44 protein-coding genes and 2 tRNA genes (1 of these 46 cut by a window edge) are annotated in these 57,671 nt (G+C 59.6%); 30 read left to right on the forward strand and 16 right to left on the reverse strand.

What is annotated here, in order from left to right; genetic code table 11:
• Positions 1-217 carry the 5' end (the start) of an HDOD domain-containing protein gene (locus HU718_RS03570; protein WP_186612916.1) on the reverse strand. 1,322 nt of this gene lie to the left of the window's left edge, so only the first 217 of its 1,539 coding nucleotides appear in the window; the start codon lies at positions 215-217; the stop codon falls past the left edge of the window.
• A gap of 166 nt (positions 218-383) precedes the next feature.
• Between HU718_RS03570 and motA the strand changes: the two genes are divergently transcribed.
• The 3 genes from motA (at position 384) to HU718_RS03585 (ending at position 3,540) form a co-directional block, all read left to right on the forward strand.
• Positions 384-1,235, forward strand: coding sequence for a flagellar motor stator protein MotA (motA, locus tag HU718_RS03575; protein ID WP_007915795.1), 852 nt, complete (start codon positions 384-386; stop codon positions 1,233-1,235).
• 3 nt (positions 1,236-1,238) lie between these two features.
• Entirely contained in the window at positions 1,239-2,315 is a 1,077-nt protein-coding gene (gene motB, locus HU718_RS03580) for a flagellar motor protein MotB (RefSeq protein WP_150707155.1), read from the forward strand.
• Positions 2,316-2,406: 91 nt separating this feature from the next.
• Positions 2,407-3,540 carry a sterol desaturase family protein gene (locus HU718_RS03585; RefSeq protein WP_095120640.1) on the forward strand — a complete coding sequence of 378 codons (1,134 nt, stop codon included), beginning with the start codon at positions 2,407-2,409 and terminating at the stop codon, positions 3,538-3,540.
• A gap of 60 nt (positions 3,541-3,600) precedes the next feature.
• On the opposite strand, the gene HU718_RS03590 is transcribed toward HU718_RS03585, so the two are convergent.
• From HU718_RS03590 to rsgA, 4 genes are all read right to left on the reverse strand, one after another.
• Positions 3,601-4,086 carry a toll/interleukin-1 receptor domain-containing protein gene (locus HU718_RS03590; RefSeq protein ID WP_095120639.1) on the reverse strand — a complete coding sequence of 162 codons (486 nt, stop codon included), beginning with the start codon at positions 4,084-4,086 and terminating at the stop codon, positions 3,601-3,603.
• Complete coding sequence (locus tag HU718_RS03595) at positions 4,086-5,045, reverse strand: caspase family protein (protein ID WP_186612914.1); 960 nt, start codon at positions 5,043-5,045, stop codon at positions 4,086-4,088. Before HU718_RS03595 ends, HU718_RS03590 begins: the two co-directional genes overlap by 1 nt.
• A 2-nt stretch (positions 5,046-5,047) precedes the next feature.
• Complete coding sequence (locus HU718_RS03600) at positions 5,048-5,455, reverse strand: TIR domain-containing protein (RefSeq protein WP_064117187.1); 408 nt, start codon at positions 5,453-5,455, stop codon at positions 5,048-5,050.
• Between the two features lie 211 nt (positions 5,456-5,666).
• Positions 5,667-6,698, reverse strand: coding sequence for a small ribosomal subunit biogenesis GTPase RsgA (gene rsgA, locus HU718_RS03605; RefSeq protein ID WP_095120636.1), 1,032 nt, complete (start codon positions 6,696-6,698; stop codon positions 5,667-5,669).
• A gap of 107 nt (positions 6,699-6,805) precedes the next feature.
• On the opposite strand from rsgA, the gene orn reads away from it, so the two are divergent.
• The gene (gene orn / locus HU718_RS03610; protein ID WP_034151653.1) at positions 6,806-7,348 is read left to right on the forward strand and encodes an oligoribonuclease; all 543 of its coding nucleotides are present in this window, start codon (positions 6,806-6,808) and stop codon (positions 7,346-7,348) included.
• A gap of 92 nt (positions 7,349-7,440) precedes the next feature.
• The gene (locus tag HU718_RS03615) at positions 7,441-8,052 is read left to right on the forward strand and encodes a trimeric intracellular cation channel family protein (protein WP_095120635.1); all 612 of its coding nucleotides are present in this window, start codon (positions 7,441-7,443) and stop codon (positions 8,050-8,052) included.
• On the opposite strand, the gene queG is transcribed toward HU718_RS03615, so the two are convergent.
• Positions 8,034-9,113, reverse strand: a complete 1,080-nt coding sequence (gene queG / locus HU718_RS03620) for a tRNA epoxyqueuosine(34) reductase QueG (protein ID WP_095120634.1) — start codon at positions 9,111-9,113, stop codon at positions 8,034-8,036. The genes HU718_RS03615 and queG overlap by 19 nt on opposite strands.
• Positions 9,114-9,176: 63 nt before the next feature.
• Between queG and HU718_RS03625 the strand changes: the two genes are divergently transcribed.
• The 12 genes from HU718_RS03625 to HU718_RS03680 all read left to right on the forward strand — a co-directional run bounded on the left by HU718_RS03625 (position 9,177) and on the right by HU718_RS03680 (position 24,174).
• On the forward strand, positions 9,177-10,676 hold the full coding sequence (locus HU718_RS03625) for an NAD(P)H-hydrate dehydratase (RefSeq protein ID WP_150707158.1): 1,500 nt from the start codon (positions 9,177-9,179) through the stop codon (positions 10,674-10,676).
• Entirely contained in the window at positions 10,664-11,134 is a 471-nt protein-coding gene (gene tsaE / locus HU718_RS03630; protein WP_007915806.1) for a tRNA (adenosine(37)-N6)-threonylcarbamoyltransferase complex ATPase subunit type 1 TsaE, read from the forward strand. The genes HU718_RS03625 and tsaE overlap by 13 nt, the downstream gene beginning before the upstream one ends.
• 57 nt (positions 11,135-11,191) lie before the next feature.
• A complete protein-coding gene (locus HU718_RS03635) occupies positions 11,192-12,565 on the forward strand; it encodes an N-acetylmuramoyl-L-alanine amidase (protein WP_371850959.1) in 1,374 nt (457 codons plus the stop codon).
• 8 nt (positions 12,566-12,573) lie between these two features.
• Positions 12,574-14,475 (forward strand): DNA mismatch repair endonuclease MutL, encoded by a 1,902-nt coding sequence (mutL, locus tag HU718_RS03640; protein ID WP_175559558.1) that lies wholly within the window; start codon positions 12,574-12,576, stop codon positions 14,473-14,475.
• Positions 14,475-15,446, forward strand: a complete 972-nt coding sequence (gene miaA / locus HU718_RS03645; protein WP_150728868.1) for a tRNA (adenosine(37)-N6)-dimethylallyltransferase MiaA — start codon at positions 14,475-14,477, stop codon at positions 15,444-15,446. The genes mutL and miaA overlap by 1 nt, the downstream gene beginning before the upstream one ends.
• Before the next feature lie 95 nt (positions 15,447-15,541).
• Entirely contained in the window at positions 15,542-15,802 is a 261-nt protein-coding gene (gene hfq, locus HU718_RS03650) for an RNA chaperone Hfq (RefSeq protein ID WP_007902656.1), read from the forward strand.
• 12 nt (positions 15,803-15,814) lie between these two features.
• A complete protein-coding gene (gene hflX / locus HU718_RS03655; protein ID WP_186612912.1) occupies positions 15,815-17,116 on the forward strand; it encodes a ribosome rescue GTPase HflX in 1,302 nt (433 codons plus the stop codon).
• Between the two features lie 96 nt (positions 17,117-17,212).
• On the forward strand, positions 17,213-18,385 hold the full coding sequence (gene hflK, locus HU718_RS03660) for an FtsH protease activity modulator HflK (RefSeq protein ID WP_007915828.1): 1,173 nt from the start codon (positions 17,213-17,215) through the stop codon (positions 18,383-18,385).
• Positions 18,385-19,254 (forward strand): protease modulator HflC, encoded by an 870-nt coding sequence (gene hflC, locus HU718_RS03665; protein WP_007915830.1) that lies wholly within the window; start codon positions 18,385-18,387, stop codon positions 19,252-19,254. Before hflK ends, hflC begins: the two co-directional genes overlap by 1 nt.
• A 313-nt stretch (positions 19,255-19,567) precedes the next feature.
• Positions 19,568-20,755: an ATP phosphoribosyltransferase regulatory subunit gene (locus tag HU718_RS03670; protein ID WP_007915833.1), complete on the forward strand. Its 1,188-nt coding sequence runs from the start codon at positions 19,568-19,570 to the stop codon at positions 20,753-20,755.
• A 54-nt stretch (positions 20,756-20,809) separates the two neighbouring features.
• Positions 20,810-22,099 (forward strand): adenylosuccinate synthase, encoded by a 1,290-nt coding sequence (locus HU718_RS03675; RefSeq protein ID WP_016984782.1) that lies wholly within the window; start codon positions 20,810-20,812, stop codon positions 22,097-22,099.
• A 140-nt stretch (positions 22,100-22,239) separates the two neighbouring features.
• Positions 22,240-24,174 (forward strand): methyl-accepting chemotaxis protein, encoded by a 1,935-nt coding sequence (locus HU718_RS03680; RefSeq protein ID WP_110719632.1) that lies wholly within the window; start codon positions 22,240-22,242, stop codon positions 24,172-24,174.
• Positions 24,175-24,282: 108 nt separating this feature from the next.
• On the opposite strand, the gene HU718_RS03685 is transcribed toward HU718_RS03680, so the two are convergent.
• The 4 genes from HU718_RS03685 to HU718_RS03700 form a co-directional block, all read right to left on the reverse strand.
• Complete coding sequence (locus HU718_RS03685; protein WP_186612910.1) at positions 24,283-25,848, reverse strand: ABC transporter permease; 1,566 nt, start codon at positions 25,846-25,848, stop codon at positions 24,283-24,285.
• Entirely contained in the window at positions 25,848-26,858 is a 1,011-nt protein-coding gene (locus tag HU718_RS03690; RefSeq protein WP_186612908.1) for an extracellular solute-binding protein, read from the reverse strand. The genes HU718_RS03685 and HU718_RS03690 overlap by 1 nt, the downstream gene beginning before the upstream one ends.
• Positions 26,859-27,049: 191 nt before the next feature.
• Positions 27,050-27,136: transfer RNA gene (locus HU718_RS03695), tRNA-Leu, on the reverse strand.
• A gap of 180 nt (positions 27,137-27,316) precedes the next feature.
• Positions 27,317-27,403: transfer RNA gene (locus HU718_RS03700), tRNA-Leu, on the reverse strand.
• 225 nt (positions 27,404-27,628) lie between these two features.
• On the opposite strand from HU718_RS03700, the gene rnr reads away from it, so the two are divergent.
• The 7 genes from rnr to dnaB all read left to right on the forward strand — a co-directional run bounded on the left by rnr (position 27,629) and on the right by dnaB (position 34,928).
• A complete protein-coding gene (gene rnr, locus HU718_RS03705; RefSeq protein WP_186612906.1) occupies positions 27,629-30,259 on the forward strand; it encodes a ribonuclease R in 2,631 nt (876 codons plus the stop codon).
• Positions 30,256-31,020, forward strand: coding sequence for a 23S rRNA (guanosine(2251)-2'-O)-methyltransferase RlmB (rlmB, locus tag HU718_RS03710; RefSeq protein ID WP_150707165.1), 765 nt, complete (start codon positions 30,256-30,258; stop codon positions 31,018-31,020). The genes rnr and rlmB overlap by 4 nt, the downstream gene beginning before the upstream one ends.
• Positions 31,021-31,333: 313 nt before the next feature.
• The gene (gene rpsF / locus HU718_RS03715) at positions 31,334-31,756 is read left to right on the forward strand and encodes a 30S ribosomal protein S6 (protein ID WP_038360383.1); all 423 of its coding nucleotides are present in this window, start codon (positions 31,334-31,336) and stop codon (positions 31,754-31,756) included.
• Between the two features lie 28 nt (positions 31,757-31,784).
• Positions 31,785-32,015 (forward strand): 30S ribosomal protein S18, encoded by a 231-nt coding sequence (gene rpsR / locus HU718_RS03720; RefSeq protein WP_002551829.1) that lies wholly within the window; start codon positions 31,785-31,787, stop codon positions 32,013-32,015.
• Positions 32,016-32,051: 36 nt separating this feature from the next.
• Entirely contained in the window at positions 32,052-32,945 is an 894-nt protein-coding gene (locus HU718_RS03725) for a hypothetical protein (RefSeq protein ID WP_016983782.1), read from the forward strand.
• Between the two features lie 19 nt (positions 32,946-32,964).
• Positions 32,965-33,411 (forward strand): 50S ribosomal protein L9, encoded by a 447-nt coding sequence (gene rplI, locus HU718_RS03730; protein ID WP_003186385.1) that lies wholly within the window; start codon positions 32,965-32,967, stop codon positions 33,409-33,411.
• A gap of 119 nt (positions 33,412-33,530) precedes the next feature.
• On the forward strand, positions 33,531-34,928 hold the full coding sequence (gene dnaB, locus HU718_RS03735) for a replicative DNA helicase (protein ID WP_007915846.1): 1,398 nt from the start codon (positions 33,531-33,533) through the stop codon (positions 34,926-34,928).
• Positions 34,929-34,972: 44 nt separating this feature from the next.
• On the opposite strand, the gene HU718_RS03740 is transcribed toward dnaB, so the two are convergent.
• Both HU718_RS03740 and HU718_RS03745 read right to left on the reverse strand, forming a co-directional pair.
• A complete protein-coding gene (locus HU718_RS03740) occupies positions 34,973-39,331 on the reverse strand; it encodes an NEL-type E3 ubiquitin ligase domain-containing protein (protein WP_225936840.1) in 4,359 nt (1,452 codons plus the stop codon).
• A 114-nt stretch (positions 39,332-39,445) separates the two neighbouring features.
• Entirely contained in the window at positions 39,446-42,058 is a 2,613-nt protein-coding gene (locus HU718_RS03745; protein ID WP_186612903.1) for a hypothetical protein, read from the reverse strand.
• Between the two features lie 226 nt (positions 42,059-42,284).
• Between HU718_RS03745 and HU718_RS03750 the strand changes: the two genes are divergently transcribed.
• The 4 genes from HU718_RS03750 to HU718_RS03765 all read left to right on the forward strand — a co-directional run bounded on the left by HU718_RS03750 (position 42,285) and on the right by HU718_RS03765 (position 51,871).
• Positions 42,285-44,597 carry a YgiQ family radical SAM protein gene (locus HU718_RS03750; RefSeq protein WP_007915855.1) on the forward strand — a complete coding sequence of 771 codons (2,313 nt, stop codon included), beginning with the start codon at positions 42,285-42,287 and terminating at the stop codon, positions 44,595-44,597.
• A 533-nt stretch (positions 44,598-45,130) separates the two neighbouring features.
• Complete coding sequence (locus HU718_RS03755; protein WP_186612901.1) at positions 45,131-48,406, forward strand: transglutaminase family protein; 3,276 nt, start codon at positions 45,131-45,133, stop codon at positions 48,404-48,406.
• Positions 48,407-48,494: 88 nt separating this feature from the next.
• Positions 48,495-50,981 carry a circularly permuted type 2 ATP-grasp protein gene (locus HU718_RS03760; RefSeq protein WP_186612899.1) on the forward strand — a complete coding sequence of 829 codons (2,487 nt, stop codon included), beginning with the start codon at positions 48,495-48,497 and terminating at the stop codon, positions 50,979-50,981.
• Entirely contained in the window at positions 50,981-51,871 is an 891-nt protein-coding gene (locus HU718_RS03765; protein WP_095121837.1) for a transglutaminase family protein, read from the forward strand. Before HU718_RS03760 ends, HU718_RS03765 begins: the two co-directional genes overlap by 1 nt.
• A 215-nt stretch (positions 51,872-52,086) precedes the next feature.
• Here HU718_RS03765 and HU718_RS03770 read toward each other — a convergent pair whose 3' ends face one another.
• Together HU718_RS03770 and HU718_RS03775 are read right to left on the reverse strand one after the other, a co-directional pair.
• A complete protein-coding gene (locus HU718_RS03770; protein WP_095121840.1) occupies positions 52,087-52,275 on the reverse strand; it encodes a hypothetical protein in 189 nt (62 codons plus the stop codon).
• Positions 52,276-52,343: 68 nt separating this feature from the next.
• Positions 52,344-52,931 carry a cytokinin riboside 5'-monophosphate phosphoribohydrolase gene (locus HU718_RS03775; protein WP_150707170.1) on the reverse strand — a complete coding sequence of 196 codons (588 nt, stop codon included), beginning with the start codon at positions 52,929-52,931 and terminating at the stop codon, positions 52,344-52,346.
• A gap of 340 nt (positions 52,932-53,271) precedes the next feature.
• On the opposite strand from HU718_RS03775, the gene azu reads away from it, so the two are divergent.
• Positions 53,272-53,718 carry an azurin gene (gene azu / locus HU718_RS03780; protein ID WP_095121844.1) on the forward strand — a complete coding sequence of 149 codons (447 nt, stop codon included), beginning with the start codon at positions 53,272-53,274 and terminating at the stop codon, positions 53,716-53,718.
• Positions 53,719-53,912: 194 nt separating this feature from the next.
• Positions 53,913-55,376, forward strand: a complete 1,464-nt coding sequence (locus HU718_RS03785; RefSeq protein WP_217868263.1) for a hypothetical protein — start codon at positions 53,913-53,915, stop codon at positions 55,374-55,376.
• Positions 55,377-55,487: 111 nt separating this feature from the next.
• Here HU718_RS03785 and nadE read toward each other — a convergent pair whose 3' ends face one another.
• Both nadE and pncB read right to left on the reverse strand, forming a co-directional pair.
• On the reverse strand, positions 55,488-56,315 hold the full coding sequence (gene nadE / locus HU718_RS03790; protein WP_095121848.1) for an NAD(+) synthase: 828 nt from the start codon (positions 56,313-56,315) through the stop codon (positions 55,488-55,490).
• A 4-nt stretch (positions 56,316-56,319) separates the two neighbouring features.
• A complete protein-coding gene (gene pncB / locus HU718_RS03795; protein ID WP_095121850.1) occupies positions 56,320-57,543 on the reverse strand; it encodes a nicotinate phosphoribosyltransferase in 1,224 nt (407 codons plus the stop codon).
• Positions 57,544-57,671: the final 128 nt, after the last annotated feature.

A 57,671-nucleotide genomic window follows, 5' to 3' on the forward strand; every position in this document is an offset into this window, starting at 1 on the left:
TGTGACGATTCGCCTCACGAATGATGCTCAAGGCCAGTGCCGGGCTGTCCTGCATCAGGTCGGCGATGTCACGCAACGAGCTGCGGTTGTCACGGATCGCGCGGCAGACTTTGTCGTGAGCCTCTTGCGGCACGGGCAGTCGCACGCCATCGAGCAACTTTACCCAGCCGTCGAGGGTGGTCGGTTTTGCGTGTGGGACGTTCGTTTCATTAGCCATGTCTGGAGGGGATCTTCACTGACTGTAGACGCGCCCGGCATGGGCTAAATTGGCTTTTCGCCTGAACTGGCTATAGTCTGGCGCAGTTTTGCCGATAAGTAGAAGAAGAGATTTTTTAACTTCCGAATATGACCTTGAACCCGACTTAAATAAGTACTTTCTACCTATGGCTAAAATTATCGGCATCATCGTCGTATTCGCGAGCGTGCTCGGCGGATACGTGCTCTCCCACGGCAAGATTGCCGCCTTGATCCAGCCTTTCGAGGTGTTGATCATCGGTGGTGCTGCACTCGGTGCATTCCTGCAGGCCAACCCCGGCTACATGACGATGCACGTGCTCAAGAAATCCCTGAGCATGTTCAGTTCGCGCTTCAGCCACACGTTCTATCTGGAAGTGCTCGGCCTGATCTACGAGATCCTCAACAAGAGCCGCCGCGAAGGCATGATGGCCATTGAAGGCGACATCGAAGATGCCGCCGCGAGCCCGATTTTCGCCAAGTACCCGGCGGTGCTCAAAGACGAACGCATGACCGCGTTCATCTGCGATTACCTGCGCATCATGTCGTCCGGCAACATGGCCCCGCACGAGCTGGAAGGCTTGTTCGACATGGAGCTGTACAGCCTGAAAGAAGACCTCGAACACCCGTCCCACGCGGTGAACGGCATCGCCGACGCCATGCCCGGTTTCGGTATCGTCGCGGCGGTACTCGGTATCGTGGTGACCATGGCCTCGCTGGGTGAAGGCGATCAGAAGTCCATCGGTCTGCACGTGGGTGCGGCACTGGTCGGTACCTTCTTCGGTATTCTTGCGGCGTACGGTTTCTTCGGTCCGCTGGCGCATTCCCTGGCTCACGATGCCAAGGAAGAACTGAACGTCTATGAAGCCATCAAGGCTTCGTTGGTGGCTTCGGCTTCCGGCATGCCGCCATCGCTGGCAGTCGAGTTTGGTCGCAAGGTGCTGTACCCGGCCCACCGTCCAAGCTTTGCCGAGCTGGAACAAGCCGTTCGCGGTCGCTAAGAAATGGAAAATAATCAGCCGATTATCATCAAGCGCGTCAAGCGCATAGCCGGCGGGCATCACGGCGGGGCGTGGAAAATCGCCTTCGCCGACTTCGCCACGGCGATGATGGCGTTCTTCCTGGTGTTGTGGCTGCTGTCCACCGCCACGCCGGAGCAGAAGATCGCCATCGCCGGTTACTTCAAAGACCCGGTCGGCTTCTCTGAAAGCGGCACGCCGTACATCATCGACCTGGGCGGCACGCCGACCCTGGCGCCGGAAAACACCCTCAACCCTGAGGTGAAGTCGCAGCCGCAACCCGACAAGGTCACGGTCGACACCGAACAGGTTGAAGGCATGGCCGAGCAGGTCGAGAAGGAACGTCTTGAGCTGCTCCTGCAAGAACTGCAGAACAAGGTCGACGAGAACCCGCAACTGCAGAAGTTCAAGGACCAGATCCTCTTCGAGATCACCCCGAACGGCTTGCGCATCCAGATCATGGACGCCGAGAACCGGCCGATGTTCGACTCGGGTTCCGCACGCCTGAAGCCGTACTTCGAAGACATCCTGCTGGCCATGGCTGACACCATCAAAGCGGTGCCGAACAAGATCAGCATCAGCGGCCACACCGACGCCAAGCCGTACACCGGCACCGGTGATTTCGGTAACTGGGAATTGTCGGCCAACCGTGCCAACGCCGCGCGTCGTGCCTTGATCGCCGGCAGCTATCCGGATGCGCAAGTGGCGCGGGTCGTCGGTTATGCCTCGTCGGCGCTGTTCGACAAGGAAAATCCGTTCAACCCGGTCAACCGTCGTATCGATATCGTGGTGCTGACCAAGAAAGCCCAAGCGGCCATCGAAGGTGCGCAAGGTGCAGACGCTGCGAAGCCAGCGGATCAAGGTCAGAACGGCGCCGCTCCAGCGACGCCGGTTGATCCGAACGCACTGCCAGCGGATCAGCAACCGGTGCCTGCACACGAGCTGCGCGAACGCTTGAACCTGTTCGACGACGCTGCGCCGAAACCGCCTGAGCCGGGGAGTGCGGCGCCCGCGCCTGCTGCCCCTCCAGCCACTGTGCCGGCCCCCACGCCGAAACAGTGACCGACAAAAAGCCACGGTTACCGTGGCTTTTTTGTATCTGCCTGCGTCGCAATGACCAGTCGCAGTTTTCGCAATCACGGAAGATCAGTAAATGGAAAGACTCAAAGCCTATTTTCAACGGCATGGCAACGCACCCTTCAAATTTGGCGAGGGGCGGGTCAGTGGCTATATATCAGCCACCCTCGGACTGTTGAGCCTGCTGGCGGTGTTCTGCTTCCTGTTTCCCGAGTGGCTGACCACAGCCGAACTGCGCAAGGTCTATGATGAACAGTTCGCGCGAACCACGCTATTGCTCGGTCTGGTGGTTTCATTCAGCCTCGGCACCCTGAATATCCTGCTCAACAAACGCAAGCGTCTGGGGATTACCGGTCTGGTTGCATCGGGCCTGGCGGTGTTCCTTGGGGGCACCAACGTACAAGTCAGCTCGATCGGGCAGACCCCGTACTCGTTGGGTCTGGACTGGTTCGTGCTGGCGCTGCTGGTATCGGCCATCGTGTTCATTCCTCTGGAGAAGCTCTACTCCAAGGATCCCGAGCAAAACATCCTGCGCCCGCACTGGCGCACCGACCTGACCTACTTCTTCGTCAGCCACATGCTGGTGCAATTCATCCTGATCTTCATCACTGCCTCGTCGAGTTACATCGCCGGTTGGGCGATGTCGCCGAGCGTGCAGACCAGCGTACAAAGCCTGCCGTTGCTGGTGCAGTTCCTGCTCGCAATCCTGGTTGCGGATCTCGGCCAGTATTGGCTGCACCGGCTCTATCACGTGGTGCCATTTCTGTGGCGCCTCCACGCGGTGCATCACTCCAGCACGCACATGGACTGGCTCGCCGGCTCGCGCGTGCACTTCATCGAAATCCTGCTGACCCGCACCGGCGTGCTGGTGCCGTTGATGCTGCTGGGCTTCGCCCCGCAAGCGTTGAATGCCTATGTGATTCTGGTCGGTGTCCAGGCCGTACTGGCCCACGCCAACGTGCGAATCAACGGCGGCTGGCTGAACTACCTGATCGTGCTGCCGCGTTACCACCACTGGCACCACGCCCGGCACAAGGATTACATCTACAAAAACTACGCGATCCACACGCCGCTGGTGGACATGTTGTTCGGCACGTTCAAATTGCCGCCGAAGGAGTGGCCGGTGCGTTACGGCGTGTTCGGCAAAGAATTGCCGGGCGGGATTGTGCGTCAGCATTTATATGCGTTTCGCAAGCCTGAGCCGAAATAGGTTCGGAGGTTGAAGAAAGCCGCGTTTGATACGCGGCTTTTTTGTGCCTGCCGATGGGCTCTAAAAACCGCGCCGAATGCGGTTTTTCAGTTGGTCGTGGAATACCTCTGCGTTGCGTTTGTAGGTGCCGCTAAAGGATTCATTGCTCGAATCCAGCGTCATCGAACGCTTGCTCGACACCTCCTCACGATACGCATCGATAAAAAAATTCAGATCTTTATCCGTGCTCAACTTCGGCCACTTGTCCAGGTACAACGGCAATTCTGCGGGGCCGGTCTTGAACGAGCAGATCCGGCGGTTGCTGATAGTCGCCTCACCAATTTCGAACGGCACCCACCACGACAACGCGGTCTTCTCCGACACCACCGCCAGCAAATGCGTGCACTCAGTGATGTTGCGGGTGATGACGCCGGTGATGTCATCGGTGGTTTGCGATTCAGGGTCGAGCACGTCGAGGTAGGTTTTGATGTTGGCCTGGATAAGGCGGCTGTTGATGGCGATGGCGTGGGCGCGATCCATGTGGCGGTAGCTGATGAAGACGGGCATCAGAAGTGTCCTTTGAGGGCGAGTTCGCGGTAGTAGGCGCCGAGGGCGGTGAGGCGGCAGCCGGTGGAATTGATGGCCGCGTAATACATGTGTTCGGCGTCCACCGGTTCGATCAGGCTGTGGCGGTTGCACATTTGCAATTGTTTGAAGACGTCGCCGTGATCGGCATCGAACGAGGGTTCTGTGGGCTCGTAACTTGGATCGAGCCTGAAGACGAAACTCGGCTCGGGGAACCAGTCCTTGAGTTTGCGCAGGGTTTCTTCGGCGATCAGCGGTGCCACTTCGCGCAGCGGCACGAACTGCGAGACATTGGTCTTGAATACCGGACGCTGCTCCCAGGCACCCAGTGCATTGTCGACAAACGAGTAAACGCTACCGGGGGTGACCTTGCCGAGCACGTTGGCGGCGCCACCGTGCAGTGCTTGCAACAACAAATCGGTGAATACCCCGTGGCCTCGACTTTCGAGGGCTGACTGTTCTTTTTTGCAGGCGGTGAGAATGGTCATGCCTTCGCCAATCACACTGCTACCACCGCGCAAACCGCGCATGGCAGCGGCCGCGCCGGCCTGGCAGCAATCGAGGATGATGATTTTGTTTTTGATCTGCGACGCCTGATCAGCCCACAGCAGAATGTCGCTGATGCGAATGCCTTCCCCGCCGTGTTTGAAGTCCTGCGGAATCAGCAGCCCTTCGTCGATGCTGGTGTCGAACTGGCCATGGCCGGCGAAGTACAACAGAGCCACGTCGCAATCACCGGAAAACAGACTCTGAATCTGTTGCTTCAGGGTGTTGAGTGTCAGGTTTTCCTCAGCTGAGGTCAGCACTTTACTGCTGAAGTTCGGGCGCCCGTTGGCGTGACGTTCCAGCACCGACGCCATGGCCATCGCATCGTTGTTGCAGCCGCTCAATGGCGCCACGTGCTGGTAATGATTGATGCCGATAAACAGTCCCTTGCGCATGGTTACACCGCCGTATGCAGACGAATCGCGCTAACGATGCTTTTGGTGCTCCACGCGCATTCGGCGTTCGCGGCGTTGCGCACGACCGTGGAAATGCGCTCGGCGCCGAAGGGTTTGATCGCGATGATGACTTTGCCCATACGCTTGGCGATCTCGATTTCCTTGTTGATCCACTTGCTGTAGGTCGAGTACATGCCAGCCATGATCAGCACCGCCGAGCAAGGGCGGATCTTGTTCTCGATGGCTTCTTCCAGTTGCTTGTCGGTTTGCGCACCCATGATCGGGTTATGCGGCGGTACGGAAAAATTCTTGAAGGTGAAACCCGGTTGCGCGCCGAGCAGGCGTACCAGATTGTCGTGGGCGTGGGAGTAGTTCCACGAATGGCTGATGAACAGATGATAGGTTTGCATGGGGTTCCTCGGAAGTCGCGAATGTGCGAAGGAGGAACCGACTGTAGGCATCTGCGTGATGCCTACAAGGTGCTGACAGCAAAAGAGAAATGTCCTGCAAGCGGGTGTGCGGACGCCTACAGAAACGTCTGATGTTTAAGCGTTTTAGGGATTTGTCAGGCGTGATCCGACAACCGGCAACCCCGGGTCTCAGGGCTGCCGGTACGGCTGTTTAATAACCGTTTTCCGGTAGGCTGGCGATGATCGAGCGGTAGCTGTTCATACGCTGTTGCTGCACGCGGCCGTCTTCAAGGGCCTTGAGCAACGCGCAACCCGGTTCGCGGTCGTGCTTGCAGTCGCGGAAGCGGCAGGTGCCGAGCAAATCATCGAACTCGATGAAGCCGGCTTCGACGTCAGCACGGCTGACGTGGCCGAGGCCGAACTCACGGATACCCGGGGAGTCGATCAACTCGCCACCGCCAGGGAAGTGGAACAGTCGCGCGGTGGTCGTGGTGTGCGTGCCCTGGCCGGACAACTCGGACAACGGCCCGACGCGGGTTTCGACTTCCGGCAGCAAGCTGTTGACCAGCGACGACTTGCCGACACCGGACTGGCCGACGAATACGCTGATGCGGCCGTCGAGCTGCTGTTGCAGTTGTTCCATACCGTTGCCGTGGTGCGCCGACACTTCCAGCACCGGATAACCCAGCGTGCGATACACCGCCAGCAGCGCATTGAGCGCCGGGGCGTTGTGCTCGTCGATCAGGTCGAATTTGTTCAGCAGCAACAACGGACGGATGCCGGCGTGTTCCGCGGCAACCAGATAACGGTCGATCAGGTTGGCATGCGGCTCGGGCAGGGGCGCGAAGACGATGACGATCATGTCGACGTTGGCCGCAACTGGTTTGAGCTGGCCGCGGCTGTCCGGGCGGCACAGTTCGGTGGTGCGCGGCAGTTGCGCGACGATCACGCCAATGCCCTGATTGCCGGCGCGCCAGACGACTGTGTCGCCGGTCACCAGCGCAGGCAGGTTGGCGCGCAAGTGGCAGCGGAAGACCTGGCCGGCCTGATCGCCGTCAACAGCTTCGACCTCGACCTGCACACCGAAGTGGGCGATCACCAGACCTGTTTGCTCTGGGCCCAGATCGCCGCCCTCAAGGGCTTCGACCGCCGAGGACTCGCGTTTGGCGGCGCGTGCGGCGCGTTCGCCCTGAATCTTTTCGATGCGCCAGTTTTGACGACGATTGAGTTGGCGTTTGGCCATGGGTGTTCCGTCTGAAGAATGCAGCGATTAGGTAAAACGGCCGCGAGTTTAGCACGCCCGGCCACCGGCCTAGGCTAAACTGCGCAGCATTGTCTAGGAGCCGAAATATGCCAAACCCGCAGAATCTGATCTGGATCGACCTGGAAATGACCGGTCTGGATCCGGAAAACGACGTCATCATCGAGATGGCCACCATCGTTACCGACAGTGATCTCAACACCCTGGCTGAAGGCCCGGTCATTGCCATCCACCACAGCGATGAAGTGCTTGCGCGCATGGACGAGTGGAACACTCGCACCCACGGCAACTCCGGCCTGACCCAGCGCGTGCGCGATAGCCGCATCAGCATGGCTGAAGCCGAAGCAGAAACCATCGCCTTCCTGGAAAAATGGGTGCCGAAAGGCAAATCGCCGATCTGTGGCAACAGCATCTGCCAGGATCGCCGCTTTCTTTATACGCACATGAAAGCGCTGGAAAGCTACTTCCACTACCGCAACCTCGACGTATCCACACTCAAGGAACTGGCCGCGCGCTGGGCGCCTGATGTGCGTGACAGCTTCAAGAAGGGCAGCACGCACCTGGCGCTGGACGACATCCGCGAATCGATCGCCGAGCTGCAGCATTACCGCAAGCACTTCATCAAGTTCTGATACTTGGCGATGGGGGCGGGTAAAGCATTTGCCCCCTTTTGGTGCCGCATCGAAATGGCTAGACTGCGCGCCTTCCTGCCTGGATCGCCACCATGTTGCTGATGCTCTATCTGATTGCCATCACCGCTGAAGCCATGACTGGCGCGCTGTCTGCCGGCCGTCGCGGCATGGACTGGTTTGGCGTGGTGCTGATCGCCTGCGTCACGGCGTTGGGCGGCGGTTCGGTGCGCGACGTGTTGCTTGGGCATTACCCGCTGACCTGGGTCAAACATCCGGAATACCTGGTGCTGACCTCGGTAGCGGCGATGTTCACCGTGTTCACCGCCCGCTGGATGCGTCATCTGCGCTCGCTGTTTCTGGTGCTCGACGCCGTGGGTCTGGTGGCTTTCACCCTGATCGGTTGCATGACCGCGCTGGAAATGGGCCACGGCATGCTGGTGGCCTCGGTCAGCGGCGTGATCACCGGAGTCTTCGGTGGCATCCTGCGCGACATCTTCTGCAACGACATCCCGCTGATCTTCCGCCGTGAACTGTACGCCAGCGTCTCGTTCGCGGCGGCGTGGTGTTACATGCTTTGCCTGTACCTGAACGTACCGAGCGAGCAGGCGATTCTGATCACGTTGTTCGGCGGCTTCCTGCTGCGCCTGCTGGCAATCCGTTTCCACTGGGAAATGCCCAAGTTCGTCTATAACGACGCGCCTTGACGTTGGGCGTGCTGCTTCAGCGCCCACTCGACGTGCTCTTGTACCAGCGCTGACGGGTAGTCACGGCGCGCCTTCAATGCTTCCAGTACTGGAATGCTCGAGGGCGCATTGCCCAGTCCCACGGCCAGATTGCGCAGCCAGCGTTCATACCCGGCCCGACGCAACGGTGAGCCTTCGGTACTGCTGAGAAATTTGTCTTCATCCCACATGAACAGTTCAGCCAGTTCGGCGTTGTCCAGATTGTGCCGTGGCTTGAAGTCGCTTTCCCCGGAGGGCTTGGCGAACCGGTTCCACGGGCAGACGATCTGGCAGTCATCGCAACCGAACACGCGGTTGCCGATCAGCGGACGCAGGTCTTCGGGAATCGCGTTTTTCAGTTCGATGGTCAGATAAGAAATACAGCGCCGCGCGTCCAGCACATACGGCCCGACGAACGCGTTGGTCGGGCAGATATCCAAACACGCGGTGCAGCGCCCGCAATGTTCGCTGCTGTGCGGCTCATCCACCGGCAATGGCAGGTCGACGAACAGCTCACTGAGAAAGAAATAACTGCCAGCCTTGCGGTTCAGTACCAGGGTGTTTTTGCCGATCCAGCCCAGCCCGGCCTGTTCGGCGATGGCTTTTTCCAGCACCGGGGCACTGTCGACAAACGCACGAAAACCAAACGGGCCGATCTGCGCCTGAATCTTGTCAGCCAATTGCTGCACACGTTTACGGATCAATTTGTGGTAATCGCGGCCCAAGGCATAACGCGACACGTAGGCTTTTTCCGGTTGCGCGAGCATTTGCGCCATTTGCGTGTCGCCGGGCAGGTAGTCCATGCGCAGCGAAACCACGCGCAATGTGCCCGGCACCAGTTCTTCCGGGTGCGAGCGTTTGCTGCCATGGGCGCCCATGTAGTCCATTTCGCCGTGGTAGCCGGCCTCGAGCCAGCGTGCGAGGTGCTGCTCATGCTCGGCCAGATCCAGACCGCTGATGCCGACTTGCTGAAAGCCCAGCTCGCGGCCCCAATCCTTGATCGATTGGGCGAGGGCGGGCAGGTCTGTGGTGATGGCGGACATGAGGCGAGAGAAACCGGAGCTGAGGTGCGTATAATTCTGCCAGACATCGGAGCCCGAAGACGCATGCCGCACACGAAAGATGAATTACCCGACGCGCTGTATGGCGCCGCACAGGTGCGCGAACTCGATGCACGGCTGATTGCCGCCGGTACGCCGGGCTTCGAATTGATGCAGCGCGCGGCCCATGCGACGTGGCGAGCGTTGGTGCGGCAATGGCCTTCGGCGACTGAGCTGACGGTGCTGGCCGGGCATGGCAACAATGCCGGTGACGGTTATCTGGTCGCGGTCATGGCGCAGCGAGCCGGCTGGCAGGTGCGGGTGTTGGCGGTCGGCGATCCGCAGCGTTTGCAGGGCGATGCCGCGCAGGCCCATGCCGCAGCGTTGGCAGAAGGTGTCGTGGTGCAGGCCTGGCAGGCTCAAAGTGAATTGCGCGGGGTCATTCTCGATGCATTACTCGGTACGGGTTTGAGCGGGGATGTGCACGAGCCTTACGTGTCGGCGATCAAAGCAATCAACGCCAGCGGTTTGCCGGTGACAGCCGTTGATATCCCTTCCGGGCTATGTGCTGACACTGGACATGTACTGGGTGTCGCCGTGCAAGCCGATCTGACGGTGACTTTCATCGGGCTGAAACTCGGCTTGTTCACTGGAGATGCGGCGGATCACATCGGCTCCTTACTGTTTAATGATCTGCAGGCCAGCGCCGACACCTATCGTGACATTCCGGTCATCGCGCAACGGCTCAACGCGGCTAATCTTCCGCGGTTGGCCGCGCGTGCCCCGACTTCGCACAAGGGCCGCTTCGGCCATGTGTTGTTGATCGGTGGCGATCACGGTTTTGGCGGGGCGATCCTGCTCAGTACCGAAACCGCCTTGCGCAGCGGCGCGGGCATGGTTTCGCTGGCAACCCGTCCTGAACACGTCCCGGCGGCGCTGACGCGAGTGCCGGAAGCCATGGCGCTCGGAACCTCGTCGGCCAATCAGTTGATGAGTTTGCTGGAGAAAGTTTCTGTACTGGTGGTTGGTCCGGGGTTGGGACAGGCCAGTTGGGGGCGGGCGCTGTTGTCGGCGGCAGCCAACGCAGCACTGCCGCAAGTCTGGGACGCCGACGCGTTGAACCTGTTGGCCAGTGGTCTGGTCGAGTTGCCCAAGGACTGCGTGATCACCCCGCACCCGGGCGAAGCGGCGCGTTTGCTGGGGATCAGCACTGCCCAAGTGCAAGCGGATCGCCCAGCGGCAGCACGGGCGTTGAGCAAAAAATATACAGCGGTGGTGGTGTTGAAAGGCTCCGGCAGTCTGATCGCGCATCCCGATGGACGTCTGGCGTTGTGTCACCAGGGCCATCCGGCCATGGCCACCGCCGGACTCGGCGACGTGCTGGCGGGCTTGACCGGTGCGCTGCTGGCGCAAGGCATGGACGGCTTCGATGCTGCCTGCCTGGCGGTCTGGCTGCACGCCAATGCCGGTAGGCAACAAGGAAAATTCGGCCGTGGGCTGGCGGCCAGTGATCTGATTCCAGCCATTCGTCAGTTGTTGGAGGAGCAAGCACCGTGTCTGAAGTAACCCTGTACCTGGCCGATGAACAGGCCATGAGCGACTTTGGCGCACGGATCGCCCGCGTGACCCAGGGCCATGGCCTGATTTTTCTCGAAGGCAATCTGGGCATGGGCAAAACCACCCTGTCGCGAGGCATCATTCGCGGGTTGGGCCATGTTGGTGCGGTAAAAAGTCCGACCTTTACTTTGGTCGAACCCTACGAGATCGGTGACATCCGCGCTTTCCACTTCGACCTGTATCGACTGGTCGATCCGGAAGAGCTGGAGTTTCTCGGCATCCGCGACTACTTCGAAGACGACGCGATGTGCCTGATCGAATGGCCCGATAAAGGTGCAGGCTTTTTGCCAAAGCCTGACCTGACCATTACCATTAGTCCGCAAGACAGCGGGCGTTCGCTGAAAATTTTATCCCAGGGCTCGCGTGGCGAGGCCTGGTGTGCCGCTTTGGCATTGGAATCCAATTAAATGATGGGGTTAGGTATGCGCTTTCGCGCGTTGGTGGCTGCCGCTGGACTGTTGTTGATGGCAGTAACCGTCAACGCTGTGGCCGATTCAAAGGTCAACAGCGTGCGCCTGTGGCGGGCGCCGGACAACACGCGACTGGTCTTCGACCTGAGCGGCCCGGTGCAGCACAGCGTCTTCACCCTGACCTCGCCGGACCGGCTGGTGATCGACATCAACGGCGCCACCCTCGGTGCGCCGCTGAATGTGCAGACCGCGAACACGCCAATCACCGCAATGCGTTCGGCCCAGCGTACGCCGACCGATCTGCGCGTGGTCATCGATCTGAAGAAAGCCGTCACCCCGAAAAGCTTCTCTCTGGCGCCGAACGCGCAGTACGGCAACCGTCTGGTGGTCGATCTGTTCGACAACCCGGCCGACGCCGCACCGCCGCCTGCGCCAACGCCGCAGGTGGCGACCGTGCCAGCGGTGCCGGTAACCCCGACCGAGCCGGCAATCAAGTTGCCGCCAGCCCCGGCCGGCAAGCGCGACATTATTGTCGTGATCGACGCCGGCCACGGTGGCGAAGACCCGGGTGCGTCCGGCTCGCGCGGCCAGCGTGAAAAAGACGTGGTACTGCAGATCGCCCGTGAACTGCAGCGTCAGGTCAACGGCATGAAGGGCTTCCGCGCTGAACTGACCCGTACCGGCGACTACTTCATCCCGTTGCGCGGACGTACTGAAATCGCCCGCAAGAAAGGCGCGGATTTATTCGTCTCTATTCACGCCGACGCCGCGCCATCCGCCGCAGCTTTCGGTGCCTCGGTGTTTGCCCTGTCTGATCGCGGTGCAACGTCGGAGACCGCCCGTTGGCTGGCCGACAGCGAAAACCGTTCCGACTTGATCGGTGGTGCCGGCAACGTCAGCCTCGACGACAAGGACCGCATGCTCGCGGGCGTGTTGCTCGACCTGTCGATGACGGCCTCGCTGACCTCCAGCCTTAACGTCGGGCAGAAAGTGCTGACCAACATCGGCCGCGTCACGCCGCTGCACAAACAGCGCGTGGAACAGGCCGGGTTCATGGTGCTGAAATCGCCGGACATCCCGTCGATCCTGGTCGAAACCGGTTTCATCTCCAACGCCAATGAAGCGAACAAGCTCTCGGCATCGAGCCACCAGCAAGCGCTGGCACGTTCGATCAGCAGTGGCGTGCGTCAGTTCTTCCAGCAGAATCCGCCACCGGGCACGTACATCGCCTGGCTGCGTGATTCTGGCAAGATCGCCCAAGGTCCGCGCGACCACCGTGTTGGCCCGGGTGAAACGCTGGCAATGATCGGTGTGCGTTATCAGGTGTCGCCGGCCACATTGCGCAGCGCGAACAATCTGAAAAGTGATGAGCTGAAAGTCGGCCAGCACCTGACCATTCCTGGCACCGAACTGGCGTCCAAAGAATGAACGAAGTGCTGAACGCCGCTGCCCGCATCGAACTGCTCAGCCCAAGGCTGGCGAACCAGATTGCCGCCGGTGAGGTGGTTGAACGCCCGGCCTCGGTGATCAAGGAGTTGCTGGAAAACAGCCTCGACTCCGGTGCCAAACGCATTGACGTCGACGTCGAGCAGGGCGGCGTCAAGTTGCTGCGGGTGCGCGACGATGGCAGCGGCATCTCTGCCGATGACCTGCCGCTGGCCTTGGCCCGTCACGCCACCAGCAAGATCCGCAATCTGGAAGACCTCGAGCAGGTGATGAGCCTCGGTTTCCGTGGTGAAGCACTGGCGTCGATCAGCTCCGTGGCGCGCCTGACCCTGACCTCGCGCACGCGCGATGCGGATCAAGCGTGGCAGGTGGAAACCGAAGGCCGCGACATGGCGCCCCGGGTTCAACCAGCGGCGCATCCGGTCGGCACCTCGGTGGAAGTTCGCGATCTGTTCTTCAACACCCCGGCGCGGCGCAAATTCCTCAAGACCGAAAAAACCGAATTCGATCACCTGCAAGAAGTGATCAAACGTCTGGCGCTGGCGCGTTTCGACGTGGCATTCCATCTGCGCCACAACGGCAAGACCATCCTCAGCCTGCACGAGGCCCACGATGATGCGGCCCGCGCTCGGCGTGTGGCGGCGATTTGTGGCTCGGGTTTCCTCGAACAGGCGCTGCCGATCGAGATCGAGCGTAACGGCTTGCATCTGTGGGGGTGGGTCGGTTTGCCGACCTTCAACCGTAGTCAGGCGGATTTGCAGTATTTCTTTGTGAATGGTCGGGCGGTGCGCGACAAACTGGTCGCCCACGCGGTGCGTCAGGCCTATCGCGACGTGCTGTTCAACGGCCGTCACCCGACCTTCGCGCTGTTTTTCGAGGTTGATCCAGCGGCGGTCGACGTCAACGTCCACCCGACCAAGCACGAAGTGCGCTTCCGTGACGGGCGCATGGTGCATGACTTCCTGTATGGCACGCTGCACCGTGCGTTGGGCGATGTGCGACCGGAAGATCAGCTGGCCGGTTCCGTGACCACAGCCGTCGTGCGGCCAACGGGCCTTGATGCCGGTGAGTTCGGCCCGCAGGGTGAAATGCGTCTGGCGGCCAACGCGCTGCTGGAGCAACCGCAGGCGCAACCGGCGTTCAATACCTCGTCCGGTGCCAGCGCCGGCGGTGCTTATCAGTATCAATACACGCCGCGTCCGCAATCGGCCGTGCCGCCGGCGGCTGAGGCGCAGGCCGCATATCGCGAGTTTTTCGCGCCGCTGCCTGAGGCCAATGCCAACGCATTGCCGGCCGGTCAGGAAGATATTCCGCCGCTTGGTTACGCGCTGGCACAGCTCAAGGGCATCTACATATTGTCCGAGAACGCTCAAGGACTGGTGTTGGTGGATATGCATGCCGCCCACGAACGGATCATGTACGAGCGTCTGAAAATCGCCATGGCCAGCGAAGGTCTCAGTGGCCAGCCATTGCTGGTGCCGGAATCCCTGGCAGTCAGTCAGCGCGAGGCCGACTGCGCTGAAGAGCACGCCGCATGGTTCCAGCGTCTGGGCTTCGAATTGCAGCGCCTGGGCCCGGAAACCCTGGCGATTCGTCAGATTCCGGCCTTGTTGAAGCAGGCCGAAGCCAACCGTCTGGTTGGCGACGTGCTGTCGGACCTGATGGAGTACGGCACCAGCGACCGGATTCAGGCGCACCTCAACGAATTGCTCGGCACCATGGCCTGTCACGGCGCGATTCGCGCCAACCGGCGCCTGGCCCTGCCGGAAATGAACGGCCTGCTGCGTGACATGGAAAACACCGAGCGCAGCGGTCAATGCAACCATGGCCGACCGACCTGGACCCAGTTGGGCCTGGACGATCTGGACAAACTGTTCCTGCGCGGTCGTTGATGAGCCAGCTTCCTCCAGCGATTTTCCTGATGGGCCCGACCGCTGCGGGCAAGACCGATCTGGCCATCGAGCTGACCAAGGTGCTGCCGTGCGAGTTGATCAGTGTCGATTCGGCGCTGGTCTATCGCGGCATGGACATTGGCACGGCCAAGCCTTCGAAAGAACTGCTGGCCGAATATCCGCACCGCTTGATCGATATTCTCGACCCGGCCGAGGCTTATTCGGCTGCGGATTTCCGTCGCGATGCCCTGCAAGCCATGGCCGAGATCACCGCGCGCGGAAAAATTCCGCTGCTGGTCGGCGGCACGATGCTCTATTACAAGGCTTTGGTCGAAGGCCTGGCAGACATGCCGGCCGCCGATCCCGAGGTCCGTGCGCAGATCGAAGAAGAGGCTGCACGCCTTGGCTGGCAAGCCTTGCACGATCAATTGGCGATCATTGACCCGGTGTCAGCGGCGCGGATTCACCCGAACGATCCGCAGCGCCTGAGTCGCGCGCTGGAAGTTTATCGAGTCAGCGGTCAGAGCATGACAGAGCTGCGCCAGCAACAATCTGCGCAAAGTACTGAAGCAGCCGCTTCGGGACTGCAACAATTGCCCTATACTGTCGCGAACTTGGCCATTGCCCCGGCGAATCGTCAGGTACTGCACGAGCGCATTAAACAAAGATTCACAAATATGTTGGAACAGGGGTTCATCGACGAGGTCGTAGCCCTGCGTAAAAGAAGTGACCTGCATTCAGGGTTGCCGTCTATACGTGCGGTAGGCTACCGCCAAGTCTGGGACTACCTGGATGGCAAGCTGACGTTAGCCGAAATGCAGGAGCGCGGCATCATCGCCACGCGCCAGTTGGCCAAACGCCAGTTCACCTGGCTGCGCAGCTGGGAAGATCTACACTGGCTGGACAGTCTTGATTGCGACAATCTGCCACGCGCCTTGAAATACCTTGGGACCATCTCCATATTGAGCTGAGTCCTTGCAATTGCCGTCTATCCTTGGGGGTGTGGCGGCCAAAGCCATCTGAATTACCTATTTTTTATTATTGAATCCTTAAAGGAGTGCGGCACATGTCAAAAGGGCATTCGCTACAAGACCCTTACTTGAATACTTTACGTAAAGAGAAAGTTGGGGTTTCCATCTACCTGGTCAACGGTATCAAACTGCAAGGCACGATCGAGTCGTTCGACCAGTTCGTGATCCTGCTGAAAAACACCGTAAGCCAGATGGTTTACAAACACGCTATCTCGACAGTAGTGCCGGTTCGTCCAATTCGTCTGCCTAGCGCAACCGAATCCGAAGCAGGTGACGCTGAGCCAGGTAACGCCTGATAGGAGTCTCCTTTGTTCTTTGAGCGCCACGGTGGTGGTGAACGAGTGATCCTCGTTCACTTGGATGGACAGGACCCTGAGGCGCGCGAAGATCCGCAGGAGTTTCAGGAATTGGCTAATTCGGCCGGCGCCGAGACCGTTGCGTTTTTTAACGTGCCGCGTCATCGGCCAACCGCCAAATTTCTGATCGGCAGCGGCAAGGTCGAGGAGTTGCGCGACCTGGTCAAGGCTGAAGAAGCCGATCTGGTGATTTTCAATCACATCCTCACGCCCAGTCAGGAACGTAACCTCGAACGTGTTTTCGAGTGTCGCGTGATCGACCGTACCGGTCTGATTCTCGATATTTTTGCCCAACGCGCGCGTACCCATGAAGGCAAGCTCCAGGTCGAACTGGCCCAGCTTGACCACATGAGCACCCGGCTGGTTCGCGGCTGGACTCACCTTGAGCGTCAGGGTGGCGGTATCGGCATGCGCGGTCCGGGTGAAACCCAGCTGGAAACCGACCGCCGTCTGCTGCGGGTGCGCCTGCGTCAGATCAAGGGCCGGCTGGAGAAGGTGCGCAGTCAGCGCGAGCAATCGCGACGCGGTCGTTCCCGCGCGGATATTCCTACCGTTTCTCTGGTGGGATACACCAACGCCGGCAAATCCACTCTCTTCAACAACGTGACGAAATCCGACGTCTACGCGGCCGACCAATTGTTCGCCACGCTGGACCCGACCTTGCGCCGTCTGGAGCTTGACGACCTGGGGCCGATCGTTCTGGCTGACACGGTGGGTTTCATTCGTCACTTGCCGCACAAGCTGGTCGAGGCATTTCGGTCTACCCTCGAAGAGTCGAGCAATTCCGATCTGTTGTTGCACGTGATCGATGCGGCCGAACCGGATCGCATGTTGCAGATCGAGCAGGTGATGGTGGTACTGGGCGAGATTGGTGCCCAGGACTTGCCGATCCTCGAGGTCTATAACAAACTCGATTTGCTTGAAGGCGTTGAGCCACAAATCCAGCGCGACGAAAACGGCAAGCCCCAGCGGGTCTGGCTGTCGGCGCGAGATGGCAGTGGTCTGGAGTTGCTTGAACAAGCCATCGCCGAATTACTTGGCAGTGATTTGTTTGTCGGTACCCTGCGTTTGCCGCAACGATTCGCCCGACTGCGTGCGCAGTTTTTCGAGCTCGGCGCGGTACAGAAAGAAGAACACGACGAAGAAGGCATCAGTTTGCTGGCCGTTCGTTTGCCCCGGGTCGAGTTGAATCGACTGGTAAGCCGCGAAGGATTGCAGCCGATGGAGTTCATCGAGCAACACACTTTGCAATAAAAGCCTGACAAAGCGGTTGTGCCGCAACGGCAGGCATTCTGTAGCATTGGTCGGCGCGCCGTGGGTGCGTCTTTGCTTTATCAGATGGAGAGCGCTATGGCTTGGAATGAGCCGGGTGGCAACTCGAATAATCAGGATCCTTGGGGTGGCAAACGCCGCAATAACGGCGACCGCAAGGGGCCACCGGATCTCGACGAGGCCTTCCGAAAGCTGCAGGAAAGCCTGAACGGGTTGTTCGGTGGTGGTAAGAAACGTGGTGATGATGGCGGTGGTTCGGGCAAGAGCAGTGGCGGCTTCGGCGGTTTGCTCGGCATCGGCCTCGTTGTGCTGGCGGCTGTCTGGCTGTACAGCGCGGTTTACGTAGTGGACGAGCAGGAGCAAGCCGTGGTGCTGCGCTTCGGCAAGTACTACGAGACTGTCGGCCCGGGCCTGAACATCTACTTCCCGCCGATCGACAAAAAGTACATGGAAAACGTCACGCGTGAGCGTGCCTACACCAAGCAGGGCCAGATGCTGACCGAAGACGAGAACATCGTCGAAGTGCCGCTGACCGTGCAGTACAAGATCAGCAACCTGCAGGACTTCGTGCTGAACGTCGATCAGCCGGAAATCAGCCTGCAACATGCGACCGACAGCGCCCTGCGCCACGTGGTGGGTTCCACCGCCATGGACCAGGTGCTGACCGAAGGTCGTGAATTGATGGCCAGCGAAATCAAGGAGCGTCTGCAACGTTTCCTCGATACCTATCGCACCGGTATCACCGTTACTCAGGTCAACGTGCAGAGCGCAGCGGCACCGCGTGAAGTGCAGGAAGCCTTTGACGACGTGATTCGCGCCCGTGAAGACGAGCAGCGTTCGCGCAACCAGGCTGAAACCTACGCCAACGGCGTCGTGCCGGAAGCCCGTGGTCAGGCCCAGCGCATCCTTGAAGATGCCAACGGTTACCGTGACGAAACGGTCTCGCGCGCCAAGGGTGAGGCTGATCGCTTTACCAAGCTGGTCGCCGAGTATCGCAAGGCACCTGAAGTCACCCGCCAGCGTCTGTACCTGGACACCATGCAGGAAGTCTTCAGCAACACCAGCAAGGTACTCGTGACCGGTAACAAAAACGGCCAGAGCAACCTGCTTTACCTGCCGTTGGACAAGATGATTCAGAACAGTTCGGGCAGCAATGCACCGGTCACCGGTTCGGCTGCCGCCAGCAACAATACGGACGTCACGCCGCATGTCACTGACCTGCCGCAGTCGCGTACAAGGGAGACCCGCTGATGAGCAATAAATCGCTGATCGCCCTTATTGTTGGCGTCGTTGTGGTCCTGGTGGGCTGGAACTGCTTCTACATCGTCGCTCAGACCGAGCGTGCGGTGCTGCTGCAATTCGGTCGTGTGGTTCAGGCCGATGTTCAGCCAGGCCTGCATGTGAAAGTGCCTTACGTTAACCAGGTGCGTAAATTCGACGCACGTCTGATGACGCTGGATGCACCGACACAGCGTTTCCTGACCCTGGAAAAGAAAGCCGTGATGGTCGACGCTTATGCCAAGTGGCGCGTGAAAGATGCCGAGCGCTTCTACACCGCGACTTCCGGTCTGAAGCAAATCGCTGACGAGCGTCTGTCCCGTCGTCTGGAATCCGGTCTGCGTGACCAGTTCGGTAAGCGCACCCTGCACGAAGTGGTGTCGGGTGAGCGTGATGCACTGATGGCTGACATCACCGCATCGCTGAACAAAATGGCGGAAAAAGAGCTGGGTATCGAAGTCGTCGATGTCCGGGTCAAGACCATCGATCTGCCGAAAGAAGTGAACCGCAGCGTGTTCGAACGTATGAGCACCGAGCGTGAGCGTGAAGCTCGCGAGCACCGCGCCAAGGGTAACGAGCTGGCGGAAGGCATCCGTGCTGACGCCGATCGTCAACGCCGCGTGCTGCTGGCTGAAGCCTATCGTGAATCCGAAGAGGTTCGCGGTGACGGTGATGCCCAGGCCGCTGCGATCTACTCCAAGGCCTACGGTCAGGATCAGGAGTTCTATAGTTTCTACCGTAGCCTGCGCGCCTACCGTGAAAGCTTCGCGAACAAATCCGACGTATTGGTCCTCGACCCAAGCAGCGACTTTTTCCACTACCTGGAAAAAGCCAAGCCTTGATACGCCGTTGACCTGAATCATTCCGCCCGGCGGCTAAAACCTCGGGCGGGGTGATCCTTTGGGAAAACGTGTGTATGATGCGGCAGCCGGGAAATTCCCGGCTTTTTTGCGTCTGCACGTTTGATTGCTGTTTTTTGTTGCAGGCATCGGGTTGAATGGCCCGAGAGTATTTCGAGGAAAGTGATGGGCGAAGCCGCTAACAGGCCTTTCGCCGCGTCGTTCATGCGCGTGCGTTTTGAACGGTTCAGTCATTTTCTGCTTCACTCAAGGCTCGCCCGCAGGCTGGCCGCCCGGATCAAAGGGGAATGGCGTAATGGCAACGGTAGACCGCTGGCTGCTGCCAGATGGCATCGAAGAAGTACTGCCACCGGAAGCGGCGCGCATTGAAGTCGCGCGTCGTCAGGTGTTGGATCTGTTCCAGAGCTGGGGTTACGAGTTTGTCGTGACTCCCCATATCGAGTACCTGGAATCCCTGCTGACCGGCGCGGGCCAGGACCTGGATCTGCGTACCTTCAAGGTCATCGACCCGCAGTCGGGCCGGCAGATGGGTTTCCGTGCCGACATCACGCCGCAAGTGGCGCGCATCGATGCGCACACCCTGCGTCGCGAAGGCCCGAGCCGTCTGTGCTATGCCGGCAGCGTGCTGCACGCTCAGCCGCGTGCACTGTCGTCCTCGCGCAGCCCGATTCAGTTGGGCGCCGAGTTGTACGGCGATGCCAGCCCGAGCAGCGACGTTGAAGTGATCAGCCTGATGCTGGCCATGTTGCAACTGGCCGATGTGCCGGACGTGCACATGGACCTCGGTCATGTCGGCATCTACCGTGGTCTGGCACGTGCCGCCGGTCTGTCCGGTGAAGTCGAGCAGCAGTTGTTCGATGCATTGCAACGCAAGGCCATCGACGAGGTCATTACCTTGACCGAAGGCTTGCCGGCCGACTTGTCCGGCATGCTGCGCGCGCTGGTCGACCTGTGTGGCGGCCGTGAAGTATTGAGCGCTGCCCGCGAGCGTCTGGCCAATGCGCCGGCGCCGGTTCTGGCGGCACTGGAAGACTTGCTGGCGATCGCCGAGCGTCTGTCGGCGCGCTTCCCGGAGCTGCCGTTGTACTTCGATCTGGGCGAGCTGCGTGGCTACCACTACCACACCGGTGTGGTGTTTGCGGTGTTCGTACCGGGCGTTGGCCAGTCCATCGCTCAGGGCGGTCGTTACGACGACATCGGTGCCGACTTCGGTCGCGCCCGTCCAGCGACCGGCTTTTCCACCGATTTGAAAACCCTGGTGACCCTGGGGCGTGCTGAGATCGAGCTACCGTCTGGCGGTATCTGGATGCCTGACAGTACGGATGCGGCACTCTGGCAGCAGGTTTGCCAGTTGCGCAGTGAGGGTCAGCGTGTCGTTCAGGCTTTGCCTGGGCAACCTTTGGCCGCCGCCCGTGATGCGGACTGCGACCGGCAATTGATTCAGCAGAACGGGCTTTGGCAAGTATCGCCACTGGCTTCTTGAGTTTTCCTGCCGGCCATCGCCGGCACCAAGTTTGCGCGAATGAGGACAAGTGTTATGGGTAAGAATGTCGTAGTCCTGGGCACCCAATGGGGTGATGAGGGCAAAGGCAAGATCGTTGATCTGCTGACCGAACATGCTGCCGCCGTAGTGCGCTACCAAGGTGGCCACAACGCTGGCCACACACTGGTGATCGACGGCGAGAAAACCGTCCTGCACCTGATCCCGTCGGGCGTGCTGCGCGAAGGCGTGCAGTGCCTGATCGGCAACGGCGTGGTGGTTGCACCTGACGCCCTGCTGCGCGAGATCACCAAGCTGGAAGAGAAAGGCGTACCGGTGCGTGAGCGTCTGCGTATCAGCCCGTCCTGCCCGCTGATCCTGTCCTTCCACGTGGCGCTGGACCAGGCCCGTGAAAAGGCCCGTGGCGAGCTGAAGATCGGTACCACCGGTCGCGGCATCGGCCCGGCGTACGAAGACAAGGTTGCTCGTCGTGGCCTGCGTGTTGGCGACCTGCTGAACATGCCGCGCTTCGAAGACAAGCTGCGTGAACTGGTGGATTACCACAACTTCATGCTGGTCGGTTACTACAAAGAGCCGGCCATCGAGTTCGAAAAGACCCTGGCCGAGTGCAAGGAATACGCTGAGCTGCTGAAGCCGCTGATGCTCGACGTGACTGCCGAGCTGCACGACCTGCGTCGCGCCGGCAAAGACATCATGTTCGAAGGCGCCCAGGGTTCGTTGCTCGACATCGACCACGGTACCTACCCGTACGTGACCAGCTCCAACACCACCGCCGGTGGCGTGGCCACTGGTTCGGGCGTTGGCCCGATGTTCCTCGACTACATCCTGGGCATCACCAAGGCTTACACCACTCGCGTCGGTTCGGGTCCATTCCCGACTGAGCTGTTCGACGAAGTCGGTGCACACCTGGCCAAGCAAGGTCACGAGTTCGGTGCGACCACCGGCCGTGCCCGTCGTTGCGGCTGGTTCGACGCCGTTATCCTGCGTCGCGCGATCGATGTGAACAGCATCTCGGGCATCTGCCTGACCAAGCTGGACGTACTCGACGGTCTGGAAACCATCAACATCTGCGTCGGCTACAAAGATGCCGAAGGCAATGCTGTTGCGCCGACCGACGCTGACAGCTACGTAGGCCTGCAGCCTGTGTACGAAGAAGTACCGGGCTGGACCGAATCGACCGTGGGCGCCAAGACCCTGGAAGAGCTGCCAGCTAACGCTCGTGCCTACATCAAGCGCGTTGAAGAGCTGATCGGCGCGCCGATCGACATTATTTCGACGGGCCCGGACCGCAACGAAACCATCGTTCTGCGTCATCCGTTTGCTTGATAAGTCGTTGATGTAAAAACACAAAGGCCCCTTCATCGGGGCCTTTGTCGTTTATGCCTGTTGGACGGCATGACCTTTGCTGTGAATCTGTCTACAAGAGTGCCATCAAATTAATGGCGTCAGAAGTAGAGGTATTCACAGTGTCGGCCGTTCTCTCACTGTTACAAAGCCGTTTGTTGCGTCCCGTGTTCGTTACCCTTGGTATCGCCCTTTTGGTGCAGGTGTTGGTGGCCGTTGCCCTGACGCGGAGCACCGTCACGGCGCTGGAAGCTGATCTGGCGGTGCGTCTGGGTGCCGACAGCCAGAAACTCTCCGGCGAGCTGGAGCAGGCCGGGCGTGAAGTCACCTCAAGCCTCGATGCTTTGTCAGCCAGCACCCGTCAGCGGCTTACCGCCGGCCTGTCTTCGCGCCTGAAGGATGAGCAGGCGCAATTGCGTGCGACGCTGGAAAAGGATCTGAAAGATTCGGCCAATGACATGGCGCAGTTACTGGCCTCCGTCGCCCCGCGTGCCATGTGGGACAGCGACGTACCGACCCTGTCCGAATTCGCCCGCCGTGCCCAGCGTAATCCCAACGTGCTGTTCGTGGTCTACGACGACGCCACCGGCCAGCACCTGACCCGTTATCTCAACCGCGAAAACCCGATCAACAAGGCTTTGCTGGAAAAAGGCCAGGGTGAGCGTGCGCTGGATAAAGTGCTGGATGCAGCGAAGAACGATCCGTCGGTCTACTACCTTGAAGCCTCGATCAATCCCAACGGCGTGGAAATCGGCAAGGTGCTGATGGGTGTCTCCACAGCCTCGGTGGAAACCGATCTGGCGGCACTGGACAAGCGCTTCTCGGCGCTGATCGCCAGCAGTGATCAGTTGGTCGGCGACAGTCTCAAGGGCGCAGCAGCAGACAGCGCCAAAGCCATGCAGTCGCGCCTGCAGTCGGCGCAGTCCACTGCGACCGAGATGAAATCCAATACCGCCAATACCGTTCAGGAAGCAGCGGCAACCTTGCGCTGGCGGATCGGCATGGGCCTGGCGCTGGTCGGCTGTGGTGTGCTGCTATTGCTGGCAGTCGTGCTCGGCCATCGCGTGGTCAATCGCCTGAAGATGCTCAATGCGGCGATGGATGATCTGGCTGCGGGCGAGGGCGATCTGACCAAGCGAGTACAGATCAACAGCAAGGACGAAATCGGCGACATGGCTTCGGCGGTCAATCGCTTTGTGGATAAGTTGCAGCCGATCGTGCGCGAGGCGGGTGATGTCGCGCAACGCACCGGTGTGGAAATCGGCGCGATGACGTTGCGCAATGCCGGTGCGGATGCGGCAGCAGGTATGCAGCGTGATGAAGTAGCGGAGAGCCTGCGCGCGTTATCGCAGATGGCCGATGAGGCACAATCGGAAAGCCACGCGATGCAGGCGGCGTTGAAGCAAGTGGTCGATATTCGTCAGGCTACCGATGAAAACACTCGCACCTCTGCCAAGGTCGGCAGCTTGATCGAAGCGCTGGCCGGACAGGTTGATACCGGAGCAAAAGTCATCGAGCGGCTGGCGCAGCAGAGCGAGCAGATTGAAGTGGTGCTGACGGTGATCCACGGGATCGCCGAGCAGACCAACTTGCTCGCGTTGAACGCCGCTATCGAGGCGGCACGTGCCGGCGAAACCGGGCGCGGCTTTGCGGTTGTGGCCGACGAGGTGCGGGCGCTGGCGAGCAAGACGCAAAGCTCCACCGGCGATATTCAGGCGCACATCGTCGCGTTGCAGCAGGGCGCGCGTGAGGCGGTCGAGGCGATCGGTCAGGCCGGGCGTCAGGCCAGCGAAGGCTTGCTAGTGTTGCGTGACAGTGCGCGCTTACAACAATCGGTGCAGGCCTCGGTCGAGCAGGTGCACGCGGCGATTGGTCTGGCAACTCAGGCAGCGGCGCATCAGGCGCAAGGTGCGCAGGCGGTGCGCGGGCGAGTCGAAACGATTCATGCACAGGCCGAGAAAGCGGCGCAGGCGGTGGTGGAAACCACGGCCAGTGGCAAGGTGCTGGATGGTTTGGCGGCGCAGCTGAAGGCGAGTCTGGGGCAGTTCAGGGCTTGAGGTTGTTTGGGCGGGCCTCTTCGCGAGCAGGCTCGCTCCCACATAGATCGCGTTCCTCTGATGGGACTCGGTCAGAATGTGGGAGCGAGCCTGCTCGCGAAAGCGGCATCAGCGGCTCAGATACATCCGGGTCGTCAGCAAATAAACCGGCAATCCCGATACCAAAATCAACAACGCCGCATAAGGCGCCGCCGCCGCAAACTCAACATTCGCGGTATGCGCCCAGACTTCGGTCGCCAACGTGTTCAGCCCGGTCGGACTCAACAGTAGCGTCGCCGTCAATTCCTTCATCGCATCCAGAAACACCAGTGCAAACGCCGCGCCCAATGCCGGGAAGATGATCGGCAACGTCACCCGGCAAAACGCCGTAAATGACGAAGCGCCCAGCGTCCGCGCAGCCTCTTCCAGTTGCGGTGCCGCCTTGTTCAGTGCCGTGCGAATCGGCGCCTGCGCCAATGGCAGAAACAGCAGCGCATAAGCGATCAGCAGCAACCCCGAAGTCTGGTACAGCGCTGGCACGTAATGCAGGGCGAAATACACCAGCGTCAACGCAATCACCAATCCTGGCAGTGCATGCAGCAGATATGGCAAGCGTTCGGCCCAGATCGCCAGTTGGCCTTTGTAGCGCACGACCAACAATCCGACCGGCACCGCCAGCACCAGGCACAATGCCGCACCGCCAAGAGAAAGCGCCAAAGACGAGAGCAGGGCTTCAGTAATCGCCGCCACCGGAAAAGCCGCCGACGAACCGACCGCGAGCCAATACGCCAGCATCCCCAGTGGAATCCCGCTGCCGACAATCGCCAGCATCAGGCAATACAGCTGACCGACTGCTGCCCATGGTCCGAGTCGAACCTGTTCAGCCTGCCGCGCCGCGCCTTGCCCGGTGCGCACGTGCCGGCCTTTGCCGCGTACGCGCAGTTCCAGCCACAGCAACACCAGGCACAGCGCCAGCAATACGGCCGACAGCATCGCCGCGTTTGCATTGCTGAATTCCAGTTCGAATTGCTGATAGATCGCCGTGGTGAAAGTTTGCAGGCCGATGATCGACAGTGCGCCGAACTCCACCAGCATGTGCAAAGCAATCAGCAGCGAACCTGCCAGCAGCGACGGCCAGAGCAGTGGCAGGGTGACACGGAAAAACACGCCCCATCGATTCTGCCCGAGGGTGCGGGCAGATTCTTCAAGAGAAGGATCGAGATTGCGCAGCGTCGCGGCGACTGGCAGAAAGATCAGCGGATACTTCGACAGGCTCATCACCAGAATCGCCCCGCCAAGCCCTTCGAACTGCGCACTCAAAGAAACCCAGGTGAAGCTGCTGACAAACGCGGGCACCGCGAACGGCAGGCACAGAATCACGCCCCACAGGCGTCGCCCCGGCAAGTTGCTGCGCTCCAGCAGCCAGGCCAGCGACAGACCGATCACGCCGCACGTGAGGGTTACGCCAACCATCAATGCCAAGGTGTTGCGCAGCAGGCCGAACACATACGGGCGCCACAGCAAGTGCAAGGCCTCGGCCCAGCCGGCCTGCCAGGCTTTGAGCCCGACATAGGCCAGCGGCAACAGGCTCAGTACCACCAGCAGCAACACCGGCAGCACCAGCCAGATCGATGGCCGTTTGCGCCTTGGCACGTAACCCCCGCGCGCGGCGGGGGCGGATAACGATGCGGCCATCAGTTCAAGCCAACTTCACGTTCCAGTTCCAGCGCTTCTTCGGCGTTGCCCAGATCGGCTGGCGTTACGTTCGGCGCTTCCAGTTCACTGAATGGCTTGAGTCCGCGATCCGATTCCATGCCTTTGTGCAGCGGGTATTCTGCGGTGGTCTGGGTGATCACGCGCTGACCTTCTTCGCTGGCCATGTAGGCAAGGAATTGCTGGGCTTCTTTTGGATGTTTGCTGGATTTCAGCACGGCAGCGCTCGATACGGTGATCAAGCCACCGACGTCGCCACCGGTGAAGTAATGCAGTTTCGAATCCAGTTTGCCTTTCTCGCGTTGCAGGGCGAACCAGTAGTAGTTGTTCACCAGCACGGTAGCGACTTCACCGTTTTCCACGGCTTTGAGCGCAACCATGTTGTTGCTGTAGGTCTTGCCGAAGGCGCGCAGGCCGGTGAGCCATTCTTCGGCGGCGTCGCGACCGTGCATCTTGATGATAGCCACGGCCTGTTCCTGGAACGCGCCGCTGGTCGGTACGAAACCGACTTTGCCTTGCCACTGCGGATCGGAGAATTCCATCACCGATTTCGGCAGGTCTTTTTCATCGACCATTTTCGGGTTGTAGGCGACCACACGAACGCGGGCAGTCACGCCGATCCAGGTGCCGTTACCGGCGACATATTTTTCCGGGAGCACAGCCAGAGTGGTGTCATCGGTTTTGGCCAGCAAGCCCAGTTCGCCAAGATTGTTCAGCGGCGGCGATTCTTCGGTGTAGATCACATCGGCGGGGGAGCGGTCGCCTTCTTCGATGATCTGGCTGGCGAGCTGATTGCTGCTGCCTTTGCGCACATTGACGTGAATGCCGGTCTTGGCTTCGAAGGCTTTGGCGATCGCGTCGCCGACTTCCTTGTGCTGGCCGTTGTAGAGAGTCAGGGAAACCGCATCGGCAGCCTGGGTGAGGGGAGTGGCGAGCGCCAGGCCGAGAAGGGTAAAGGTCAAGCCTCGGCGCAGGGTATTTCGAAACGTCATTCGCAGGGTTCCTCACTGTCGCATTGCAAAAACTTGCAACAATGATAAACGATATTGTTTCTCAAGTGCGCCTTGCGGTGGGGCTGGCGTTTTGATAGGCGGGGTGGTGATGGATTTCTGGAGGCCAGAAACGCAAAAACCCGCTTTCGCGGGTTTCTGTGAAATCCAAGGCCGTAACCTTGAATTTGAATTGGTGCCCAGAAGAAGACTCGAACTTCCACGACCGTAAGGTCACCAGCACCTGAAGCTGGCGTGTCTACCAATTTCACCATCTGGGCAATCATCGCTAGCGTTGCCGCTGTTGATGTGGCGCACTATACGGAGCGCCTTTTGATCTGTAAACCCCTGATTTAATTTTAATAAATCAGTTTTAAGAAAACCCGGGCTTAGAATGCAAAAAACCCGCTTTCGCGGGTTTTGTGTGAGTCTTGAAACTGATCTAGTCTCAAGCTCGAAATTGGTGCCCAGAAGAAGACTCGAACTTCCACGACCGTAAGGTCACCAGCACCTGAAGCTGGCGTGTCTACCAATTTCACCATCTGGGCAGTATCGGCTACGCTGTGCGTCGTCGATGGCGCGCACTATACGGAGCGTCTTTTTAACTGTAAACCCCTGTCAGCAAAAAATATGATTTTTTTTACCAGCGGTGGTCAAAACGGCTTTCCAGCTTCGATACAAGGCCTTAGTTGGGCCTTATATAGTCGGAAATTTCCCGTTTCATGGCGCCTATGCCAAACTAACCCGCATATAGACAAGGTGAAAACTCTCTAATGGCCGATTGGCAGTCCCTCGATCCCGAGGCCGCTCGTGAAGCGGAAAAATACGAAAACCCTATTCCTAGCCGCGAACTGATCCTGGCGCATCTCGCCGATCGGGGTTCTCCGGCTGCCCGCGAGCAACTGGTCGAAGAGTTTGGTCTGACCACAGAAGACCAGATCGAAGCCCTGCGCCGCCGCCTTCGCGCCATGGAGCGCGACGCTCAACTGATCTACACCCGTCGCGGTACGTACGCGCCGGTCGACAAGCTCGACCTGATCCTTGGCCGCATCAGCGGTCACCGTGACGGGTTTGGCTTCCTGGTGCCGGACGACGGCAGCGACGACCTGTTCATGAGCCCCGCGCAAATGCGTCTGGTATTCGACGGCGACCGTGCGCTGGCCCGTGTTTCCGGCCTCGACCGTCGCGGTCGCCGCGAAGGCGTGATCGTCGAAGTGGTTTCGCGAGCTCACGAAACCATCGTCGGTCGCTACTTCGAAGAGGGCGGCATCGGTTTTGTCGTTGCCGACAACCCGAAGATTCAGCAAGAAGTGCTGGTCACCCCGGGCCGCAACGCCAATGCGCAGATCGGTCAGTTCGTCGAGGTGAAAATCACCCACTGGCCGACGCCGCGCTTCCAGCCGCAAGGCGATGTGGTCGAAGTGGTCGGCAACTACATGGCGCCGGGCATGGAAATCGACGTTGCCCTGCGCACCTACGATATTCCGCACGTCTGGCCTGAGGCTGTTCTGAAAGAAGCGGCCAAGCTCAAGCCGGAAGTCGAAGAAAAAGACAAAGAGAAGCGCATCGACCTGCGTCATCTGCCGTTCGTCACTATCGATGGCGAAGATGCCCGCGACTTCGACGATGCCGTTTATTGCGAAGCCAAACCGGGCAAGCTGCGCCTGTTCTCCGGCGGCTGGAAGTTGTACGTGGCGATTGCCGACGTTTCCAGCTACGTGAAGATCGGCTCGGCGCTGGACAACGAAGCGCAAGTGCGCGGCAACTCGGTGTACTTCCCCGAGCGCGTCGTGCCGATGCTGCCTGAGCAACTGTCCAACGGCCTGTGCTCGCTGAACCCACACGTCGATCGTCTGGCCATGGTTTGCGAGATGACCATCTCCAAGTCCGGCGAAATGACCGACTACTGCTTCTATGAAGCGGTGATCCATTCCCACGCCCGTCTGACGTACAACAAAGTCAGCGCGATGCTGGAAACGCCGAAAATCACCGAGGCGCGTCAGCTTCGCGGTGAGTACAACGATGTTCTGCCGCACCTCAAGCAGCTTTATGCGCTGTACAAGGTTCTGCTGGCTGCCCGTCACGTCCGTGGCGCGATCGATTTCGAAACGCAGGAAACCCGAATCATCTTCGGTACCGAGCGCAAGATTGCCGAAATCCGTCCGACCACCCGTAACGACGCGCACAAGCTGATCGAGGAATGCATGCTGGCGGCCAACGTAGCCACTGCCGAATTCCTCAAGAAGCACGAAATTCCTGCGCTGTACCGCGTCCACGACGGCCCGCCACCGGAGCGTCTGGAAAAACTGCGTGCGTTCCTCGGTGAGCTCGGCCTGTCCCTGCACAAAGGCAAGGACGGCCCGTCGCCGAAGGACTATCAGGCCTTGCTGGCGAGCATCAAGGACCGTCCGGATTTCCATCTGATCCAGACCGTGATGCTGCGCTCGCTGAGCCAAGCGGTGTACAGCGCTGACAACCAGGGTCACTTCGGCCTGAATTACGAAGCCTATACCCACTTCACTTCGCCGATCCGTCGTTACCCGGACCTGCTCACGCACCGCGCAATCCGCAGCGTGATCCATTCGAAACAGGACACCCCGCACGTTCGTCGTGCCGGCGCGATGACCATTCCGAAGGCGCGTATCTATCCGTACGACGAAGCAGCGCTGGAGCAGCTCGGCGAGCAGTGCTCGATGAGCGAGCGCCGTGCTGACGAAGCGACCCGCGACGTGGTGAACTGGCTCAAGTGCGAGTTCATGAAGGATCGCGTGGGCGAGTCGTTCCCGGGCGTGATCACTGCGGTGACCGGTTTTGGTCTGTTCGTCGAACTGACCGATATCTACGTCGAAGGCCTGGTGCACGTCACCGCGCTGCCGGGCGATTACTACCACTTCGACCCTGTGCATCACCGCCTGGCGGGCGAGCGCACCGGTCGTAGCTTCCGCCTCGGCGATACCGTTGAAGTGCGCGTGATGCGCGTTGACCTCGACGAGCGCAAGATCGACTTCGAGATGGCTGAAAAAACCATCAGCGCGCCGATCGGTCGGAAAAAGCGTGGTGCTGAAACTGCCGCACCCGCCGCGAAGGAAAAAGCCGAAGCGGCTCCAGCGAAAACCGCTGGTCGTCGTCCGGCGAAAGAAAAGGTCGCCGAAGCCTATCGTCCAAGCGACGCCGTGGCGAAAAACGCCGAGCTGCGCAAAAGCCGTGAAATGAAGAAAGCGCTGCTTTCCGACGCTAAAAACGGTGGTAAAGCGGCGTCCGGGGGAAAGACCGGACGGTCGGCGCCTGAAAAGGCCTCCGGCAGCAAGCCAGCAAAACCGAGCAAACACCGTAAAGGCCCGCCAAAAGCGGGTTCTGCTCCAGCCAAAAGTGGCGGGGCACGTAAACCGAAGGCGAAGTCATGAGTCAGTTGGAAAAAATCTACGGCGTTCACGCGGTAGAAGCGTTGCTGCGTCACCACCCGAAACGCGTCAAGCAGATCTGGCTGGCGGAAAGCCGCAACGATCCGCGCGTGCAGACGCTGGTTGAGCTGGCCAACGAAAATCGTGTCCAGGTCGGTCAGGCCGAGCGTCGTGAGATGGACGCCTGGGTTGAAGGCGTGCATCAGGGAGTAGTCGCGGAAGTCAGCCCGAGCCAGGTCTGGGGCGAAGCAATGCTCGATGAGCTGCTTGATCGCACTGAAGGCGCGCCACTGTTGCTGGTGCTCGACGGCGTGACCGATCCGCACAATCTCGGTGCCTGCCTGCGTTCGGCCGATGCGGCTGGTGCGCTGGCGGTAATCGTGCCGAAAGACAAATCGGCAACTTTGACCCCGGTCGTGCGTAAAGTCGCTTGCGGCGCGGCGGAAGTGATTCCGCTGGTGGCCGTAACCAACCTTGCGCGTACGCTGGAAAAGCTTCAGCAGCGCGGTCTGTGGATTGTCGGTACGGCGGGTGAGGCCGAGGTCAGCATTTATGACCAGGACCTGACCGGCCCGACCATTCTGATCATGGGTGCCGAAGGCAAAGGCATGCGTCGCCTGACTCGCGAACACTGCGACTATCTGGTGAAGCTGCCGATGGCCGGTAGCGTCAGCAGTCTGAACGTATCCGTGGCAACTGGCGTGTGCCTGTTTGAAGCGCAGCGTCAGCGCGGTGCGAAGGCCAAGGCTGCCACGAAGAAGTAGTCTTGAGCTGAAAGCGGTTCAAATGTGGGAGCGAGCCTGCTCGCGAAAGGGGTGTGTCAGACGACATTAATGTTGCCTGATGTATCGCTTTCGCGAGCAGGCTCGCTCCCACAGTGTTTTGTGGTGTGGCATAAATGGGTGGTTGTTCAAATAATCACCAATTGCCTTGCACCTCTTCTGTCCCTTCTCTACAATTGCGCCCCTTGCTGTGACGGCAGGCACGCATGTGCCCCGCGCCAGCAAGTCCATAAGTGTCATTCACTCCTTGTCTGACCGTTTTTGAGCGGCAGGCTACAACCCGTAAGGAGCATTCATGCGTCATTACGAAATCATCTTTTTGGTCCACCCGGATCAAAGCGAGCAAGTCGGCGGCATGGTTGAGCGTTACACCAAGCTGATCGAAGAAGACGGCGGCAAAATCCACCGTCTGGAAGATTGGGGCCGTCGTCAACTGGCCTACGCAATCAACAATGTTCACAAGGCTCACTACGTGATGCTGAACGTTGAGTGCACTGGCAAGGCCCTGGCCGAGCTGGAAGACAACTTCCGCTACAACGATGCAGTGATCCGTAACCTGGTCATCCGTCGCGACGAAGCCGTTACTGGCCAGTCCGAGATGCTCAAGGCTGAAGAAAACCGCAGTGAGCGCCGTGAGCGTCGCGACCGTCCTGAGCACGAAGGCGCTGATAGCGCTGATAGTGATGACAGCGACAACAGCGATAACGCTGACGAGTAATCCACGGACCTTTTAAGGAGCCTATCAAATGGCACGTTTCTTCCGTCGTCGTAAATTCTGCCGCTTCACCGCTGAAGACGTGAAAGAGATCGATTACAAAGATCTCAACACTCTGAAAGCCTACGTATCCGAGACCGGCAAAATCGTTCCAAGCCGCATCACCGGTACCAAAGCTCGTTATCAGCGTCAGCTGGCCACCGCTATCAAGCGCGCCCGCTTCCTGGCCCTGCTGGCCTACACCGACAGCCACGGCCGCTGAGACCGGGCAGTCGACAAGTAGCAAAGGATTGAATGCATGCGTGCCTTAGCTGAGTTCATCATGCGAGGCCGTATGCAGGCCACTCTCGTGGTGGCCGGATGTGCAACATTGCCGTTGTTGTATTGGTTGGGCGCTGCCGCCGGGAGCCTTGTGCTGCTGCGGCGCGGACTGACGGACGCCCTGGGTGTTCTGTCTCTGGGGCTGCTGCCGGCATTGATCTGGTGGCTGTATGCCGATGACCCACGGGCACTTCTGGTGCTGCTGGGGTCTTCGGGACTTGCGTTGGTTTTGCGCGCAAGTGAGTCCTGGGTCCGCACGCTGCTGGTCAGCGTAGTGATTGGAGTGGTGTTTTCAGTGGTGCTCGGGGCAGCGTTTGCGGCCCAGATCGAGATGCTCGCGCAGGCCTTGATAAAGGTCATGCCGGCGCTTCTCGGTGAGACTTACAAGCAATTGTCGGTCGATGAGCAAGCGCGTTTCGCGTCCCTGATCGCACCAGTCCTGACCGGACTGATTGCGGCGTTGTTGCAAATCGTCAGCGTGCTGAGCCTGATTGTCGGGCGGCATTGGCAGGCGTTGTTGTACAACCCGGGTGGTTTTGGTCGCGAGTTTCGCGCCATCCGGATCCCGCTGGGGCCGGCGATGTTACTGCTGGCGTTGATGCTTCTGGGCCCGAATCTCGGTGCACAGATGGCCATGTTGACGCCGTTGTGCAGTGTACCGCTGGTGTTCGCCGGACTTGCCCTGATTCACGGGCTGGTCGGGCAGAAGCGACTGGCCGGTTTCTGGCTGGTGGGGTTGTACGTCACGCTGCTGCTGTTCATGCAGCTGATCTATCCGTTGCTCGTGGTCCTGGCCATTGTCGACAGCCTGATTGATTTTCGCGGTCGTCACGTGTCGAAAGACACCGATAACGCGAACGGTGAAGGTTAAAAGTTAAGAGGATTTCCACATGCAACTGATCCTTCTGGAAAAAATCGCCAACCTGGGCAACCTGGGCGACAAAGTAAACGTTAAGGCCGGTTACGGCCGTAACTACCTGCTGCCTTTCGGCAAAGCTACCGCTGCGACCGCTGCCAACCTGGCTGCGTTCGAAGAGCGTCGTGCTGAGCTGGAAAAAGCTGCCGCAGACCGTAAAGCATCGGCTGAAAGCCGTGCTGCCCAACTGGCCGAGCTGGAAGTGACCATCACTGCCACCGCTGGCGACGAAGGCAAGCTGTTCGGTTCGATCGGTACTCACGACATCGCTGACGCACTGACCGCCTCCGGCGTTGAAGTTGCGAAAAGCGAAGTTCGTCTGCCGAACGGCACCATCCGCAACGTGGGTGAATTCGACGTGGCTGTGCACCTGCACGCCGAAGTTGAAGCCACCGTACGCGTTGTTGTGGTAGCAGCTTAAGCAACACTGATCGGCTGGCGGCTTGTCCGTCAGACGGTTAACATCGGGCACGATCCTGTTTACAGGTCGTGCCCTTTGTCTTTCTGAATTCCCTGTTTTTCCAAACAACACAAGTGGCCATGAACGATATCTCCGCTCCCGAGCAATACGATCTGCAAACCGCTGCCCTGAAGGTGCCGCCGCATTCCATCGAAGCCGAACAGGCTGTACTCGGTGGTCTGATGCTGGACAACAACGCCTGGGAACGCGTGCTCGATCAAGTCTCCGACGGCGATTTCTATCGACATGACCACCGTCTGATTTTCCGGGCGATCGCCAAACTGGCCGATCAGAACATGCCGATCGACGTCGTGACCCTGTCCGAACAACTGGACAAGGAAGGTCAGACCTCGCAAGTCGGCGGTCTCGGTTACCTTGGCGAACTGGCGAAAAACACGCCGTCCGTCGCCAACATCAAGGCGTATGCGCAGATCGTTCGCGAACGAGCGACCTTGCGTCAGTTGATCGGCATCAGCACCGAAATCGCCGACAGCGCCTTCAATCCGGAAGGCCGCACCGCCGCCGAGATTCTCGACGAAGCCGAACGGCAGATCTTCCAGATTGCCGAGGCCAGGCCAAAAACCGGTGGCCCGGTGGGTGTGAACGATTTGCTGACCAAGGCCATCGACCGCATCGACACCTTGTTCAACACCGACAATGCCATCACCGGCCTGTCCACCGGCTACACCGACCTCGACGAGAAGACCAGCGGCCTGCAGCCGTCCGACTTGATCATCGTCGCCGGCCGTCCGTCGATGGGTAAAACCACCTTCGCGATGAACCTGGTGGAAAACGCCGTGTTGCGCAGCGAGAAGGCGGTCCTGGTGTACTCCCTCGAGATGCCAGGCGAATCGCTGATCATGCGTATGCTTTCCTCGCTGGGGCGTATCGACCAGACCAAGGTGCGTTCCGGTCAACTGGAAGACGATGACTGGCCGCGCCTGACTTCTGCGGTCAACCTGCTCAACGACCGCAAGCTGTTCATCGATGACACTGCCGGTATCAGCCCATCGGAAATGCGTGCGCGGACCCGGCGTCTGGTGCGTGAACACGGCGACGTCGGCCTGATCATGATCGACTACCTGCAACTGATGCAGATCCCCGGTTCCAGCGGCGATAACCGGACCAACGAGATTTCCGAGATCTCGCGATCCCTGAAAGCGCTGGCCAAGGAATTCAACTGCCCGGTGGTGGCGCTGTCGCAGCTCAACCGTTCCCTCGAACAGCGCCCGAACAAGCGCCCGGTGAACTCCGACTTGCGGGAATCCGGAGCGATCGAGCAGGACGCCGACGTGATCATGTTCGTGTACCGCGACGAGGTGTATCACCCGGAAACCGAACACAAGGGCATCGCCGAAATCATCATCGGCAAGCAGCGTAACGGCCCGATCGGTTTTATCCGCCTGGCGTTCATCGGCAAATACACCCGTTTCGAAAACCTTGCGCCCGGCAGCTACAACTTCGACGACGACGAATGAGTGTTGGCCGAAGTCATTCGGCCAACACCCGCTCTTGCGCTGTGTTACGTGCTTTCGCCCGCGGGTTCTTCGACGTTGTCGCGGGTCGCATGCCCGGCCAGTTCCAGCCGGGTCAGCGTTTCGATCAAGGCGGCTTCCTCGATCGCAAGCGGCGCTTGCAGCGCTCTGGATTGCGCGTCGTATTCGGCAAACGATAGTTCGTTGGCAGCGTAAGACTCATCGAGTGTCGCCTGGCGGTCCTGAAACGGCTGACGCTGAGCTTCGAACTGCGATTGGTATTTGTGGATGACAAACTCCTGCCAGAACTCTCTCGATAACAGAGCCTGAAATTCTTCGGGCGAGTTATCCAGTGCGATGATTTTTTCGTATGCGGCATCCATCTGTGCTTTTGACACATTGACCAGATGCCCGAAACCCATTCGCTCGGGCTGCCCCGGCAGTTGCAAACGGTCTTTCAGACCGTGGCGATAAAAAAGCCTGATTTCGACTTCTTCTGAGACATGCGGGGCTGGAAGCGCCTGAGCCTCCTGGCCCTGCCTGGATTCGAGGATGATCGCCTCTCGTTGCGCAATGTCCGCCGATGCGATTTTGTCGACCTCATGCAAGCGAAACAAGGCCTTGGACAGTGCGGCAAGTTGCGGGCCTTGTGCTTGATCCCGAGCCAGGCTGCGAGCGTTATGCATCATCACCCGGGTTTCCAGATTGGCGAACGTGAAGGCTGCCCGATCGCAGCAGGCTGCCTCGCCTGACCGTTCGAACAGCTCGCTGCGCAGGCGTTCGGATTGCGGGTTGTTTTCGGTAATGCTGTCGATCAGTTTCCAGACCCGTTGCTGAAGGTCGTTATGGCCGGCGGGAACATGCAGCAGACGGGCAAGGGTATTGAACAGCCCGTCGGAGCCTTGCTGGTTACGCAGTGTTCGCCATTGGGCTCTTCGGGTTGACAGCAGATCGGTTGGCATCCCGACTGTCCAGCGAGCCATTGGGTTGTCGGTGGTGACTCGGCGCACAACAGGCGCGTGGCCGTCCGCCGTGTCGAGCAGGTTGTTCCGGCCGGTCAGCGGCATCTCTGCCTCAATCAGTCGGTCGTTGTAATGGTTCAGCCGGGTACGTGTCTCTGCCGACAGTGGATTGTCGGTGATGTTGGTCACGTTGTTGACGCGAGCCGTGTGTGCAAGTCGCTCGTCCGGCGGGGCAATGACGGAATCGGGGATTTCCTCGATCCGGTTGTTGCTCAGGTCAACGGTATCCAATAGGGGTTGATCGGCAATGCCGGCAGGAAAGGTGTCGATGCCTGTGTTGGCCAGATTGATTGAGCGCATGTCGATTATCCGGCTGAAATCCGGGGCGATGGCCAATTGTGGATTGTCATGCAGCCACAATGCTCGCAGTGTTGTGCGTTCTGACAAAGCGCGGGCGGTGTCGTCCGTCAGGACGATCTGGTTGTTCTGCAGAAACAGTCGGGTCAGACCGTTCATTTCTCCAGTGGCGGGCGGCAATTCGCGCAGTTGATTGCGTGAAAGATCCAGCCAGCGTACGTGGCGAAAACGGGTCAGAAAGCCTTCCGGCGATGTGCTCAGGCCCATATTGCTCAGGTTGAGCGAGCCGACGTGACTGAAGTCTGCGTCGATATCCGGCAGGCTTTGCAGCCTCAGACCGCGCAGGTCCAGCTCAAGTCCGATGGGGGTCCTGTCATTGGCCAGTTTTTGCGGAGTTTCACGTCGCCAGCAACTGATGATCCGCTGGCTTGCCGTGGTGCGATCGTTGCGAGTCTCGGCGTTGATCAACACCTGATTCGCGCGAAGATAACCCTGACGGTTGCCACCTCCCGAAAAAACCCACGCGTCCAGATGGGTTTTCAGTGTGGTGAATTCTCGTTCGAGGCTGGCCAGCCTTGTACCGGCAGTGCCTTGGTCAAGGTTCCACAAATACTCTCTGCACACCTTGATGCTTTTGTTCGGATAGAGACGGCGATATCGCTGCGCTCGAGAGTTGTCGCTATCGAAAGCAGCGGGATGCGCAGCGTCCAACAGTTGCGGGTGCGCAACGTGCACACGTCGCCAGTAGCCGTCGAACTTTCTCCAGTAACCCGATGGAAAATCATTGCCCTCCAGTAACGTCGCGCCGTTGATTCGAGCGATCGAGGCCAACTGCTCGGGAGCGGGGTTGATGTTTGCCTGCGGTACTTGCGTCAAGTGGTTATTGCGCAAATCAAGGCCCGCCAAAGCAGTTTTGCCCAGCAGGCCAGTCGGCCACTGATCGATTCCCGTACTGTTCAAGTCAAGGCTTGTCAGCTCGGACATGGCGCTGAAGTCCGGGGACGTTTTCAGCGGGTTCTGCGAAAGATTGACGATCTTCAGCCGGCTCAGGGTGCTCAGTGCTGCAGCACTTTGCGCATCCAGCTCGAGACTGTTGGCGCTCAGATCCAGTCGGGTCAGCTTGTTCATATCGTTCACGCTGGCTGGCAGCTGTTGAAGATTGGAACGGTTGATGGACAGGCTTTCCAGGTTGGTAAAGTTGGCCAGGAAGGTGTCGCCGCTATCCGACCAGTTCATTTCTTGCAGATCGAGCATCCGGACATGACTGAAATCCGCCGTCAGGGCGGGCAGTGGTCCACTGCCGGGCGGAAGTCTGAGCATTTCCCCCGACTCCCGTAGCCAGCAGGCCTTGATGATTCTGGCGACACGTTGCGGTGCCCATCGTCTTGCTGTGGCCGCGTCGATGGAGCCCTGGTATTGATGGCCGGCGACATAATCTTCCAGCTGCGTTTCAAGCAGCTCGAAATCCTGCAGGCGGCGAGTCAGTTCCTGATCTCCCAATTGCAGAACGTAATCCTTCGCCGCTTGCGCATCCTTACCCGGGTACATCCGCTGCACCGCGGTCAGCTGGGGAATATTTTCGACCAGCCTGAGACCCTGTGGATGAGCAGAGCCAGACAATGCAGGATGATCCGCAGCGAGGCGGCGCCAATACAGTTCCAGGGTTTTCCAATAGCCGGGAGCAAAGGCGTTGCCCTCAATAAGGGTGACGCCGTTAAGTCTGACGGTGGCCTCGAGCTGCGCGGCGGGGGGATTGAGCAGCGTCTGGGGTACTTCCTGCAGTTGGTTATTGCGCAAGTCGACGATTTGCAGACCGGTCTGGTGGCGCAAACCTGTTGGCCACTGATCCAGTTGCGAATTGCTCAGGTTTAACACTTTCAACCCGGTCAGCGCGCTGAAGTCGGGCGTCATGCTCAGCGGATTGTTCGACAGGTTGATGGTTTCAAGATTGCTGAGGGACGTGAATGCAACTGCGGTTGGTGTGTCCAGCCGGATCCGGTTGGCGCTCAAATCCAACGTTCTCAAGTTGCCCATCTGCGCGACCGCTGCCGGCAGTTTATCCAGCGTGGCGCCGGTGACCGTCAATTGCTCCAGGCGCGAGAATCCGCCGAGAAAAGTGTCGGCTGCGGGCGTCCAGGTGATGGAGTCCAGAGACAGTTCCCGGACATGACTGAAATCAGCCTGCAATGCCGGCAGGGGGCCGCTGCCAGGCTCAAGCTTCAATGACGTCCCGGTCTCTCGGCGAAAGCAGCGTTTTATTTCGTGGGTGACGTGTTCTGCCCAGTTTTTTGCTATTGCTGGCGTCGAAGATGATTCTTTGCTCCAGACCGTCAGTTGATGCTTGAGCGTTTTGTATTCGGTTTCGCGTCGACTCAACGCGCCTTCGATGTCGCTGCCCAGCGAGCGGATGTAAGCGCCAATCTGTTCCTCACTCATGGCGCGGAACAGCCTCTTTGCGCGAGCGTGTGGACTGCGCAGCCGATTGATGATGGCGGCAACCCGGTCTGCCAATTGTCGATGAGCAGGGCGTACGTGCCCGCCACCGGGCCGGGGCAATCCACGATTGCTTGGCGTGGCCGACGTAGACGGGGCTGGTTGGGGGCGTTCCTGTGGGTGCCAGAGCCCGCTTTCGGTGTCACGCAGCAGCACCGGGCCGAGCGCTTCCAGATCGGTTGATAAGCGGGCTCGATACTGTCGGGTCTGCGTGTCGACTCCGACAAGCACCGTGCCGCCGTTGGGGACATCGACGTAACGTCGCCCCCTGTGCACCCGGAAACCCTCAGCGTTTGGACCTTGCAGGTCAGCGGGGGTGGCAATCCAGTAATGTTCCAGTGGCCATTGCTCACGCGTGATCGCGGCTATTGGTGGCGCTGACTCACTGATCGTTACCGCCGGTATTGGCGCGATGCTATCGAGGCTGGCGTCGCTCGCGGGTCTGCCGAGACCTTCACGGTTCAGCGTTCCTCGTGAGCTCGATGGGCCGAAATCGACATGCGGTGGTGTCTCGGGCCTTGCTGTCTCCGATCCTTGCCGGGTCGGTCGTACGGGGCTTTCAACGGTGCCTTTGAGAGGCAGTCGTGGTGACATTTTTTCTTCCTTGCAGGTTTGCTATCAGGGCCCGCGAACGGGCGCCGACAGCGTTCGGCGTCATTGCCTGGTGGTTGTCACAGGGTCGCAAGCGCGGCGCTCGGGCGTGGTCCTTTACTCGGCAAGCGCTGCGGCGTTGTCTGCCAATGTGAATATTTTGTGCGCTGTTTTGCCATCGAACCTCTCTCGCCAGATCGGCACATGCACCAGACCGGCCAGTTCATCGCGGCGCTGCGACTCGATCCCGCGTTTGCTCTGTTCCAGGGTTTTCAGGTGGCTGCCCTTGATAGTGAAGTTCAGCGGGTGGCTGTCCTGCTTGTCATAGTGGAAGTGGGCTTGCCACAACGGTCCGCCGTCAGCGCGATCAGAGATGGCGTAAACGTCGAGGAATGACTTGTCCTTGCCTTTGCCCAACGCCTTGCGATCAACGGTCTTGCTCACATTGAGCTCGGCGCGATCCAGCAGATAATTCAGGCGCATGATGTCCAGCACGTCTTTGTTCTTGTACATCCGCACCAGAATCTCTTGCCCTTGGCTGGTCAATGAGTCGGCTGCGGTTCGCAGGCGTGCGGCCAAATCGATGATCCCTCTATCTTCGCCCTCGCTTGCGTGGTTCTCCAGCCGTCTGGCCTGCTCGTTGAGCAGATCGCTTTCCTTGCCCAGACTTTCGATGATCTCTGTCGGGTTGGTTTTTCTGGCTTCTTGGGCGCTCGCATCGAGCATGTGATTCTCATGGCTGGCCAGTAAGCGGATTGCCTCTGCGACCAGTTGCGAGCGTGGTACGCGGACAATCGGCGGGAGCACCGGCAGCCATTCGTCTTGTCTTTTTTCGTAGCGCCTGGGCGGTGAATCTGGCCGCAACGGGTCGGGAACCTTGATGATGATGCTCCCGTCCGGGGCGGTTTCAGTCTCCCCGACCAGTACCCTGTAAGTGCCGTGCTGACGGGTTCGGAACATCTTCTTGGCGGGGGCGGGACGGCTTGTATCGGCGTAGACCGGTTGCGTCGGAATGAAGTCGAAATCAATGTCCTGGTCGAGGCTCGGCAGATCGGCTCGGCGCATCGAAACGTCAAGAATTTCAGTCAGTTTGCCTTCGATTTTCTTCTCGATCGGATCGATCAGGGCAATGATCTCCTCAAGGTATTGGCTCCTCGGGCTTTGCGAGCTCAGCAGCATCTCAAAGCGGCTCCGGTCTCCTTTCAACTGGTCAATAGCCAGCAGCAGCGCCATGGGATGCTCGCGCTCTGGAAGATTGCCCAGATCCCCGGTAATCAGGTCGAGGGCTGATAGCGAGGGCATGGTCGTGTCTGGCGGCTGGTCGGGAGTGCCGGCAAACAGGTGCACATAAAGAGCCAGTTTGTTGAAGTTGATGCGATCCGTTGCGGGTACCTGCCGGCCGAGTTCAGTCAGTTGCGCGGCCGCTCCGGGAGACGCTTTTCTGATCTGTTCCATCACCACCTGGCGCTCGTCGAGAATCTTCAGTTTCTTGTTCAGGTGAGTGATGATTTTCCTGCAATTGTCGGCACTCATGTCTGTCACCTCAGGCCTGGTTCTGAGGTCCATGACGGCCATGAGCCTGTTGAGGTATTCGACGCGTTCTATCCGGAAAGTGTGCAGTTCTTCCTTGAATAGCCCGCCTGCCTTGAGGATGGTCATCCAGTCCTTGTTGTCGACGAGCGACTGAACAAAGGCCGTTTGTTTTCTGATGTGCTTGAGCAAATGCACCTCAACGGCGACCAGGGCCGAGGTCCTGGCGGGGCCATCCGCCTGTTGTCGGGCCCGATTCCAGAGGGCGTCGTACTGCGTGGATGATTCGATCAGGGCGGTGTGGGCATTCTGGAAGGGTTCATAGCGTTGCATCAGGAGGGCCATTTTGGCCTGCGTCGAGTCATTGCGGGGCATGCCACCCCTCAGCCCCGTAAGCACAGAAACCCAGACATTTGCCTCGTTGCGAGTGATCGCCCGGGTTTCACCGCTGCGACTGGCGCGGTAGATGTTCGCGCTGTCGTTGGCCACCGGATCCTTTGGGTTAACAATACGCCACACCTTGTGCGCCGGGCTCGACGCGTCGAGATCTTGCATCGCCTGATACGCGTGGTTGTGGATGATCACGTAGAGCTTGCCGTCGTGGCGAAACAAACCGTCGCTGCCGGGCTCGGCTGTGCGCAAATCCAGATCAGTGCGAAACGGCTGAAGGCTTGCGTCGGTGGGCGGGACGTTGCCGGCGTCAACATCATTGAGTGGGTGCCAGACGCCACTGTCGACGTCGCGTAACAGCAGCGGCCCAGAGGGGTGCAGTTCGCTCGATAGCCGGGCCCGGTACAGTCCCGTGTCCGGCTGCACTGCGACCAGAACGATGCCGCCATCGGGGACGTCGACGTACAGCCGTTTGTTGTACACCCTGAATCCTTCGCTGTCGGCAGGCGGCAGTTTTGCCGTGGTACTGACCCAGTAATGCTTTAGCGGCTGATCGGTGACGAGACGGACTTCAGCGGGGGCTGGGGTCGGGCGAATCATGACAGTCGCTGCTGGCAGGATCGCATCGGGATCTTCGACACCGGGTGGCGGGGTCCGCGGTTTCGGGGTTTCGCCATGAAGCCACGGATCGCGGCCTTTGCGGGTCGGCGTATCTGGCGTCCTTGTGTCGCCGTCCACCGGTCGATTCGAGCGGATATGGACGTCCACGTCCACGTAGGCGGTGCCATTGCGAGGCGGTTTTACTGCCATGTTTCTTCATCCTTGAAAAAGTGGCGGCTGCAGCACCCGTTCATCGAGTATTGCAAGGCATTCAGCGTCATTGCCGCTGTCTGGCGGGTTGAAAGTCACCGGAGATTTTCTGCTCGAAGTGCGCAGAGCGGGTTGTCGTTAGAAACCGACCATTGCCGTCGGAATTGGTCAAAATTTGTGCTATATTCCGCGCCCGCGATTTTTCACTTCAACACCGGTCGTCGACATGCAAGCAGCCAAGCCGTTATTTGACTATCCAAAATATTGGGCCGAATGTTTCGGGCCAGCGCCATTCCTGCCGATGAGCAGGGAGGAGATGGATCAGCTTGGCTGGGATTCGTGCGACATCATCATTGTTACCGGTGATGCCTACGTCGATCACCCTTCGTTCGGCATGGCGATCATTGGCCGGCTGCTGGAGTCCCAGGGCTTCCGCGTCGGGATCATTGCCCAGCCGAACTGGCAGTCCAAAGACGACTTCATGAAGCTCGGCGAGCCGAACCTGTTCTTCGGGGTTGCGGCGGGCAACATGGACTCGATGATCAACCGCTACACAGCGGACAAGAAAATCCGTTCCGACGACGCCTACACGCCTGGCGGCATGGCCGGCAAGCGTCCGGACCGCGCGAGCCTGGTTTACAGTCAGCGCTGTAAAGAAGCCTACAAGCACGTGCCGATCGTCCTTGGCGGCATCGAAGCCTCGCTGCGCCGCATCGCCCACTACGACTACTGGCAGGATCGCGTGCGTAACTCGATCCTGATCGACGCCAGCGCCGACATTCTGCTGTACGGCAACGCCGAACGCGCAATTGTCGAAGTCGCTCAGCGTCTGTCCTACGGCCACAAGATCGAAGACATCACCGACGTGCGAGGCACCGCGTTCATTCGTCGCGATACGCCGAAAGACTGGTACGAAGTCGACTCGACGCGTATCGACCGTCCGGGCAAGGTCGACAAGATCATCAACCCGTACGTGAATACCCAGGACACCCAGGCCTGCGCCATCGAGCAGGAAAAGGGTCCGGTTGAAGATCCGCAGGAAGCCAAGGTCGTACAGATCCTGGCCAGCCCGCGCATGACCCGCGACAAGACCGTGATTCGTCTGCCATCGGTTGAAAAGGTCCGTGGCGACGCCGTTCTGTATGCCCACGCCAACCGCGTGCTGCACCTCGAGACCAACCCGGGCAACGCCCGTGCGCTGGTGCAGAAGCATGGCGAAGTCGACGTCTGGTTCAACCCGCCGCCGATTCCGATGACCACTGAAGAAATGGACTACGTGTTCGGCATGCCTTACGCCCGTGTTCCGCACCCGGCGTACGGCAAAGAGAAGATCCCGGCCTACGACATGATCCGTTTCTCGGTGAACATCATGCGTGGCTGCTTTGGTGGCTGCACCTTCTGCTCGATCACCGAGCACGAAGGCCGGATCATCCAGAACCGTTCCGAAGAGTCGATCATTCGCGAAATCGAAGAGATCCGCGACAAGGTGCCGGGCTTCACCGGCGTCATTTCCGACCTCGGCGGCCCGACCGCGAACATGTACCGCATCGCCTGCAAAACACCGGAAATCGAATCCGCGTGCCGCAAGCCGTCCTGCGTGTTCCCGGGCATCTGCCCGAACCTCAACACCGACCACTCGTCGCTGATTCAGCTATACCGTAGCGCCCGTGCGTTGCCGGGTGTGAAGAAAATCCTGATTGCCTCCGGCCTGCGCTACGACCTCGCGGTCGAGTCGCCGGAGTACGTCAAAGAGCTGGTGACCCACCACGTTGGTGGTTACCTGAAGATCGCCCCGGAACACACCGAGGAAGGTCCGCTCAACCAGATGATGAAACCGGGCATCGGCAGCTATGACAAGTTCAAGCGCATGTTCGAGAAGTACACCAAGGAAGCGGGCAAGGAGCAGTACCTGATTCCGTACTTCATCGCCGCCCACCCGGGCACCACCGACGAAGACATGATGAACCTCGCGCTGTGGCTCAAGGGCAACGGCTTCCGCGCTGACCAGGTGCAGGCGTTCTACCCGTCGCCGATGGCCACCGCCACGGCGATGTACCACTCGGGCAAGAACCCGCTGCGCAAGGTCACCTACAAGAGTGATGGCGTGACTATCGTCAAGAGCGAAGAGCAGCGTCGTCTGCACAAGGCGTTCTTGCGTTATCACGACCCGAAAGGCTGGCCGATGCTGCGTGAAGCGTTGATCCGCATGGGCCGTGGCGACCTGATCGGTTCGGGCAAGGATCAGTTGATCCCGACTCATCAGCCGGCGACTGACAGCTACCAGAGCGCCCGTCGCAAGAACTCGACGCCGGCCGGTAGCCATAAAGTGGCGAAGGAAGGCAAAGAGAAGACCACCAAGATCCTCACCCAGCACACTGGTTTGCCGCCGCGTGCCAGTGATGGTGGTAATCCTTGGGACAAGCGTGAACAGGCCAAGGCGGCGGCGTTTGCCCGCAACCAGCAGGCGGCCAAGGAGCGCAAGGACGCCGCGAAAGGCAAAGGGCCGAAGCCGACGCGCAAGCCGGTCGTACCGCGCTAAACATCGCTTGAGCTGAACAGAGCGCCAACCTTCGGGTTGGCGTTTTGCGTTTCTGCCGTTGGATTTATGCAGGCCGCAAGATCCATCCCCCTCACCCCAGCCCTCTCCCCCATGGGGGGCGAGGGGGAAGGGAGCAGATCTCTGTGCCTTTCAAACCTGAGTTCGACTCAAGTCTTTCAAGTCGGCGTATCTCGAACATCCAACGCGGTCAGTCCCCTCTCCCTCTGGGAGAGGGTTAGGGTGAGGGGCTCTTCGCAACAGATTTCCTTGCTTTTCAAAATCCGGGTTCGACTCAAGACTTTCAAGTCGGCGTATCTCCAACGGCCACCCCGATCAGTCCCCTCTCCCTCTGGGAGAGGGCTAGGGTGAGGGGCTCTTCGCAACATTTACGTGCAATGAGCCCAAACCATTTCCCCGCATCGCCCGATTTTGGTGCTGTACTGCCCTAAGCATTCCGGGAAAGCGCCCAAGCCCTCTGCATGGCATAAGTCTTGCGCGCTTTCGAATACGCTTAGGCTCGCAGGAGGCACGCCGTGTCGATTCATGTCGCATTGCATCACGTCACGCATTACCGCTACGACCGCGCTGTCGAACTCGGCCCGCAGATCGTGCGCCTGCGCCCGGCTGCCCACAGCCGCACGCGGATTTTGTCGTATGCACTGAAAATCTCGCCCGAGCAGCATTTCATCAATTGGCAGCAAGACCCGCAGGGCAACTACCTCGCGCGCCTGGTGTTCCCCGAGAAAACCAATGAACTGCGCATCGAAGTCGATCTGCTCGCCGAAATGGCCGTGTTCAATCCGTTCGACTTCTTCCTCGAACCCTACGCCGAGAAAATCCCCTTCGCCTACGCCGCCGATGAGCGCAAGGAGCTGGCGCCGTACCTCGAAACCCTGCCGCTGACGCCGAAATTCAAAGCCTATCTGGACGCCATCGACCGCACACCGCTGCCGGCGGTGGACTTCCTCGTGGCGCTCAACCAGCGCTTGAGCGAAGACATCGGCTATCTGATTCGCATGGAACCGGGCGTGCAAACCCCGGAGCACACCCTTGAGCATGCCTCCGGTTCCTGCCGCGACTCGGCGTGGCTACTGGTGCAGTTGCTGCGTAACCTCGGGTTGGCGGCGCGATTTGTCTCCGGTTATCTGATTCAACTGACGGCCGACGTGAAAAGTCTCGACGGCCCATCCGGCACTGAAGTGGATTTCACCGACCTGCACGCCTGGTGCGAGGTGTATTTGCCGGGCGCGGGCTGGATCGGCCTCGATGCGACTTCCGGGCTGTTCGCCGGCGAAGGGCATATCCCGTTGGCCTGCAGTCCCGATCCGTCCTCGGCGGCACCGATCAGTGGCCTGGTCGAGCCGTGCGAATGTGTGTTCAGCCATGAGATGTCGGTGGAGCGGATCTGGGAGGCGCCGCGCGTCACCAAGCCCTACACCGATGAACAGTGGCTGGCGATTCAGGCGCTGGGGCGGCAGATCGATGCCGACCTGCTGGCGGATGACGTGCGCCTGACCATGGGCGGCGAGCCGACCTTCGTGTCCATCGATGACCCGGATGGCGCCGAGTGGAACACCGCCGCATTGGGCGCGGACAAGCGCCGGCTCTCCGCCGAACTGTTCCAGCGCATGCGCAAGCATTACGCGCCGAAAGGCCTGGTGCATTTTGGTCAGGGCAAGTGGTATCCCGGCGAGCAACTGCCGCGTTGGTCGCTCAATTGCTACTGGCGCCGTGATGGTGTGCCGATCTGGCACAACGACGCGCTGATTGCCGACGAACAACAGGATTACGGCGCCGACGGTGAACTGGCCGGGCGCTTTCTGGCCAGTGTCGCCGAGCGCCTGAAATTGCCTACGCGCTTTGTGTTCCCGGCCTACGAAGACAATTTCTACTACCTCTGGCGCGAGGGCACGTTGCCGAGCAATGTCAGCGCCGAAGATTCACGTCTTGAGGAACCTCTTGAGCGTGCACGTCTGCGCAAGGTCTTCAGTCAGGGCCTGAACAAGGTAATCGGCCAGGTGTTGCCGCTGGCGCGCACGGCCAAGGGTGATCAATGGCAGAGCGGGCGCTGGTACCTGCGTGACGAGCATTGCCGACTGGTGCCGGGGGATTCGCCGTTGGGCTATCGCCTGCCGTTGGGGTCGCAGCCGTGGGTGAAGGCCGCGGAGTATCCGTTTATTCATCCACAGGACCCGAATCAGGATTTCCCCGAGTTGCCGCAAACTGCGCTGCTCAATAGTCCAGGCGAACCGGCAGCGGCTGACGAACGCGCGCCGAAGATCGACGAATCTGCCGACTGGCTGACCCGCACCGCATTCTGCGCCGAGGCGCGGGAGGGGCGGTTGTACCTGTTCATGCCGCCGCTGGAGCGGGTTGAGGATTATCTGGAATTGGTGGCCGCCATCGAAGCGACCGCCGAAGAATTGCATTGCCCGGTGCTGCTGGAAGGCTACGAGCCACCGAGCGATCCGCGTCTGAGCAATTTCCGCATTACCCCGGATCCGGGCGTGATCGAGGTCAACGTGCAACCCTCGGCCACGTGGGACGAATTGGTCGAGCGCACCGAGTTTCTGTATGAAGAGGCGCGCCAGACCCGCCTGACCACCGAAAAATTCATGATCGACGGCCGTCACACTGGCACCGGCGGCGGCAACCATTTCGTTCTCGGTGGGGGGGCGCCGGCGGATTCGCCGTTCCTGCGTCGCCCCGATCTGCTGCGCAGCCTGATCAGTTACTGGCATAACCATCCGTCATTGTCGTATCTGTTCTCTGGACTGTTCATCGGCCCGACGTCTCAGGCGCCGCGTGTCGATGAGGCGCGCAATGACGCGCTGTACGAACTGGAAATTGCCTTCGCGCAGATGCCCGAACCGGGCGAGGAATGTGCCCCGTGGCTGGTCGATCGACTGCTGCGCAATTTGCTGATCGACGTCACCGGCAACACGCACCGTGCCGAGTTCTGCATCGACAAACTCTATTCGCCGGACGGCGCCACCGGGCGTCTTGGCTTGCTGGAACTGCGCGCCTTTGAAATGCCGCCCCACGCGCGCATGAGTCTGGCGCAACAGTTGTTGCTGCGGGCACTGGTCGCACGGTTCTGGCGCGAACCTTATGCGCCGCCGAAACTGGCGCGCTGGGGCACCGAACTGCACGATCGTTTCCTGCTGCCGCACTTTATCGAGCAGGATTTTGCCGACGTCATTGTCGAACTGAACAACGCCGGTTATCCGCTGCGCGCGGAATGGTTTGCCGCGCACCTGGAGTTTCGTTTTCCCAAGGTCGGCGATTACGCCGTTAACGGCATCGAACTGGAACTGCGGCAGGCGCTGGAGCCGTGGCACGTGTTGGGCGAGGAGGGCGCGGCGGGCGGCACGGTCCGTTACGTCGACTCATCGCTGGAGCGCCTGCAGGTCAAGCTCAAAGGCTTGCCGCCGCAGCGTTATCTGCTGACGTGTAACGGCATCGCGGTGCCGTTACACCCGACCGGACGCGTGGGCGAGTTCGTCGCGGGTGTGCGTTACCGAGCGTGGCAACCGGCCAACTGTTTGCAACCGACAATACCCGTGCACGCACCGCTGGTGTTCGACCTCCTCGACACCTGGATGGGGCGTTCCCTGGGCGGTTGTCAGTACCACGTTGCCCATCCGGGCGGGCGCAATTACGAGACGTTGCCGGTCAACGCCAACGAAGCGGAGAGCCGGCGGATGGCGCGATTCTTCCGCATCGGACACACGCCGGGGAAACTTCCTATACCGAATGTAGAAATCAGTGACGAGCTACCGATGACAATCGATTTACGACGTTTCTAAGGCCTACGCGACACGCGGATTTTTCGTATATCCGCGCGTCATGTGCCTGCGTTAGTCTGACCGTTCCTTGCTGTCTGCCGAGCTTTCCATGCCTGACCTGCTAGACCGCTACCCGCTTACGGCGGGCACTTATCACGAACTGCTCGACGGCAGTGGCGCGGTGCGCCCGCACTGGCGGCGGCTGTTCGATCAGTTGCAACGCAGCACCCCGGCGCAACTGATGCAGCGGCAGGCATTGCTGGCGCGGCAGATTCAGGAAAACGGTGTCACGTATAACGTCTATGCCGATCCCAAAGGCGCGGATCGGCCGTGGGAGCTGGATCTGCTGCCGCATGTGATTGCTGCGGATGAATGGCAGCAACTGTCGGCAGGTATCGCCCAGCGTGCGCGACTGCTCAATGCTGTGCTGGCTGATTTGTATGGGCCGCAACGGCTGATCAGCGAAGGCCTGTTGCCGGCAGAGCTGGTTTTCGGTCACAACAATTTTCTCTGGCCGTGTCAGCATGTCGCGCCGCCGGAAGCGTCGTTTCTGCACCTGTATGCCGTCGATCTGGCGCGCACACCGGACGGGCGCTGGTGGGTCACTGCCGATCGCACCCAAGCCCCGTCGGGCGCCGGTTATGCCTTGGAAAACCGCACAATCGTGTCGCGCGCGTTTCCCGAGTTGTACCGGGATCTGAAGGTGCAGCATCTGGCCGGCTTCTTCCGTACGTTGCAGGAGACCCTCGCGCGACAGGCGCCGTGTGACGATGACGCGCCGCTGGTGGTGCTGCTCACACCGGGGCGCTTCAATGAAAGTTATTTTGAACATCTGTATCTGGCTCGCCAGCTCGGTTATCCGCTGGTCGAGGGCGGTGATCTGACGGTGCGCGATGCCACGGTCTACCTGAAAACCCTCAGTGGTCTGCGTCGGGTGCACGCGGTCATGCGCAGGCTCGATGATGATTTTTGCGACCCGCTGGAACTGCGTACTGACTCGGCACTCGGCGTTCCCGGGTTGCTTGAGGCGGTACGCCAAGGGCGAGTCCTGGTCGCCAATGCGCTGGGTAGCGGCGTGCTGGAGTCCCCGGGATTGCTGGGCTTTCTGCCGAAGATCAACCAATACCTGTTTGGCGAAGAACTGATTTTGCCGTCGATCGCGACGTGGTGGTGCGGTGAGGCGCCGGTGTTGGCTCAAGCCCTGGAAAAACTGCCCGAACTGCTGATCAAACCGGCATTTCCTTCGCAGAGCTTCGCGCCGGTATTTGGCCGTGATCTGAGTGAAAAACAGCGTCAGGCGCTTGCCGAACGCATGCAGGCGCGTCCTTATGCCTATGTGGCGCAAGAATTGGCTCAGCTGTCCCAGGCGCCGATCTGGCAGGCGGAAAACGCTCAACTGCAACCACGGGCGATCGGTATGCGCATGTACGCCGTGGCCGGTGCTGACGATTATCGCGTGCTTCCGGGTGGTCTGACCCGGGTGGCGGCCGAGGCCGATGCCGAAGTGGTGTCGATGCAGCGTGGTGGAGCGAGCAAAGACACTTGGGTACTGGGTGATCGCCCTCCCAGCGGTGAGCAATGGAAGAGTCAGCGCAACGTTGGGGTCCATGATCTGGTGCGGCGCGATCCGTACCTGCCGTCACGGGTGGTGGAAAACCTGTTCTGGTTCGGCCGTTACTGCGAGCGCTGTGATGACAGTGCGCGGTTGCTGCGCATCATGCTCGCGCGTTATGTCGACGGCGACGACCCGCAAGCGTTGCAGGCCGCTGTCGATCTCGGCGAGCGACTGACGCTGCTGCCGGACGAGGGTGAACTGCCGGAGCGTCTGCTGGCGGCACTGCTGGGTGAGGATTGGTCGTTCAGTCTGCGTTCCAACCTGCAGCGTTTGCAGTGGGCGGCCTCACAAGTGCGTGGCAAACTTTCTCGGGAAAACTGGCAGGCGCTGGTGGAGCTGCAACGCGAAGCGACGGAGCTGGACACCGATGAGCCGGATTTCGGCGAGTTGCTGGATTTTCTCAACCGGCTGGTGATGTCGCTGGCGGCGCTGTCCGGGTTTGCCCTGGACGACATGACCCGCGACGAAGGCTGGCGCTTTCTGATGATCGGCCGGCGTATCGAGCGTCTGCAATTTCTCAGCAGCAGTCTGGCGGCGTTTCTGCGTGGCGCTGGGGCGTTCGATCAGGCGGGCCTGGAGTGGTTGCTGGAACTGGGCAACAGCAGCATCACCTATCGCTCACGTTATCTGGCGGTGGCGCAATTGATTCCGGTGCTCGACCTGTTGCTGCTCGATGAGCAGAACCCGCACGCGGTGTTGTTCCAGTTGAAACTGGTGACCCGCACCTTGAAACGTTTGAACGACGATTTCGCTGCGCCAAGGGAGGCCGGACTGCCGCAATTGGTCGAGCGTCTGGCGCGCTTCGATCTGGGATGTCTGGAGAATCCATTATTCGGTGAGTCCAGTGTACGAGCCGCTCTGAATGGTCTGGCGGATCTGCTGCAAGAGATTGCCGAGGCCAGCGGGCAGGTGTCGGGTCGTCTGGCCCTGCGCCATTTCGCCCATGTCGATGATGTCAGCCAGCGCACGGTGTCCGTCTGATGAATGCTCGCTACCAGATCCTCCACGACACCTGTTACCACTACGACAGCCCGGTGTCGCTGGCGCAGCAACTGGCGCACTTGTGGCCGCGTGAATGCGCCTGGCAGCGCTGCACTGAACAGCAGCTGCTGATCAGCCCGGACCCGACAGCACGCCGCGATGAGCTCGACGTGTTTGGCAATCCGCTGACCCGGCTGGCCTTCGAGCGTCCTCACGATGAATTGCAGGTCAATGCCCGGCTCACCGTTGAGGTGCTGGCGCGGCCGGCTCTGGATTTCAATCAGTCGCCGGCCTGGGAATTGACCCGCGATGCACTCACCTACAGCAGCCAGCCGTTGTCCGCTGAGTTGCTCGAAGCCTGTCGCTACCGGTTCCAGTCACCGTACGTGCATTTGAAAAGCCGCTTCGTCGAGTTCTCTCAGAGTTGTTTTGCGCCGGGCAGGCCGTTGCTGTTGGGCGTGCGGGACTTGATGCAGAAGATCTTCAGCGAATTCACTTTTGATGCCGAGGCGACCCAAGTGGCGACCCCGCTGGTGGAAGTGCTGGAGCGGCGGCGCGGGGTCTGTCAGGACTTCGCGCACTTGATGCTGGCGTGCGTGCGCTCGCGAGGGCTGGCAGCGCGCTACATCAGTGGTTATTTGCTGACGCAGCCACCACCGGGGCAGCCGCGCTTGATCGGCGCCGATGCTTCGCATGCCTGGGTGTCGGTGTTTTGTCCGGTACTGGGCTGGGTGGATTTTGATCCGACCAATAATGTGCAGCCAGCGCTCGAGCACATCACGTTGGCGTGGGGGCGGGATTTCTCTGATGTGTCGCCGTTGCGCGGGGTGATTCTGGGCGGCGGCAATCATGATCCGGAAGTGCGCGTCACCGTAATGCCTCTGGATTAACGATGATCAAAAAATGTGGGAGCGAGCCTGCTCGCGAAAGCGTCAGGTCAGTCAGTTCATATGTGGCTAAATGCACCGCCTTCGCGAGCAGGCTCGCTCCCACATGGGAATTTGGGTGTGCTTGGGAAGGGGGAGGGCTGTGAGGGCCAGCAGTGAAACCGCCAGCCCCGTCACAAATCCGCAGGGTCTGATTCGATCATCAAACCCGGTGGGGTTCAGGCGTCGGGCGCCTGATCTTTCGGTGTTTCGGTTGCATCAACATCATCTTCCGTTGCCACTTCACCCTCAGGGTTCAGTGCTGCTTCTTCAGCGGTTTGTTTCTTGCGCTGAAGCTTTTCCTCTTTCTTCTGTTCCTTTGCCAGGTCTCGTTGACGTTTGGCGAAGGAGTAATTGGGTTTGGCCATGGGCGATCCTCTTGGGTCGAAGGTGAGGTTGAGCGGCGCATATTCTGCCCTGTATCGGTGTCCGGGGGTTAACCGGGTTTTTGCTCGACCCATTTTGGCGTGACGGTCGGCTTCCAGCTATCCAGAGCATCGAGCAGTGCTTGCGGCGATTCGCTCACTTGCAGCATGTCACGGTGTGGCGCGCGAACGAAGCCTTCGCCGACGATATGGTCGAGAAATGCAGTGAGCTTGCTGTAGAAACCGTTCACTTCCAGCAGGCCCAGCGGCTTGCCGTGGTAGCCGAGCTGGCCCCAGGTCCAGACTTCGAACAGCTCTTCCAGCGTACCCAGACCACCGGGCAGAGCAATGAACGCGTCGCTTAGCTCAGCCATCCGCGCCTTGCGCGCATGCATGCCGTCGACCACTTCCAGACGGGTCAGGCTTTTGTGGCCGATTTCCTTGTCCATCAGGCTTTGCGGGATGATCCCGATCACTTCGCCGCCGGCCGCCAGTGCCGCATCGGCAACGATGCCCATCAAACCCACGGCGCCGCCGCCATAGACCAGAGTCAGCTTACGTTCGGCCAACGCCTGGCCAAGAGCGACTGCGGCTGCGGTGTAAGCCGGAACAGTGCCGGCGTTGGCACCGCAAAATACACAAACGGATTTCAGAGACATGCCTTCCTCCTGGGTCAATCCGACACAGGGTAATGGCTGGCACGCCTTGATCCAAGGGCTAAACTTCGCGTTCCGGCGATTCAAAGGTGCCGCTGGCACCACAGGCGTAGGCGGCGAGCAAACTGCACAACAGACCGTTAAAGAACATGACAGACACTCCGTCTCAGTAGATGCGCCGATCATAGGGCCGACCGGGGAATCTGGCCGTTAGATTGTCTCGATGAGTGTCATAGCCTGAAAGTTGTATACAATTTTTGACTCAAGTCATAGGAACTTGCGAAGATTTCAGGCAGTCTTTCCACCATTCGTGTTTTTGTTAACCCTGCCTTGGAGATTCACCATGTTTTCCAAAGTTGTTGCGGTATCCCTGCTGGCGCTGGCCAGCAGCCAATTGATGGCTGCCGAGTGCAAAACCACCGTTGACTCCACCGATCAGATGTCCTTCAACACCAAGGAAATCGTGATCGACAAGAGCTGCAAGACCTTCACCGTCGAGCTGACCCACTCCGGCAACCTGCCGAAGAACGTCATGGGCCATAACCTGGTGATCAGCAAAGAAGCTGACATGCAGCCAATCGCCACCGCTGGCCTGGCCGCCGGTATCGACAAGAACTACCTGCCGGAAGGTGATGCGCGCGTTATCGCTCACACCAAGATCATCGGCGCCAAGGAAACCGACTCGGTGACTTTCGATGTGTCGAAGCTGGATGCCGCTGAAAAATACGGCTTCTTCTGCTCGTTCCCGGGCCACATCTCGATGATGAAAGGCACAATCGTCCTGAAGTAACACTGGGTTCAGGTGTCGCAAGAAACGCCGCTGCGCGATGGTCGCCAGCGGCGTTTTTGCGTCTGGCATGGATTTTATTTGAGCTACCTTTCATCCGAAAAGCGCTGTCACCTGTAATTTCTGACAGTAGACCGCTCCTCGAAGTCGGGATTACATGGGTCTTCATTCCAGACGATTGCAAAGAGGATTCACCCATGGACGACAAGCGCAAGAACTCAACCTTGGCCGACCTGAAAATCACTAAAGTGTTTTCAGGTGGGGAGGAGATTGCCAGCGGCGGGAGGACTTTCTCCTCAAGGGCCAACTTCACCGTTACCGGGCCTGCGGACTCTCGTCTTGAGCTCCTTATCGATGATGGGTCGAAATACTATGGCCAGACAAACGTGGCAGGCGACGGATTTTTCCTGATAGATAATCTGCCTGAAGGAAAACATGAATATGTGCTGTCCCATGGGGAGGACGAAACCGATCCATTTGTAATGATCTCGGTAGTAACAGAGCCCTTTATTGAAATGCTGGAAGACTCCAGCGGCGAAGAGGTAGAAAACGGAGGCCAGACTGAAGACACGGATCTGAAGATCAAGGGTTTGGCGAAGACAGGCCAGATAAGGATCTTCAACGGTGCTGCCACTGCGCCGATTGCGACGTTTACGGTGAAACCAGACCGCAGCTGGGATGGCAGTCTCACGCTTGTAACGGGGCAGGTCTATGCGCTGAAAGCCAAGGCGGATGATAGAACCGAATCCGACATCTATACCGTTACCATCGGGGAAGTGTCCGAAGGCGAGGTAAAGATTACTTCGCTGAAGGATTCGGAAGAGGGCGAGATCGAAGACGGTGGGACTACCGCAGACACCACACTGACGATCGCCGGCTCGGCGAAGGACGGCGAGGTCAAGTTGCTGGATGGAGATAACCCGACTCCGATTGAAACGTTTACGGCAGCGGATGGCACTTGGGATGGCGAAATCGAGCTCACGGCGGGTAAAACCTATGTGCTGAAAGCCGAGGACGTAGACGGCGAAAAATCCGAGACCCGCACGGTGACTGTCAGCGATGAACCCGAAGGCGAGGTAAAGATTACTGGTCTGACTGGCATTTCTGGAGAAGTGCGCAACGAAACGGCTACGCCGGACACTAAATTAACGATTGCCGGGACCGCCAGCTCAAGTACGGTAGAGGTGTTTGCTAAAGATAATTTAGTGCCGATCAAGACCTTTGACGTGACCGATGGCGAATGGAACGGCGAGTTGGATTTTCCAACCGACACAAGATATTCGCTGACAGCCAAGGCTCCACAGGGCAACCCGACGGCCGCCATAGACTTCTATGTCGGGTCACCGAAACAACCTGCTATCGGCCGGATTGCAGAAGTCGGCGAAGGCGGCAATGATCTGAAAGATGGCGACGAGACTGTGTTTACGACGCTTGCGTTCAGTGGCCAGGCGGCAGGACATTTCCGATTAATACTTCGCAATGGTGAAGAGGATTTGGCCCCGACTTCAGTGGCCTTCGATAATGCCTGGCAAGAGACACTCCCGGACTTGAAGCCCGGAACATACGTATTCAACGCAAAAACACCGTCGGATAGCCAATCTGAATCAATCACTATCACGATCGTGGACCCTGAAGCCCCTGAACAACGCCTGAAGCAATGACTGCAAGTCTCCACGTACCGGCGCTGTAGCTGTCCGCAGGCTGCGATCTTTCGATTTCCATACTCGAAACCGGGATCGCCGCCTGCGAGAGTTTTTGCCTCTCGCAGCAGCTCAAGGCGCGAACGGCATTACCCGCTTGTGATGAGTCTTGTTGTACGTATCGACAATGATCTTGAACGCGTCTTCCCGCACGGGCTCGCCATGCAGGAATGCGTCGATTTCGGCATAGGTCACGCCATGCGAAGCCTCGTCCGGTTTGCCCGGCGACAGATCTTCCAGGTCTGCCGTCGGCACTTTCTCGACCAGCGACTCCGGCGCGCCAAAGCTGCGCGCAATCGCCCGAACCTGATTTTTTACCAGACCGCTGAGCGGTGCCAGATCACAAGCGCCGTCACCGAACTTGGTGAAGAAACCCATTACCGCTTCCGCCGCGTGATCGGTGCCGATCACCAGACCGTGCGCCGCGCCGGCGATGGTGTATTGGGCGACCATGCGCATCCGCGCCTTGGTATTGCCGAGCACAAAGTCCACCGACACCGCGTGCTTGCCTTCAAACGCCGCGACTTCACTGGCCAGCGATTTCACCGCCGGGCCGATGTTGACGGTGTGGCGCTCGTCTGGAGCGATGAAATCCACCGAAGCCTGAGCGTCGTGTTCATCGAACTGGGTTTCGTACGGCAGGCGCACGGCGATGAATTTGTAGCTGTTGTCGCCGGTCTGGTCGCGCAGCTCACGCATCGCGCGCTGGGCCAGCAGGCCGGCGGTCAGCGAATCGACACCGCCGCTGATGCCCAGCACCAGCGTCTTGAGCCCGGAATTGACCAGACAATCCTGAATAAAGGCAATGCGCCGGGCGACTTCGGCCTGCAGGGCCTGGTAGTCGGCGAACGGCGGTTGCACCTTGAGCTGTTCAGCAATCTCACGCTGTACGGCTTGCATGAATTCACTCCTTGCTAGATAGACTGGAATCGGCAGGAACCTGGAACACGTGTCGCAAATAGGCGACAAAATTCGGGTCTTTGCAGTGGGACTTGCCTGGCTCGTCGGAGATCTTCGCCACCGGTTGGCCGTTGCAGGCGGTCATTTTAAGCACGATGCTCATCGGTTCGACACCTGCAATGTCACAGGTGAGGTTGGTGCCGATGCCAAAGCTGACGTTGATCCGACCGTGCAGCGCGCGGAAAATCTCCAGCGATTTGGGCAGGGTCAGGCTGTCGGAAAACACCAGGGTCTTGCTCATCGGGTCGATGCCGAGCCTGTGATAGTGGGCGATGCATTTTTCGCCCCACACCACAGGATCGCCGGAGTCGTGGCGCAGTCCGTCGAAAAGCTTGGCGAAAAACAGGTCGAAGTCGCCGAGGAACGCATCGGTGGTGATGCAATCGGTGAGCGCGATCCCCAGCAGGCCACGGTATTCGCGAACCCAGCAATCCAGCGCGGCGATCTGGCTGTCGATCAATCGCGGGCCGAGTTGCTGGTGGGCCATGATCCACTCGTGGGCCATGGTGCCCAGCGGTTTCATGTCCAGTTCACGCGACAGATGCACGTTGCTGGTGCCGACGAAGCGTCCGGGGAAGTCGTGCTTGAGCACATTCACCACTTCAGCCTGCACGCCGTACGAAAAGCGCCGACGGGTGCCGAAATCGGCGACCTGCAGTTGCGACAATTCGTCGGCCGAGGCATTGGCGGTCAGCCAGTCGAACTTGCGATAGAGCTGTTCGCGCGCCTGTTCCAGCACGGTTTCACGGTAGCGATAGCGGTTACGCACTTCGCTGACGATCGCCAGCAACGGCACTTCGTAGAGAATCACATGCAGCCACGGCCCGCGCAGACGGATGAACAGCTCGCCGTTCTCGATGCCGGTGTGCACATAGCGCAGGTTGAAGCGGAACAGCCCGAGGAAACGCAGGAAGTCCGGTTTCAGGAAGCTGATGCGCTCAAGAAAACTCAGTTGGTCGGCGCTCAGGCTCAGTTCGGCCAGCCGCTCGATCTGAAAACGGATCTCGGCCAGATACGGGCGCAGATCCTCGCTGTTACGGCAACGGAACTCCCATTCGACTTCGACGTTGGGGTAGTTGTGCAGCACCGCCTGCATCATCGTCAGTTTGTAGAAGTCGGTGTCGAGCAGGTTCTGCACGATGCGATCGGCAAACACGCTCTCGCTCATAACGGGGTCTCCAGGTGCGCCGCGCCTGTGCGCGGTCTCAATCAATGGCGCTAGTGGCGCATATCAGGGACGAAGATTGCCAGCAATTTTTTAGATCACCGCAGAACCCTTGTGGGAGCGAGCCTGCT

The organism is Pseudomonas tensinigenes (assembly GCF_014268445.2).
GTDB classification, from domain to species: domain Bacteria; phylum Pseudomonadota; class Gammaproteobacteria; order Pseudomonadales; family Pseudomonadaceae; genus Aquipseudomonas; species Aquipseudomonas tensinigenes.

Bases quoted from the DNA above. Each gene is read 5' to 3' on its own strand.
- motA (WP_007915795.1), top strand. From the start codon at position 384: ATGGCTAAAATTATCGGCATCATCGTCGTATTCGCGAGCGTGCTCGGC.
- motB (WP_150707155.1), top strand. From the start codon at position 1,239: ATGGAAAATAATCAGCCGATTATCATCAAGCGCGTCAAGCGCATAGCC.
- HU718_RS03585 (WP_095120640.1), top strand. From the start codon at position 2,407: ATGGAAAGACTCAAAGCCTATTTTCAACGGCATGGCAACGCACCCTTC.
- HU718_RS03590 (WP_095120639.1), bottom strand. From the start codon at position 4,086: ATGCCCGTCTTCATCAGCTACCGCCACATGGATCGCGCCCACGCCATC.
- HU718_RS03595 (WP_186612914.1), bottom strand. From the start codon at position 5,045: ATGCGCAAGGGACTGTTTATCGGCATCAATCATTACCAGCACGTGGCG.
- HU718_RS03600 (WP_064117187.1), bottom strand. From the start codon at position 5,455: ATGCAAACCTATCATCTGTTCATCAGCCATTCGTGGAACTACTCCCAC.
- rsgA (WP_095120636.1), bottom strand. From the start codon at position 6,698: ATGGCCAAACGCCAACTCAATCGTCGTCAAAACTGGCGCATCGAAAAG.
- orn (WP_034151653.1), top strand. From the start codon at position 6,806: ATGCCAAACCCGCAGAATCTGATCTGGATCGACCTGGAAATGACCGGT.
- HU718_RS03615 (WP_095120635.1), top strand. From the start codon at position 7,441: ATGTTGCTGATGCTCTATCTGATTGCCATCACCGCTGAAGCCATGACT.
- queG (WP_095120634.1), bottom strand. From the start codon at position 9,113: ATGTCCGCCATCACCACAGACCTGCCCGCCCTCGCCCAATCGATCAAG.
- HU718_RS03625 (WP_150707158.1), top strand. From the start codon at position 9,177: ATGCCGCACACGAAAGATGAATTACCCGACGCGCTGTATGGCGCCGCA.
- HU718_RS03635 (WP_371850959.1), top strand. From the start codon at position 11,192: ATGGCAGTAACCGTCAACGCTGTGGCCGATTCAAAGGTCAACAGCGTG.
- miaA (WP_150728868.1), top strand. From the start codon at position 14,475: ATGAGCCAGCTTCCTCCAGCGATTTTCCTGATGGGCCCGACCGCTGCG.
- hfq (WP_007902656.1), top strand. From the start codon at position 15,542: ATGTCAAAAGGGCATTCGCTACAAGACCCTTACTTGAATACTTTACGT.
- hflK (WP_007915828.1), top strand. From the start codon at position 17,213: ATGGCTTGGAATGAGCCGGGTGGCAACTCGAATAATCAGGATCCTTGG.
- hflC (WP_007915830.1), top strand. From the start codon at position 18,385: ATGAGCAATAAATCGCTGATCGCCCTTATTGTTGGCGTCGTTGTGGTC.
- HU718_RS03670 (WP_007915833.1), top strand. From the start codon at position 19,568: ATGGCAACGGTAGACCGCTGGCTGCTGCCAGATGGCATCGAAGAAGTA.
- HU718_RS03675 (WP_016984782.1), top strand. From the start codon at position 20,810: ATGGGTAAGAATGTCGTAGTCCTGGGCACCCAATGGGGTGATGAGGGC.
- HU718_RS03685 (WP_186612910.1), bottom strand. From the start codon at position 25,848: ATGGCCGCATCGTTATCCGCCCCCGCCGCGCGCGGGGGTTACGTGCCA.
- HU718_RS03690 (WP_186612908.1), bottom strand. From the start codon at position 26,858: ATGACGTTTCGAAATACCCTGCGCCGAGGCTTGACCTTTACCCTTCTC.
- rnr (WP_186612906.1), top strand. From the start codon at position 27,629: ATGGCCGATTGGCAGTCCCTCGATCCCGAGGCCGCTCGTGAAGCGGAA.
- rlmB (WP_150707165.1), top strand. From the start codon at position 30,256: ATGAGTCAGTTGGAAAAAATCTACGGCGTTCACGCGGTAGAAGCGTTG.
- rpsF (WP_038360383.1), top strand. From the start codon at position 31,334: ATGCGTCATTACGAAATCATCTTTTTGGTCCACCCGGATCAAAGCGAG.
- rpsR (WP_002551829.1), top strand. From the start codon at position 31,785: ATGGCACGTTTCTTCCGTCGTCGTAAATTCTGCCGCTTCACCGCTGAA.
- HU718_RS03725 (WP_016983782.1), top strand. From the start codon at position 32,052: ATGCGTGCCTTAGCTGAGTTCATCATGCGAGGCCGTATGCAGGCCACT.
- rplI (WP_003186385.1), top strand. From the start codon at position 32,965: ATGCAACTGATCCTTCTGGAAAAAATCGCCAACCTGGGCAACCTGGGC.
- dnaB (WP_007915846.1), top strand. From the start codon at position 33,531: ATGAACGATATCTCCGCTCCCGAGCAATACGATCTGCAAACCGCTGCC.
- HU718_RS03740 (WP_225936840.1), bottom strand. From the start codon at position 39,331: ATGTCACCACGACTGCCTCTCAAAGGCACCGTTGAAAGCCCCGTACGA.
- HU718_RS03745 (WP_186612903.1), bottom strand. From the start codon at position 42,058: ATGGCAGTAAAACCGCCTCGCAATGGCACCGCCTACGTGGACGTGGAC.
- HU718_RS03750 (WP_007915855.1), top strand. From the start codon at position 42,285: ATGCAAGCAGCCAAGCCGTTATTTGACTATCCAAAATATTGGGCCGAA.
- HU718_RS03760 (WP_186612899.1), top strand. From the start codon at position 48,495: ATGCCTGACCTGCTAGACCGCTACCCGCTTACGGCGGGCACTTATCAC.
- HU718_RS03765 (WP_095121837.1), top strand. From the start codon at position 50,981: ATGAATGCTCGCTACCAGATCCTCCACGACACCTGTTACCACTACGAC.
- HU718_RS03770 (WP_095121840.1), bottom strand. From the start codon at position 52,275: ATGGCCAAACCCAATTACTCCTTCGCCAAACGTCAACGAGACCTGGCA.
- HU718_RS03775 (WP_150707170.1), bottom strand. From the start codon at position 52,931: ATGTCTCTGAAATCCGTTTGTGTATTTTGCGGTGCCAACGCCGGCACT.
- azu (WP_095121844.1), top strand. From the start codon at position 53,272: ATGTTTTCCAAAGTTGTTGCGGTATCCCTGCTGGCGCTGGCCAGCAGC.
- HU718_RS03785 (WP_217868263.1), top strand. From the start codon at position 53,913: ATGGACGACAAGCGCAAGAACTCAACCTTGGCCGACCTGAAAATCACT.
- nadE (WP_095121848.1), bottom strand. From the start codon at position 56,315: ATGCAAGCCGTACAGCGTGAGATTGCTGAACAGCTCAAGGTGCAACCG.
- pncB (WP_095121850.1), bottom strand. From the start codon at position 57,543: ATGAGCGAGAGCGTGTTTGCCGATCGCATCGTGCAGAACCTGCTCGAC.